The sequence below is a fragment of the Microbacterium maritypicum MF109 genome (assembly GCF_000455825.1).
GTDB lineage: Bacteria > Actinomycetota > Actinomycetes > Actinomycetales > Microbacteriaceae > Microbacterium > Microbacterium maritypicum_A.
The window spans coordinates 1-57,125 of the sequence record NZ_ATAO01000057.1 but is presented as its reverse complement, the minus strand read 5'-3'; the positions used below and the strand labels follow the sequence as shown (position 1 = coordinate 57,125).

General features: G+C 67.7%; 54 protein-coding genes and 1 tRNA gene (1 of these 55 running past the window's edge). 20 read left to right on the top strand and 35 right to left on the bottom strand.

All coding sequences use genetic code 11. The annotated features are described in order from the left end of the window. On the bottom strand, positions 1-939 hold the 5' portion of the coding sequence (hrcA, locus tag L687_RS25190; RefSeq protein ID WP_021198565.1) for a heat-inducible transcriptional repressor HrcA. It extends 93 nt beyond the left edge of the window; 939 of the gene's 1,032 nt are visible here — the first part of the coding sequence; its start codon is at positions 937-939; the stop codon falls past the left edge of the window. Between the two features lie 103 nt (positions 940-1,042). On the opposite strand from hrcA, the gene L687_RS25185 reads away from it, so the two are divergent. Then, positions 1,043-2,461 (top strand): carboxylesterase/lipase family protein, encoded by a 1,419-nt coding sequence (locus L687_RS25185; RefSeq protein ID WP_040569600.1) that lies wholly within the window; start codon positions 1,043-1,045, stop codon positions 2,459-2,461. A gap of 13 nt (positions 2,462-2,474) precedes the next feature. Here the strand turns inward: L687_RS25185 and hemW are convergent, their stop codons facing one another. From hemW to lepA, 3 genes are all read right to left on the bottom strand, one after another. Beyond that, positions 2,475-3,692, bottom strand: a complete 1,218-nt coding sequence (hemW, locus tag L687_RS25180) for a radical SAM family heme chaperone HemW (RefSeq protein WP_021198563.1) — start codon at positions 3,690-3,692, stop codon at positions 2,475-2,477. Further along, complete coding sequence (locus L687_RS25175; RefSeq protein WP_017830360.1) at positions 3,692-4,345, bottom strand: DUF1990 family protein; 654 nt, start codon at positions 4,343-4,345, stop codon at positions 3,692-3,694. The genes hemW and L687_RS25175 overlap by 1 nt, the downstream gene beginning before the upstream one ends. 84 nt (positions 4,346-4,429) lie before the next feature. Then, the gene (gene lepA, locus L687_RS25170; RefSeq protein ID WP_021198562.1) at positions 4,430-6,283 is read right to left on the bottom strand and encodes a translation elongation factor 4; all 1,854 of its coding nucleotides are present in this window, start codon (positions 6,281-6,283) and stop codon (positions 4,430-4,432) included. 241 nt (positions 6,284-6,524) lie between these two features. Here lepA and L687_RS25165 point away from each other — a divergent pair, with 241 nt between their 5' ends. From L687_RS25165 to L687_RS25145, 5 genes are all read left to right on the top strand, one after another. Further along, positions 6,525-7,508, top strand: coding sequence for an ABC transporter permease (locus L687_RS25165; protein ID WP_021198561.1), 984 nt, complete (start codon positions 6,525-6,527; stop codon positions 7,506-7,508). Between the two features lie 2 nt (positions 7,509-7,510). Beyond that, entirely contained in the window at positions 7,511-8,440 is a 930-nt protein-coding gene (locus tag L687_RS25160; RefSeq protein ID WP_031206745.1) for an ABC transporter permease, read from the top strand. After that, positions 8,437-10,365 (top strand): ABC transporter ATP-binding protein, encoded by a 1,929-nt coding sequence (locus tag L687_RS25155; RefSeq protein ID WP_021198559.1) that lies wholly within the window; start codon positions 8,437-8,439, stop codon positions 10,363-10,365. Before L687_RS25160 ends, L687_RS25155 begins: the two co-directional genes overlap by 4 nt. 117 nt (positions 10,366-10,482) lie before the next feature. Next, on the top strand, positions 10,483-12,192 hold the full coding sequence (locus tag L687_RS25150; protein ID WP_021198558.1) for an ABC transporter family substrate-binding protein: 1,710 nt from the start codon (positions 10,483-10,485) through the stop codon (positions 12,190-12,192). 75 nt (positions 12,193-12,267) lie between these two features. Continuing rightward, complete coding sequence (locus tag L687_RS25145; protein ID WP_021198557.1) at positions 12,268-13,023, top strand: alpha/beta fold hydrolase; 756 nt, start codon at positions 12,268-12,270, stop codon at positions 13,021-13,023. Here the strand turns inward: L687_RS25145 and L687_RS25140 are convergent. Next, entirely contained in the window at positions 13,018-14,256 is a 1,239-nt protein-coding gene (locus tag L687_RS25140) for an MFS transporter (RefSeq protein WP_021198556.1), read from the bottom strand. The genes L687_RS25145 and L687_RS25140 overlap by 6 nt on opposite strands. Next, positions 14,253-15,632, bottom strand: coding sequence for a glycoside hydrolase family 1 protein (locus L687_RS25135; RefSeq protein WP_021198555.1), 1,380 nt, complete (start codon positions 15,630-15,632; stop codon positions 14,253-14,255). The genes L687_RS25140 and L687_RS25135 overlap by 4 nt, the downstream gene beginning before the upstream one ends. A gap of 222 nt (positions 15,633-15,854) precedes the next feature. Between L687_RS25135 and rpsT the strand changes: the two genes are divergently transcribed. Beyond that, positions 15,855-16,115, top strand: a complete 261-nt coding sequence (gene rpsT, locus L687_RS25130; protein ID WP_017830351.1) for a 30S ribosomal protein S20 — start codon at positions 15,855-15,857, stop codon at positions 16,113-16,115. A 102-nt stretch (positions 16,116-16,217) separates the two neighbouring features. Here the strand turns inward: rpsT and holA are convergent, their stop codons facing one another. The 5 genes from holA to L687_RS25105 all read right to left on the bottom strand — a co-directional run bounded on the left by holA (position 16,218) and on the right by L687_RS25105 (position 24,304). After that, positions 16,218-17,255, bottom strand: a complete 1,038-nt coding sequence (holA, locus tag L687_RS25125; protein WP_021198554.1) for a DNA polymerase III subunit delta — start codon at positions 17,253-17,255, stop codon at positions 16,218-16,220. Positions 17,256-17,316: 61 nt separating this feature from the next. Then, complete coding sequence (locus tag L687_RS25120) at positions 17,317-19,644, bottom strand: ComEC/Rec2 family competence protein (protein ID WP_040569597.1); 2,328 nt, start codon at positions 19,642-19,644, stop codon at positions 17,317-17,319. After that, positions 19,641-20,255: a helix-hairpin-helix domain-containing protein gene (locus L687_RS25115; RefSeq protein WP_021198552.1), complete on the bottom strand. Its 615-nt coding sequence runs from the start codon at positions 20,253-20,255 to the stop codon at positions 19,641-19,643. The genes L687_RS25120 and L687_RS25115 overlap by 4 nt, the downstream gene beginning before the upstream one ends. Positions 20,256-20,367: 112 nt before the next feature. Further along, positions 20,368-22,944 carry a leucine--tRNA ligase gene (gene leuS / locus L687_RS25110; RefSeq protein WP_040569599.1) on the bottom strand — a complete coding sequence of 859 codons (2,577 nt, stop codon included), beginning with the start codon at positions 22,942-22,944 and terminating at the stop codon, positions 20,368-20,370. A 34-nt stretch (positions 22,945-22,978) separates the two neighbouring features. Continuing rightward, positions 22,979-24,304 carry an anthranilate synthase component I family protein gene (locus L687_RS25105; protein WP_021198550.1) on the bottom strand — a complete coding sequence of 442 codons (1,326 nt, stop codon included), beginning with the start codon at positions 24,302-24,304 and terminating at the stop codon, positions 22,979-22,981. Between the two features lie 41 nt (positions 24,305-24,345). Between L687_RS25105 and L687_RS25100 the strand changes: the two genes are divergently transcribed. From L687_RS25100 to L687_RS25090, 3 genes are read left to right on the top strand one after another with little or no spacing between them, the layout of a single operon-like run. Continuing rightward, positions 24,346-25,017, top strand: a complete 672-nt coding sequence (locus L687_RS25100) for a DedA family protein (protein WP_021198549.1) — start codon at positions 24,346-24,348, stop codon at positions 25,015-25,017. A gap of 4 nt (positions 25,018-25,021) precedes the next feature. Further along, complete coding sequence (locus L687_RS25095; RefSeq protein ID WP_021198548.1) at positions 25,022-26,047, top strand: App1 family protein; 1,026 nt, start codon at positions 25,022-25,024, stop codon at positions 26,045-26,047. 1 nt (position 26,048) lies between these two features. Beyond that, positions 26,049-26,912: a hypothetical protein gene (locus tag L687_RS25090; protein ID WP_021198547.1), complete on the top strand. Its 864-nt coding sequence runs from the start codon at positions 26,049-26,051 to the stop codon at positions 26,910-26,912. Between the two features lie 3 nt (positions 26,913-26,915). Here the strand turns inward: L687_RS25090 and L687_RS25085 are convergent, their stop codons facing one another. From L687_RS25085 to L687_RS25070, 4 genes are read right to left on the bottom strand one after another with little or no spacing between them, the layout of a single operon-like run. Continuing rightward, positions 26,916-28,124 carry a glycoside hydrolase family 3 N-terminal domain-containing protein gene (locus tag L687_RS25085; protein WP_021198546.1) on the bottom strand — a complete coding sequence of 403 codons (1,209 nt, stop codon included), beginning with the start codon at positions 28,122-28,124 and terminating at the stop codon, positions 26,916-26,918. 20 nt (positions 28,125-28,144) lie between these two features. Next, on the bottom strand, positions 28,145-28,801 hold the full coding sequence (locus tag L687_RS25080; RefSeq protein ID WP_021198545.1) for an NAD(P)H-binding protein: 657 nt from the start codon (positions 28,799-28,801) through the stop codon (positions 28,145-28,147). Positions 28,802-28,829: 28 nt separating this feature from the next. Further along, entirely contained in the window at positions 28,830-29,357 is a 528-nt protein-coding gene (locus L687_RS25075; protein ID WP_021198544.1) for a hypothetical protein, read from the bottom strand. Next, on the bottom strand, positions 29,354-30,145 hold the full coding sequence (locus L687_RS25070; protein WP_021198543.1) for a hypothetical protein: 792 nt from the start codon (positions 30,143-30,145) through the stop codon (positions 29,354-29,356). Before L687_RS25070 ends, L687_RS25075 begins: the two co-directional genes overlap by 4 nt. Positions 30,146-30,283: 138 nt before the next feature. Here L687_RS25070 and L687_RS25065 point away from each other — a divergent pair, with 138 nt between their 5' ends. Continuing rightward, positions 30,284-31,306 carry a DUF2804 domain-containing protein gene (locus L687_RS25065; RefSeq protein ID WP_021198542.1) on the top strand — a complete coding sequence of 341 codons (1,023 nt, stop codon included), beginning with the start codon at positions 30,284-30,286 and terminating at the stop codon, positions 31,304-31,306. Here L687_RS25065 and L687_RS25060 read toward each other — a convergent pair. Further along, positions 31,293-32,363, bottom strand: a complete 1,071-nt coding sequence (locus tag L687_RS25060; RefSeq protein ID WP_021198541.1) for an NAD(P)-binding domain-containing protein — start codon at positions 32,361-32,363, stop codon at positions 31,293-31,295. The genes L687_RS25065 and L687_RS25060 overlap by 14 nt on opposite strands. A gap of 146 nt (positions 32,364-32,509) precedes the next feature. Here L687_RS25060 and L687_RS25055 point away from each other — a divergent pair. The 6 genes from L687_RS25055 (at position 32,510) to L687_RS25030 (ending at position 35,545) form a co-directional block, all read left to right on the top strand. After that, positions 32,510-32,582 (top strand) — tRNA-Ala (locus L687_RS25055). Positions 32,583-32,646: 64 nt separating this feature from the next. Further along, entirely contained in the window at positions 32,647-33,264 is a 618-nt protein-coding gene (locus tag L687_RS25050; protein ID WP_021198540.1) for a hypothetical protein, read from the top strand. A 110-nt stretch (positions 33,265-33,374) separates the two neighbouring features. Then, a complete protein-coding gene (locus tag L687_RS25045; protein ID WP_021198539.1) occupies positions 33,375-33,572 on the top strand; it encodes a hypothetical protein in 198 nt (65 codons plus the stop codon). A gap of 65 nt (positions 33,573-33,637) precedes the next feature. Beyond that, on the top strand, positions 33,638-34,111 hold the full coding sequence (locus L687_RS25040) for a DUF6153 family protein (RefSeq protein ID WP_046398860.1): 474 nt from the start codon (positions 33,638-33,640) through the stop codon (positions 34,109-34,111). 106 nt (positions 34,112-34,217) lie between these two features. Then, positions 34,218-34,823, top strand: coding sequence for a DUF305 domain-containing protein (locus tag L687_RS25035; RefSeq protein ID WP_021198537.1), 606 nt, complete (start codon positions 34,218-34,220; stop codon positions 34,821-34,823). A gap of 71 nt (positions 34,824-34,894) precedes the next feature. Then, entirely contained in the window at positions 34,895-35,545 is a 651-nt protein-coding gene (locus tag L687_RS25030) for a CueP family metal-binding protein (RefSeq protein WP_046398859.1), read from the top strand. A gap of 106 nt (positions 35,546-35,651) precedes the next feature. Here L687_RS25030 and L687_RS25025 read toward each other — a convergent pair whose 3' ends face one another. The 8 genes from L687_RS25025 to L687_RS24990 form a co-directional block, all read right to left on the bottom strand. Continuing rightward, entirely contained in the window at positions 35,652-35,936 is a 285-nt protein-coding gene (locus L687_RS25025; protein ID WP_021198535.1) for a hypothetical protein, read from the bottom strand. Positions 35,937-36,041: 105 nt separating this feature from the next. Beyond that, entirely contained in the window at positions 36,042-37,049 is a 1,008-nt protein-coding gene (locus L687_RS25020; RefSeq protein ID WP_021198534.1) for an Lrp/AsnC family transcriptional regulator, read from the bottom strand. 23 nt (positions 37,050-37,072) lie between these two features. Next, positions 37,073-37,972, bottom strand: coding sequence for an alpha/beta fold hydrolase (locus L687_RS25015; protein WP_021198533.1), 900 nt, complete (start codon positions 37,970-37,972; stop codon positions 37,073-37,075). 30 nt (positions 37,973-38,002) lie between these two features. Then, complete coding sequence (locus tag L687_RS25010; protein WP_021198532.1) at positions 38,003-39,181, bottom strand: M24 family metallopeptidase; 1,179 nt, start codon at positions 39,179-39,181, stop codon at positions 38,003-38,005. Between the two features lie 9 nt (positions 39,182-39,190). Further along, positions 39,191-40,090, bottom strand: a complete 900-nt coding sequence (locus tag L687_RS25005) for an ABC transporter permease (protein WP_021198531.1) — start codon at positions 40,088-40,090, stop codon at positions 39,191-39,193. Continuing rightward, complete coding sequence (locus L687_RS25000) at positions 40,087-41,049, bottom strand: ABC transporter permease (protein WP_021198530.1); 963 nt, start codon at positions 41,047-41,049, stop codon at positions 40,087-40,089. The genes L687_RS25005 and L687_RS25000 overlap by 4 nt, the downstream gene beginning before the upstream one ends. 32 nt (positions 41,050-41,081) lie before the next feature. Next, positions 41,082-42,701, bottom strand: a complete 1,620-nt coding sequence (locus L687_RS24995; RefSeq protein WP_021198529.1) for an ABC transporter substrate-binding protein — start codon at positions 42,699-42,701, stop codon at positions 41,082-41,084. Beyond that, entirely contained in the window at positions 42,701-43,906 is a 1,206-nt protein-coding gene (locus tag L687_RS24990) for a dipeptidase (protein WP_021198528.1), read from the bottom strand. The genes L687_RS24995 and L687_RS24990 overlap by 1 nt, the downstream gene beginning before the upstream one ends. Positions 43,907-44,063: 157 nt before the next feature. Between L687_RS24990 and L687_RS24985 the strand changes: the two genes are divergently transcribed. Further along, complete coding sequence (locus tag L687_RS24985; RefSeq protein ID WP_235045210.1) at positions 44,064-45,731, top strand: dipeptide ABC transporter ATP-binding protein; 1,668 nt, start codon at positions 44,064-44,066, stop codon at positions 45,729-45,731. A gap of 23 nt (positions 45,732-45,754) precedes the next feature. On the opposite strand, the gene L687_RS24980 is transcribed toward L687_RS24985, so the two are convergent. The 10 genes from L687_RS24980 to rplU all read right to left on the bottom strand — a co-directional run bounded on the left by L687_RS24980 (position 45,755) and on the right by rplU (position 53,138). Next, entirely contained in the window at positions 45,755-46,444 is a 690-nt protein-coding gene (locus tag L687_RS24980; protein ID WP_021198525.1) for an SDR family oxidoreductase, read from the bottom strand. Between the two features lies 1 nt (position 46,445). Next, positions 46,446-46,829, bottom strand: coding sequence for a ribosome silencing factor (gene rsfS, locus L687_RS24975; protein WP_029260174.1), 384 nt, complete (start codon positions 46,827-46,829; stop codon positions 46,446-46,448). Further along, on the bottom strand, positions 46,829-48,010 hold the full coding sequence (locus L687_RS0120890; protein WP_031206738.1) for a hypothetical protein: 1,182 nt from the start codon (positions 48,008-48,010) through the stop codon (positions 46,829-46,831). The genes rsfS and L687_RS0120890 overlap by 1 nt, the downstream gene beginning before the upstream one ends. After that, positions 48,007-48,612 (bottom strand): nicotinate-nucleotide adenylyltransferase, encoded by a 606-nt coding sequence (nadD, locus tag L687_RS24970; RefSeq protein ID WP_021198523.1) that lies wholly within the window; start codon positions 48,610-48,612, stop codon positions 48,007-48,009. The genes L687_RS0120890 and nadD overlap by 4 nt, the downstream gene beginning before the upstream one ends. 6 nt (positions 48,613-48,618) lie before the next feature. Continuing rightward, complete coding sequence (locus L687_RS24965; protein WP_021198522.1) at positions 48,619-48,843, bottom strand: hypothetical protein; 225 nt, start codon at positions 48,841-48,843, stop codon at positions 48,619-48,621. A 65-nt stretch (positions 48,844-48,908) separates the two neighbouring features. Beyond that, entirely contained in the window at positions 48,909-50,162 is a 1,254-nt protein-coding gene (locus L687_RS24960) for a glutamate-5-semialdehyde dehydrogenase (RefSeq protein WP_021198521.1), read from the bottom strand. A gap of 9 nt (positions 50,163-50,171) precedes the next feature. Continuing rightward, positions 50,172-50,957, bottom strand: a complete 786-nt coding sequence (gene proB / locus L687_RS24955) for a glutamate 5-kinase (RefSeq protein WP_021198520.1) — start codon at positions 50,955-50,957, stop codon at positions 50,172-50,174. Then, positions 50,954-52,453 (bottom strand): GTPase ObgE, encoded by a 1,500-nt coding sequence (obgE, locus tag L687_RS24950; protein ID WP_021198519.1) that lies wholly within the window; start codon positions 52,451-52,453, stop codon positions 50,954-50,956. The genes proB and obgE overlap by 4 nt, the downstream gene beginning before the upstream one ends. 100 nt (positions 52,454-52,553) lie before the next feature. Further along, positions 52,554-52,811 (bottom strand): 50S ribosomal protein L27, encoded by a 258-nt coding sequence (rpmA, locus tag L687_RS0120885; protein WP_028501603.1) that lies wholly within the window; start codon positions 52,809-52,811, stop codon positions 52,554-52,556. An 18-nt stretch (positions 52,812-52,829) separates the two neighbouring features. After that, the gene (gene rplU / locus L687_RS24945; protein WP_028501602.1) at positions 52,830-53,138 is read right to left on the bottom strand and encodes a 50S ribosomal protein L21; all 309 of its coding nucleotides are present in this window, start codon (positions 53,136-53,138) and stop codon (positions 52,830-52,832) included. 246 nt (positions 53,139-53,384) lie between these two features. Here rplU and L687_RS24940 point away from each other — a divergent pair, with 246 nt between their 5' ends. Further along, positions 53,385-53,651, top strand: coding sequence for a DUF4031 domain-containing protein (locus tag L687_RS24940; RefSeq protein WP_021198518.1), 267 nt, complete (start codon positions 53,385-53,387; stop codon positions 53,649-53,651). Here the strand turns inward: L687_RS24940 and L687_RS24935 are convergent. Continuing rightward, complete coding sequence (locus tag L687_RS24935; protein WP_021198517.1) at positions 53,616-56,165, bottom strand: Rne/Rng family ribonuclease; 2,550 nt, start codon at positions 56,163-56,165, stop codon at positions 53,616-53,618. The genes L687_RS24940 and L687_RS24935 overlap by 36 nt on opposite strands. Before the next feature lie 283 nt (positions 56,166-56,448). Here L687_RS24935 and L687_RS24930 point away from each other — a divergent pair, with 283 nt between their 5' ends. After that, complete coding sequence (locus L687_RS24930; RefSeq protein WP_021198516.1) at positions 56,449-57,066, top strand: vitamin K epoxide reductase family protein; 618 nt, start codon at positions 56,449-56,451, stop codon at positions 57,064-57,066. Positions 57,067-57,125: the final 59 nt, after the last annotated feature.

Sequence of the window (57,125 nt, the reverse complement as noted above, 5' to 3'; positions counted from 1 at the left end):
CGGTCCCATCACTCCGACGCGCGCCGTGCCGCTCGGGGCGGCGTAGTTGCTGGCGACGATCGACGCCTCGCCCAGGCCGAACGGGGCGTTCTCCGTGCCGATGCTCGCGGCGAGTCCGTGCTCGTCGGTCACCATCTCGCTCATCAGACGCAGGAGCGTCACCTGTTCCTCGATGGCTTCGAGGAGGGGGTGGATGCTGCCGCGGAAGTCCTGCTCCCGGCGCGCGAGGGTCGCCGCTCCCGCCATCACCAGTCGCTCCTGGCGGAAGCCGCCGAGTTCGTCGACGATCACCGCAGCAAGCGTGCGCAGCACGGCATCCTGGGGCTTCTCCTCGGCGACCAGCAACGCCTGCAGCCGATCGGATGCCTCCCCGATGCCCTGACCGGTGATCGACGCGGACAGCCGTGCGCGCAGCACAGCTATGTCAGCGTCGTCGATCGGCTCCGGGAGGACGGCCATACGCTGCGAGACCCCGCCGGCATCGGTCACGAGCACGATCAGAAGCCGGTTCGGCGCGAGCGCGACCAGCTCGACGTGCGTGACATGCGCGCGGGCGAACGAGGGGTACTGGGCGAGCGCGACCTGGCCGGTCAGCTGTGTCAGCACCCGCACCGTTCGCGCCATCAGGTCGTCGAGGTCGGCCGGCTCGCCGAGGAAGGACTCGATCGCCGAGCGCTGAGCCGACGAGAGCGGTCGCAGCTGGGCGAGGTGGTTCACGAAGACGCGATAGCCCTTGTCGGTGGGCACACGGCCGGACGAGGTGTGCGGAGCCGTGATGAGCTCTTCGTCCTCGAGCAGCGCCATGTCGTTGCGGATCGTCGCCGCCGAGACGCCGAACGAGTGCCGGTCGACGATGGAGCGGCTGCCGACGGGTTCGTGGGTCTCGACGTAGTCCTGCACGATCGCTCGGAGAACCTGGAGTCCTCGCTCTGTGACCATCGCCCTTCCCTTCCGCTGGCACTCGGACGTTCAGAGTGCCAATCCTACCCCGTGCAGCTCGGGATTCTCCGTACCGCGGGCGCACGACCCTAGGATGACGCTCATGACCACCTCGCCCCAGGCCACCCTGTCGAACGGCCTCGTCCGCGGCACCGAGGAGGCCGGGGTGGTCCGCTACCTCGGCATTCCCTATGCCCAGGCGCCGTTCGGGGAGAACCGCTTCCGCGCACCGCAACCCGTCCCGGCCTGGGAGGGCGTGCGAGAGGCGACGCAGTTCGGGCCGACACCACCCCAGGTCCCCTACGCCGGAGCGATCGGCGAGCTGCTGGGATCTGTGCGCATCGACGGCGACGACATCCTCACCGCGAACGTGTGGGCTCCCGCTGATGCCTCTGGCGCGCCCGTCCTGCTCTGGATCCACGGCGGCGCGCTCGAGCGAGGGACCGCCGCGCTGCCGCTGTACGACGGCACCGTGTTCGCCGCGGCAGGCCTCGTCTTCGTCTCGATCAACTACCGACTCGGTTCGGAGGGCTTCTCGGTGCTGGACGGCGCCCCGCGGAATCTCGGCCTGCGCGATGCCGCCGCCGCTTTGGAGTGGGTGCACCGAGAGGTCCAGGCGTTCGGCGGCGACTCGGCGCAGATCACCGCCATGGGCGAGTCGGCCGGTGGCGCGATCGTGGCCGGTCTCCTCGCGCGGGACACCTCCCGTGAACTGATCAGCCGCGCGATCATCGAGTCCGGCCCACTTCGCGCCCAGACCGCGCGGAAGGCAGGAAGAGTGACCGCGCAGATCGCGAAGCGACTCGGTGTGCGGGCCGACCGTGAGGCCTTCGCCGCGCTGACACCCGACCAGCTGCTGGACGCACGCACGGCGCAATCGGCGGGATCGTCACCCCTCGGCGGGGCACCGGGGTTCCAGTTCGCGATCGACGCCGAGAGCCTTCCCCGCTCGCCGCATGAGGTGCTCGGGGAGATCGACACCCCGCTCCTCATCGGCAGCAACACCGACGAGTATCGGCTCTGGTTCCCGCCGGAGGCGCTGGCCGCCATCGGCGGGATGAAGCTGCAGGCCGCACGGCTGCTGTCACGCATCCCCCGGCGCGCGGTGACCGCGTACCGATCCGCATTCCCCGACGCGATCACCGGGGAGATCTTCGGGCAGCTCGTCACGGACATGATGCTGCGTGCGCCCCTCAGCCGTGTGGCGGCGGCCCACCCGGACACGACCTACGTCTACGAGTTCGCCTGGCCGAGTCCGGTGCGTGACCTGCGGGCGGCCCACGCACTCGAGCTCGGGTTCGTGTTCGATCGGCTCGATGATGCCGAGGCCGAGCGACTGGCGGGTCCCGATGCTCCGCGCCGGCTCGCCGCCGAGATGAACGCCGCCTGGGTCGGGTTCGCGACCGCCGGAGACCCCGGGTGGCCCGCCTATGGGCCGGACCGCCGGACGCGTGTCTTCGATGCGGACAGCGCGACGGTGACGCAGCGGCGGACAGCGGGCATGGATCTGCTTCCCGGATGATTCCGAGAAGGAATCAGTCGGTCAGCTGGCGGACCACGGCATCCGCGAGAAGACGGCCCCGCAGTGTCAGTTGGATGCGCCCCTGCAGCGCTGCAACGGGGTCGACGAGCCCGTCGGCCATGAGCCCGGCGACCCTGCTCCGGTTCGCACTCGGCACGTCGTCGACGGCGATGCCCTCACGGATACGACTGAGCAGCAGGATGCGCTCGAGCGTGCGCGACTCCTCGTCCGGGCGCTCGGTGCCGGCTGCCGGAGACTCGGATGCCGAGAGACGCTGCGCGTACGCGGCCGGGTGCTTCACGTTCCACCACCGCAGGCCGGCGACGTGGCTGTGCGCACCAGGACCGAAGCCCCACCAGTCGCTCCCCCGCCAGTACGCGAGGTTGTGCCGCGACCGGCGATCAGGCGTGCGCGCCCAGTTGCTCACCTCGTACCAGTCGAAGCCACCGTCGGCCAGGCGCGCATCGGCGAGCTCGTACATGTCGGCCTGCAGGTCGTCGTCCGGCGTCGGCACCTCGCCGCGACGGATCTGGCGGGCCAGCTTCGTACCGTCCTCGATGATGAGCGCGTACGCGGAGATGTGATCGGGTTCGAGCGCGAGGGCAGCATCGAGAGAGGCCTCCCAGTCGGAGAGCGACTCCCCCGGTGCGCCGTAGATCAGATCGACGCTCACGGCGAGACCTGCATCCTTCGCGGCGGCGACAGCGGTGCGCACGTTCTCGGGGCGATGGGTGCGATCGAGCGCGGCGAGCACGTGGGGAACGGCGGACTGCATCCCCACCGACATCCTCGTCACCCCGGCATCCGCGAGAATGCGGGCCACCTCAGGTGTCACGGTGTCGGGGTTCGCCTCCACCGTGACCTCCGCACCCTCGGCCAGGCCGAACGCGTCGGTCGCCGCGTCGAGCATGCGTGCGAGGTCACCCGCGGGAAGAAGGGTGGGCGTACCTCCACCGAAGAAGACCGTGTCCATCGGCCGCCGTGCCCCGGCGTCGTCCAGCACGCGACGGGCGAGGGCGATCTCGGAGATCAACGTGGACGCGTAGTCCTCCTGCTTCGCCCCGCGCAGCTCGGTGGATGTGTACGTGTTGAAGTCGCAGTACCCGCAGCGCACCGTGCAGAACGGAATGTGCAGGTATGCCGAGAACGGAACGGCCGTGTCGATCGCGAGGTCGGACGGCAGGCGCCCGTCCGCTGGCGCGGGATCTCCGAGGGGAAGCGGTCCCGCCATCAGAGCGGGGTCGCGTAGAGCGGAGAGATCGCCCGGAGGTAGCGTGCGAAGAGCTCACGACGACGACGCTTCACGAGCGCGGGAATCGTGCGGTAGAGAAGACCGTTGGGCGCATCGAAGGCCCGGACGGTGAACCACACCTCGTCGTTGTCCTCACGCCAGTCCACGTCGAACGACTCCTCGCCGCTGACGACCGATCCGCCGACCGTGCCCAGGACGAACCCGACACGTCGGGTCTCCTCGGTGACGGAGATCACGCGCAGCTCGGAATCGGCGCGCATGCCGGCGACGCGTCCGCGAAGGTGCAGGGTCATCCCCGCCCCGACGAACGGCATCCCCTCGGCGTCGTACCGCGGCTCGACGTCTCGCTTGCTCGGAGCGATCGGGTTGCCTTCCGCGTCGAAGCTCACTCCGGCGTAGGCAGGTCCCGGCGCGGGTCGCACGTCCTCGACCGAGAGGCCGGCCGCACGCTGCGCCGTCCACGACAGAAGCGCTTCGCCAGCCGTCTGGAACCGTTCGACCCCACTGCCGATGCGCCAGGATTCCTCCGCCGGGATGCTGCGCTCCGGTGGGTACTGCATCAGGTCGGGCGCATGGGTCGCACCCACGGCCGCATAGTCCACCGTGTCGTCTCGGAAAGTCCCGCGCCGCATGACTTCCACCCTACTTCGCGTTACCTGAGCGAACACCCCCCACGCGCCGCGGGACGTCACATCCCAGGGCGCGATCAGACGTCGCTACTTCTTGTCCTTGCCTTCGACGTCGCCCGAGAGCGCGGCGATGAACGCCTCCTGGGGGACCTCGACGCGGCCGACCATCTTCATGCGCTTCTTGCCCTCCTTCTGCTTCTCGAGAAGCTTGCGCTTGCGGGTGATGTCACCGCCGTAGCACTTGGCGAGCACATCCTTGCGGATCGCACGGATGGTCTCGCGGGCGATGATGCGCGCACCGATCGCCGCCTGGATCGGCACCTCGAACTGCTGGCGAGGGATGAGCTTGCGCAGGCGCTCTGCCATCATCGTGCCGTAGGCGTAGGCCTTGTCGCGGTGCACGATCGAGCTGAAGGCGTCGACCTTCTCGCCCTGGAGAAGGATGTCGACCTTGACGAGGTCGGCCTCCTGCTGACCGGACGGTTCGTAGTCGAGCGACGCGTAGCCCTGGGTCTTCGACTTCAGCTGGTCGAAGAAGTCGAACACGATCTCGCCGAGGGGCATGTTGTAGCGCAGCTCGACGCGCTCCTCCGAGAAGTACTCCATGCCGAGCAGCGTTCCGCGGCGCGACTGGCACAGCTCCATCACGGTGCCGACGTAGTCCTTCGGCAGCAGGATCGCAGCCTTGACCATCGGCTCCGACACCGACCCGATGCGCCCGTCCGGGTACTCGCTGGGGTTGGTGACGGTGACCGTCTCGCCGGTGTCGCTCGTGAGCACCTCGTAGATCACGCTGGGCGCTGTCGTGATGAGGTCGAGGTTGAACTCGCGGGCCAGACGCTCGGTGATGATCTCGAGGTGCAGCAGCCCGAGGAATCCGCAACGGAAGCCGAAGCCGAGCGCGACCGAGGTCTCCGGCTCGTAGACGAGCGAGGCGTCAGAGAGCTTCAGCTTGTCGAGCGCCTCGCGCAGCTCCGCATAGTCGCTGCCGTCGATCGGGTACAGGCCCGAGAAGACCATCGGCTTCGGGTCGGTGTAACCGGGAAGGGCCTCGGAGGCCGGCTTCCGGGACGTGGTGATCGTGTCACCGACCTTCGACTGACGCACGTCCTTCACACCGGTGATGAGATAGCCCACCTCTCCGACGCCGAGTCCCTTGGTCGGAGTCGGTTCTGGGCTCGACACGCCCACCTCGAGCGCCTCGTGGTTCGCGCCGGTCGACATCATCTGGATGCGCTCGCGCGGCGAGAGGCTGCCGTCCACCATGCGCACGTACGTGACCACTCCGCGGTAGGCGTCGTACACGGAGTCGAAGATCATCGCGCGGGCCGGAGCATCCGCGTCTCCGGTCGGGGCGGGGATCTCCTGCACCAGTCGGTCGAGCAGATCCTCGACGCCGACGCCGGTCTTGCCGGAGACGCGAAGGACATCCTCGGGCTTGCCGCCGATGAGCGAGGCCAGCTCCTTCGCGTACTTCTCCGGGTCGGCGGCCGGCAGATCGATCTTGTTCAGCACCGGGATGATGTGGAGGTCGTTCTCGAGCGCGAGGTAGAGGTTCGCGAGCGTCTGCGCCTCGATGCCCTGTGCCGCGTCGACGAGCAGGATCGCTCCCTCGCAGGCCGCGAGCGAACGCGAGACCTCGTACGTGAAGTCGACGTGGCCGGGCGTGTCGATCATGTTCAGCGCGACGGTCTGGCCATCGAGTTCCCACGGCATCCTGACCGCCTGGCTCTTGATGGTGATGCCGCGCTCACGCTCGATATCCATGCGGTCGAGGTACTGCGCGCGCATGTCGCGATCGGAGACGACTCCGGTGATCTGGAGCATGCGATCGGCGAGCGTCGACTTGCCGTGGTCGATGTGGGCGATGATACAGAAATTACGGATCTGCGCAGCCGGCGTCGCAGCAGGCTGAAGAGGGGTGAGAGCGCGTGGGGACATGTCCACTCGATTGTACGGTCAGGGGAGGCTAATCCCCGATTCGGCCATACCGGTGATAGTCTCCCGAAGTTGCCAGGGAAAATCCGTGACACCGGATCCCGCAAGCGATAAGACTCCGTCACATACCCCGTGATGGTCGTCGCATCGCAGAGTTCGGTGGATGGCGATTGTGTATCCAACTGACTCAGCGTTGCGTCGGCAGATCCCGAGCGCGTCTGTAGAAGAGAAAGACTGACCCCTTTTGATCAAGTACCTCCTGCGCCGAGCACTCGGCTGGCTGCTGATGATCGTGGTCGCCACGAATCTCACGTTCTTCCTGGCGTGGGGCTTCCTCGATCCGCGCAGCAATTACGTGGGACGGCGTCCCCCGCTCTCGCCTGAGCAGATCGACAACGTCCTCACCCCGCGCAACCTCAGCGACACCGTTCCCCTGATCGAGCGGTGGTGGAACTGGTTCAGCAGCATCCTGTTCCGCTGGGACTGGGGTGTGAGCCCGACCGGTCAGTCCGTCAACGAGCAGGTCTCCTACCGCATGTGGATCAGCGCGGAGCTCGTCCTCGGCGCCACGATCATCGCCGCAGTGCTCGGCATCTGGCTGGGCGTCTACACCGCTTCTCGTCAGTACAAGCTCGCCGACCGCATCGGTCAGGCGACCTCGATCATCACGATGAACGTGAACATCATCGTCGCGGGCCTCGCCGTCGTCCTTCTCGCGATCTCGCTCAACGAGTGGACCGGCGTCCGCATCTTCTACGTGACAGGCTCCTCGAGTCCCGGTGTCACCGGCTTCTTCCCCGTCCTGGTCGACACGCTGCAGCACCTGACGCTGCCCACGATCGCGCTCGTGATCGTCGGCTACGCCCAGTACCACTTCCTGCAGCGTTCGCTCCTGCTCGACAACATCAACGCCGACTACGTGCGCACGGCGCGCGCGAAGGGCTTGACCAAGTCTCAGGCGATCCGCAAGCACGCCCTGCGGACGTCGCTCATCCCTGTCGCGACGCAGGTCGCCTTCACGATCCCGACGATCTTCACCGGCGCGATCCTGACCGAGCGCATCTTCGCCTGGCAGGGCATGGGGCGGTACTTCCTCGACACCATCAACAACAACGACATCAACGGCGTCGTCGCCGTCGCCGCGTTCGGCGCCGTGCTGACGGCGATCGGCGCGGTGCTCGCCGACATCGTCGTCGTCGTTCTCGACCCGCGAGTGAGGGTGAGCTGAAAATGACCACCGATATGATCGATCCCCTGGTCGAGCCGCCGGCCGTGCCGCCGACCGCCGACCGCGCCTCGGGAAAGTCGCTGTCCAAGTGGACGCTCTACACCCGCCGGTTCATGCGCAACAAGCCGGCAGTGGGCGGCGTCGTCGTTCTCTTCGTGCTGATCCTCTTCTCGACGCTCGGACCGCTCCTGTCGCCGTACGCCGTCGACAGCATGGACTTCCTCGCCCTGAGCCAGCCGCCGTCCGCTGCGCACTGGTTCGGCACCAACGGGGCTGGCAACGACACCTACACGCAGACCGCCATCGGCCTGCAACGCTCCCTCATGATCGCGATCACCGTCTCGGTGGGCACGACGATCCTCTCGGCGCTCGTCGGGACCGCGGCCGCGTACTTCGGCGGCTGGTTCGAGCGCATCGCTCTCCTGGTGATCCACTTCATGATGGTGGTGCCGACCTTCCTCCTGCTGTCGATCATCTCGAACGACTCCGGCGGCGTGTGGTGGGTCATCGCGTTCGTGATGATTTTCGTCAGCTGGTTCTTCCCCGCGAGGATCATCTGGACCATGACCCTGTCGCTGCGTGAGCGCGAGTACGTCCAGGCCGCTCGGTACATGGGTGTCCGGGGACTGCGCATCGTGACGCGTCACCTCATTCCGAACATCGGCTCGCTGCTGGTGATCAACTTCACCCTCGGCATCGTCGCGGCGGTCACGACCGAGACCGGGTTGTCGTTCATCGGCTTCGGCGTGAAGATCCCCGATGTGTCGCTCGGCTCGTTGATCGGCGAGGGCAGCTCGTCCATCGTCAGCTCGCCGTGGCTGTTCTATTTCCCCGCACTGATCCTCACGCTGCTGACCGTATCGATGGCGCTCATCGCCGATGGACTGCGCGATGCCCTCGATCCCACTTCGGCTGCAGGAGGCCGCGCATGAGCCCCGTACTCTCCGTCCGCGACCTCCGGGTCAGCTTCGCGTCCGAGGCCGGCCGCGTCGACGCCGTCCGCGGCGTCTCCTTCGACCTCGAGGCGGGAAAGACCCTCGGCATCGTCGGCGAGTCCGGGTCGGGCAAGTCCGTCACCTCGCTCGCCGTCATGGGCCTCCTCGACGAGAACGCCAAGGTCACCGGCTCCATCGTGTTCGACGGCCAGGAACTTCTCGGCAAGACCGACACGCAGCTCTCTGCCATCCGCGGCAACGGGATCTCGATGGTCTTCCAGGACCCGCTCACGTCTCTGACGCCGGTGTACACGATCGGCGCTCAGCTGATCGAGGCGTTGACCGTGCACCGCAACCTCAGCATCAAGGAGGCGACCGCACGCTCGATCGACCTTCTCAAGCTGGTGGGCATCACCGAGCCCGAGAAGCGGATGAAGTCGTTCCCGCACGAGTTCTCGGGCGGCATGCGCCAGCGCGTCGTGATCGCGATCGCGATGGCGAACGATCCGAAGCTGATCATCGCGGACGAGCCCACCACGGCTCTCGACGTCACGATCCAGGCGCAGATCCTCGACCTCATCGAGAAGGCGCAGGCCGAGACGGGTGCCGCCGTCATGATGATCACCCACGACATGGGTGTCGTCGCCCGAACGGCCGACGACGTGATGGTCATGTATGCCGGCAAGCCCGTCGAGCAGGCGCCCGTGCGCGAGCTGTTCCACCAGACCCGGATGCCGTACTCGATCGGTCTCCTCGGCGCGATTCCCCGCGTGGACAAGGCCGAGAAGGAACCGCTCACCCCGATCAAGGGCAACCCGCCGCTGCTGATCAATCTTCCGGACGCGTGCCCGTTCGCGGACCGCTGCCCCATCGTCATGGACGCGTGCCGCACCCGCGAGCCGGAGCTTCTTCCCGTGCTGACCGGTGGCGGCGAAGAGCACCGTGCGGCCTGCATCCGTGCGAACGAGATCACCGACGGCGGCCTGCTCGGCGGTCTTCCCGTGTATCCGGTGCGCGAGGCACCGGAGAGCGCCCTGACGCGACTCCCCCGTGAAGAACGCCCCATCACCCTCGAGGTGAAGAACCTCACCAAGACCTTCCCTCTGCTCAAGGGCGCGTTCCTGAAGCGGAAGGTCGGCGAGGTGCACGCGATCAAGGGCATCAGCTTCGACGTGCGCGAGGGTGAGACCTTGGCCATCGTCGGTGAATCCGGCTCCGGCAAGACGACGACGCTGCTGCAGATCATGGACATGGTGAAGCAGACCGACGGCGACATCGTCATCGCGGGAACGAGCGTCAACGACATCCACAGCCACAAGGTGGAGCGGGCGCTGCGCCGCGACATCCAGATCGTGTTCCAGGACCCGATGGGAGCGCTCGATCCGCGTATGACGGTCGCGGACATCATCTCGGAGCCGCTCTCGGCGATCGGTACCCCGAAGGCCGAGGCGCACCGCCGTGTGAAGGAGCTGATGGACCTCGTCGGACTCAACCCGGCGCACAGCGATCGCTTCCCGCAGGCTTTCTCCGGAGGCCAGCGTCAGCGCATCGGCATCGCCAGGGCACTGTCGACCAACCCCAAGATCCTGGTGCTCGACGAGCCGGTCTCCGCGCTCGACGTGTCGATCCAGGCCGGTGTGATCAACCTGCTCGACGATCTCAAGGTCAAGCTCGGGCTGTCGTACCTCTTCGTGGCGCACGACCTCTCGGTCGTCCGGCACATCGCCGACCGGGTCGCGGTGATGTACCTCGGCGACTTCGTCGAGCACGGCGATGTCGACGATGTCTTCGACAACCCACAGCACCCTTACACGAAGGCGCTGCTGTCCGCGATCCCGGTCCCGGACCCCGACATCGAGCGCACGCGTGAGCGGATCGTGTTCGATCCCGCCACGGTGACAGCGCGGCCTGCGGCCTCATGAACAGATCACGGATCACCGTCCGATAACGGTTAGCCGATATTCACTCGCCGCCCGGACATTCGCGGATCCGGCGAACTATTCTCCCCTTATGACACGCCGCAAGGCGAAAGGAGCACCATGAAGCAGTACAAGCTGATGGGAGCGCTGGCACTCACCGGCGCTTTCGCACTCGCGCTCAGCGGGTGCGCTGCCGGTAACACCGGCAGTGGCGACAAGGGCGACGCCGGCGAGACGACCGACGTCGAGATGGCGAACTACAACCCGCAGCCTCGTGAGAACCTCAAGGAGGGCGGCACGGTCAACTTCGCGATCCGCGAGGTTCCGACGCAGCTGAACTCGTTCAACAGCGACGGCAGCGCCGACACCGCACGCATCGCCGCGTGGTACATGCCGCAGATCATCCTCATGAAGCCGGATGGCACGCAGTACAAGAACGACAACTACCTCTCCGAGTGGAAGAACGAGGTGAAGGACGGCAAGACGGTCCTGACCTTCACGTTCACCGATGAGGCGCACTGGAACGATGGCACCGACATGGACTGGACTGCCATCGACGCCACCTGGAAGGCCAACCGCTCGTACGACGAGGGCTTCAACCCGAACGCGACCGACGGCTACAAGGAGATCGAATCCGTCGAACAGGGCGACACGGCGAAGACCGCCATCGTCACGTTCAAGGGCGAGTTCGCCTGGCCGCAGATGCCGTTCAACGGCGGCGTCATCCACCCGGCTCTCGCTGACCCGACGACCTTCAACGAGGCCATGATCAGCAACCCGCACCCCGAGTGGGGCGCTGGCCCGTACACGGTCAACGAGTTCGACGCCAACAAGGGCTACATCTCGTTCAAGCCGAACCCCGAGTGGTGGGGCGACGCGCCGCTCCTCGACGAGGTCACCATGACCGGCATGGACGCCCAGGCCGGCGTCAACGCCTTCAAGAACGGCGAGGTCGACATGGTCGAGACGGGTTCCCAGGAGCTCATCGACCAGGTCAAGGACGTCGACGGCGCGAAGGTCTATCGCGCACAGCAGACCGCCAACACCATCCTGCAGGTCGACTCGACCAAGCCGCAGTTCGAGGACGTCAAGGTCCGTGAAGCGTTCTTCAAGGCCATCAATATCGACCAGCAGAAGCAGATCGCCTGGAACGGCCTCGGCTACCAGGAAGACCCGGCGGGCTCGCTGACGCTCTTCTCGTTCCAGCCCGGCTACGAGGACTCGATGAAGGCCGCAGGCTGGAAGTTCGATGTCGAGGGTGCCAAGAAGCTCCTCGACGAGGCCGGCTGGAAGGAAGGCTCCGACGGTATCCGCGAGAAGGACGGCGTCAAGCTCTCCGTCGTGTACCCGATCTGGAGCGACTCCGCCACGCAGAAGGCTCTCGCGCAGTCGCTGCAGGCCCAGGAGAAGGAGGTCGGCATCGACGTCAAGGTCGAGGTCCGCCCCGCCAGCCAGTTCTCCGACGACTACACGTCGAAGAACTGGGATGTCTCCGGACTCCGCTTCACCTCCTCCGACCCGTTCGGTGCCGCCTGGTTCTGCCAGCTGTACTGCTCGGACTCGGGTCTCAACCTGTCGGGTGTCGGTGACGCCGAACTCGACGCCGAGATCAAGGACAAGGTCGAGTCGCAGTCGGACCCCGAGGCGCAGACCGCTGCCGCGATGAAGCTCGAGCCGGAGATCTACAAGCGCTGGGGCCTCATCCCGCTGTACAACGGCCCGCAGATCTACACCGTCAAGGAAGGCCTGGCGAACCTCACGCCCGAGCCCTACGTCGGTCTGGACCTGTTCGGCATTCAGCCGGTCGAGAACGTCGGCTGGGAGAAGTAACACTCTCTGACACACATGGTGTCGAAGCGGGGTCGGTGGTTCATCCACGGGCCCCGCTTTCCTTATGCTGAACCCGTGAGCGTCCAGATCGTCTTCGTGCACGGTATCCGCACGTCCGCCACCATGTGGCGGTCCCAGGCGGCCTACCTCGAGGAGCGCGGCTACGCCTTCACCGCCGTCGACCTCCCGGGGCACGGTACGCGGATGCAGGAGGACTTCACCCTCCACGAGGCGCTGCACACCATAGATGAGGCGGTGCGCGCCGCGGCCGAGAAGGGCCCCGTCCTGCTGGTGGGGCATTCGATGGGCGGATTGCTCTGCCTCGCGTATGTCGGCGGCGCGGAGCAACCTCCCGTCGCGGGGCTGATCGCGGCGTCCTGCACCTCGATCCCCCACGGTGCCGGGCTCGCGGCCTACCGTCTCTTCACTCGAGCCGTCGATGCCCTTCCCGACCGCGGGATGTGGCTGACCGGCCGGATCCTCGAAGCCACCGTGCCTGTGGAGACCCGGTCCGACTTCGCCGCCGGCGGCTACGCGCTCGACACCCAGGACGCCGCGCTGCGCAGTCTGGCCGCGCTCGACATCGCCGCGGCGATCCCTCGCATCACGATTCCGCTCTGGTTCGTGAACGGGCAGTACGACCAGCTGCGGCTCAACGAGTCACTGTTCCAACGGCTCGCCCCGCATGCCGAGCTCATCATCGTGCCACGCACGACGCACCTCGTCACCGCGATGCGGCCGCAGATCTTCAACGCCGTGCTGCAGCTCGCCATCGCGACCGTGGAGCGTGACGCCGCGCAGGGAGTGACGCCTGACCCCTCGAGTTCATGACGCCCTGGCCGGCTGCCGCGCGAACGCCGTGAGCAGCCCGCCGACGAGGGAGAGAACCGCCGCCGCGACGAACACGAGCCAGAAGCCGCCGACCAGCGCGACCAGTCCCGCCCCCAGCACAGGGCCGATGAGCTGCCCGAGCGCGGCTGTGACGTTCACGATCCCGAGGTCCCTCGCATGGTCCTGCTCGTCCGGCAGCAGGTCGGCGGCGAATGCGAGGCCCACCGTCGAGAACGCGCCATAGCCGAGGCCCATCAGCGCGGCAGCGACCATCGTCATCTCGAACGTCGGTACCAGCGCGATCGCCACCCCCGAGGCCGCCTGCACGACCGTCGCCGCCACCGTGAGCGTCCGGCGATTCCCTGTCCGGTCGGAGACGATCCCCGTGATCACCGAGGCGATGACGACGAACACCGTGTAGACGACGATCAGCAGCAGCAGGTTGTCCTGGGCGATGGCGCTGGGCTGACCGAGGCCGTGCAGCAGGAAGAACAGGAACAGCGCGGTCCCGAGTGCGTTGCCGACGTTCGTCACCAGGCGCCCGGACAGCATCCAGGCGAAGTCGCGATCGCGCAGTGAGTCCAGGTGGCGGCGTCCGATCCGTTTCGGCCGCATCGCCTCCGTGGTCGGTGGATCGGGCAGCAGCAGCGCCGCCGTCGTACCGACCACCGCGATGATCCCGGCGAGCAGGAGATAGCCTTCCCGGAGCTCGAGACCGAGCAGGACAACGAGGCCGACCCCGACCACGATGCCGACAGCCTGGCTGGACCCGACCGCGGCGGAGGCGGCCCCGCGCTGTGTCGTCGGCAGCTGGTCGGCGATCAGCGCGGTGAAGGCGGCGGACGACACCGCCACGCCGATCGACACCCCGACCCAACCGGCGCCCACGGCCCATGGCCCTTGCGCGTAGCCGGTGAGGACGAGGCAGACCGCGGTGAACAGCACACCGCCCAGCGCCCACGGACGCCGACGGTGGCGGCCCGCAGCCGCGCGGTCCGAGAGCGCGCCGGCCGCCGGTCCCGCGATGATCCCGGCGAGCCCGCCGATTCCGAGAACCAGTCCCGAGGAGACGACGCCCCGGATCCAGTCGTCCTGCGGGGTGTCGAGCTGCAGCGGCAGGAGCAGCTGCACCGGCGTGAGCTGCACGGTCCAGATCGCCAGCCACGCGAGCGTGAACAGCGACATCCAGCGCGCACCCGCGCGGACCGGGCGCGTTCCGGTCGCTTCGGTCATCTCGCCGCCTCCGTCGTGGCAGCGGTCGCATCCGTCCGCGCGCTCTCGATGATCCCGCGGTACCAGTCGTACGACGCCTTGGGGGTCCGTTCCCCCGTCTCGAAGTCGACGTGGACGAGTCCGAAGCGCTGAGTGTAGCCGTCAGCCCACTCCCAGTTGTCGAGCAGCGACCACACCGTGTACTCCTCCACCGGCACCCCCGCATCGATCGCCTCCCCTACCGCGGCGATGTGTCCCGCCAGATAGGCGATCCGATCGGCGTCATCCACGCGGAGGGCGCGCTCGGGTTCCGGGAACGACGCACCGTTCTCGCCGATGATCACGGGCGGCATCTGCGGATGCCGGGTGTGCAGGTCGATCAGGAGATCGCGCAGCGCGCTCGGCATGATCGGCCATTCCGGACCGAACCCGGTGACCGGGACTCCCGGAGTGGGCACGATGTCGAACGGGATCGGGCTCTCCTGCTCGGCGGCGGTCACCGTGGTCGGGTTGTAGAAGTTGATGCCGTAGAAGTCGATCGAGCGTCCTATGGCCTCGAGGTCGCCGTCCTGCACAGGCATCGGGGGCAGGCCGAGTGATTCCAGGTCGGGGTATGTTCCGGCGAGGAGGGGTTCGCTGAAGATCCGGTTGTGGATCAGATCGTAGACCGCTGCGGCCTGGTGGTCTTCAGCGGTGTCGCCCAGCGGCAGGACCCGAGTGTGGTTGTTGACCAGTCCGACCGATGCGGCACCACGCTCCCGCAGAGCGGCTGCCGCGCGAGCATGGGCGAGCAGTTGATGGTGAGCGGTCGGCAGCGCGCCGAAGAGGAGCTGCTTCCCGGGCGCCAGCGCGCCGACCGCGTATCCCTGAAGCGTCATCATGGCGGGCTCGTTCAGGGTGTACCAGTGCTGCACCCGGTCGCCGAGACGATCAGCCACGATGGCCGCATAGTCGGCGAAGCGCTCCGCGGTATCGCGCTCGAGCCAGCCGCCGCCTGCTTCGATGAGACTCGGCATCTCCCAGTGGAACAGGGTGGGGAACGGGACGACCCCGGCATCGAGGAGGAGATCGACCAGGCGCGAGTAGTGATCGAGGGCCGACGCGTCACCGCGGCCGAGGCCGTCGGGCTGCACGCGAGCCCACGGGATCGAGAACCTGTAGCGGTCGAGACCCAGGCCCGCCGCAAGGGCGACATCATCCTCGGAGCGCCGGTAGCTGTCGCACGCGGGATCCGCCGTCGATGCGTCGACGATCGCTCCCGGTCTCTCGAGGAAGTCATCCCAGATGGAACGACCGGATATCCCGGTGGGGCGCGACCCCTCGATCTGGAACGCTGAGGTCGCGGCGGACCAGCGGAGCCCGGCAGGCGCAGACAGGCGAGGGAACGCGGGGGTCATGGGGCTCCTTGACATCAGTGTCGAGATAGTGATGATTCTGCACCCGGTACCATCGAATGCGCGACTGCGTCTCGCATTCTCCTCGTCGTTTCGCGTCAACAGCCCCTCTGCTGGTAGACTCGACTCTTGGCTTGCGTGTGGGTTCTTCCCTCACGACCGCTGTGCAGCAGCCCTCTTCTGCTGCCGGCATTCCGAACACTCCTGTACAGAAAGCGTCCACACGTGGCAAACATCAAGTCGCAGATCAAGCGCAACAAGACCAACGAGAAGGCGCGCGAGCGCAACAAGGCCGTGAAGAGCGAGCTCAAGACGGTCATCCGCACCACTCGCACGGCCGTCTCCGCCGGTGACAAGGCCGCCGCAGAGGCCGCCCTGAAGAAGGCTGCCGTCAAGCTCGACAAGGCCGTCAGCAAGGGTGTCCTGCACAAGAACCAGGCGTCGAACCGCAAGTCGGCTCTCGCCAAGCAGGTCGCTTCCCTCTGAGCCGAAGCTTCTGAGAAAGGCCCGTCCCGTTCCTCGGGGCGGGCCTTCTTCATTGCCTCGGAGCGTCCCGGCAGTCGAATCCGACTGGCCACTCTCGCTCGATCACTCGCCGAACGGCTGGCGAGTGGCGATGACGGTGACCATGCGCTCCAGCGCGAAGATCGGGTCGCGTGCCGCACCCTTGACCTCGCCATCGGCCCTGGCAGTGGCCTGGATCGCCATTCCGAGTGACCGCTCGTTCCAGCCGGCGAGATCGCGGCGTGCGCGGTCAACCTGCCAATCCTTCATTCCCAGACGCTGAGCGAGCTGGCGGCTCGGCTCGCGGTTGCCGGCGACTCGTGCCATGGTGCGGAGCTTCATGGCGAAGGCCGCGACCATCGGAACCGGGTCGGCGCCCGACGAGAGAGCATGACGGAGGGCGATGAGGGCCTCGCCGTAGCGTCCGGCGATGGCCGTGTCGGCGACGACGAACGCCGACACCTCGACCCGACCTCCGTAGTACTTGGTGACGATGTCTTCGGAGATGTCGCCCTCGACGTCTCCGATGAGCTGCTGGCAGGCCGCGGCGAGCTCGGTGAGGTCGTCGGCGAAGGCCGAGACCAGGGCTCGAAGAGCCGGAGGCGCGATGCGCTTCTTCGCCGCGCGGAACTCGCCGGCGGCGAAGTCGACTCGGTCGCTGTCGCGCTTGATGGCAGGGCAGGCGATCTCGATACCGCCGCCGTTCCCGGCACGGACAGCGTCGAGCAGCTTCTTGCCTCGCACGCTGGCGCCCGTGTGGCGAAGGATGACGGTCGCGCCCTCCTGCGGGTTGTCGAGATACGACACCGCCTCCTGGATGAAGGCATCGGAGCACTTCTCCACGCCGGAGACGCGGACGAGACGTGGTTCCCCGAACAAGGACGGCGATGTGAGGGAGAGCAGCGTTCCGGGTGCGTAATCATCGGCCCGTACGTCACTCACTTCGAGCGCGGGGTCCTCGGCACGGAGGTAGTCGCGAACGCCGGCGATCGCGCGCTCGGCGCAGACCTCTTCCGGGCCCGACACGAGCACGATCGGAGCGGGGTGCGGCTCACGCCAGGAGACCTGCGGGATCTTGGTGGGCTTCGCGCCGCCGCGGGAAGGGGTTCGCGAAGCTGCCATGGATCCAGCCTACCGGCGGTCGCCGACATGGTTCCGCTCCTTCGAGGCTGATCCGAGCGGCTCATCCGGCAGGCTTCTCCGTCCAGACCTGCAGTTCGCCGTCGCGAAGACCGAGCAGAATGCGCCCCCGTTCGTCGGTGCGCAGCACATGTGCACCGGTCGCCGCCAGGAGATCGAGGGTCTCGGAACGTGGGTGCCCGTAGTCGTTGTCCGCTCCGACGCTGAACAGCGCCACCCGGGGCCGCATCGCCTCGTAGAGGCCGGGATCCTGGTCGGCGCTGCCGTGGTGCGCGACCTTGACCACGGCGTACGGCATCATCCTCGCCGTACGCTGCAGCATGCGCTGGGGCGCGGCCGAGAGGTCGCCGAGATAGATCGAGCGGGGCACCTCTCCCCCGTCGAACTCCATCACCACACTCGCATCGTTGCCGTCGGGAAAAGCAGCGGAATGGCGCAGCGGCCAGAGCACACGCCACGCGGCCTCGCCGAGCATGCCCTGCTGGCCTGCCGACGCCGCGTGGACGCGTGCGCCTCCATCGACGAGGTCATCGAGGAGGCGTCGATCGGCGTCCTCGGCGATCGGACCATGCATGACCACGTCGACACGACCGCGCACCGCCTCAGCCCCGCCGACGTGATCGAGGTCGAAGTGGGTGAGGACGAGAAGGTCGATGCGCTCGACGCCGAGCGACCGCAGACATGAGGCCAGTGGCTGGGGCTCCGGCCCCGTGTCGATCAAAGCGACCTGGGTCGCCGAGCGCACGAGCACCGCGTCACCCTGCCCGACATCGCACGCCGCGACGGCCCAGGCGTCGGGGGTCGTCGCCGTGGCGAGGGGGCCGTCGAGAAGCGCACGAGAACCGGCGAGCGACAGCACCACGACGACGATCACCGCCGCACCGCGACGTCCCCAGGCAGCCGCCCGCTCCACACGTGAGCCCGGCTGATGCGTGGGGGCACGCATCAGCACGATGGCGATCGCCGCACTCACCACCGCCACCACCAGGGCACTGCCGAGGCCGGGTGGTACCAGGACCTGCGCGCCCGGCAGCTGGGCCGTGGTGGTCGCGGTCATCGCGATCCACGCCGCGGGAAGCCACGCCGAGGCCGTCAGCAGGTCAGCGAGCACCGGCAATGGAGCGGCGAGGCAGGCGAGGAGCCCGATCACCGTCGCGACCGGGGCTGCGGGCCCCGCGATCAGGTTCGCGGCGATACCGACCAACGACTGCTGTTCCGCGAACAGGGCGATGATCGGGCCGCACGCGAGCTGCGCGGAGAGCGGGACCGCGACAGCGAGCGCGACGGGGCGCGGCATCCCCCGAGCCAAGCCGCGCGCCAGAGGTGGGGCGAGCAGGATCAACGCACCCGAGGCGACGACCGACAGCGCGAACCCCGGCGTCGCCGCGAGCCAGGGGTCCGCAACCAGAATGATTGTGGCGCACAGCGACAGCATCCCGGCCCCGGCGCTCGGCTTCCCCGACAGCACGGAGAGCATCCCCACGGCCGCCATCACCCCCGCCCGGATCACACTCGGCTCGGGAGTCACCAGAACCACGAACCCGGCCAGGCCCACGAGTGACAGGACGACACGCAACCGGCGGCCGCCTCCGCACAGTGCCGTCAGCCAGAAGATCGCGCCGACCACGATCGCGCAGTTCGCTCCGCTGACCGCGGTGAGGTGACTGAGCCCGCTGGTGCGCATGTCGTCGTTCAGCTCGGCGGTGACGGCGCGCGTGTCGCCGACCGCGAGTCCGGGAAGCAGCCCGTTGCCCGGTTCCGGCAGGCGTAGAGACCGTTCGACGAACACGCTCTTGATCGTCGCCGCCGCACCGAAGACACCAGGCGCGGGCGAGATGACCTCGGCGTCGCTCGCGAAGACGACCAACGCTGAGCGCTCCACGGCATCCGTCGCCGATGACTCGCCCACGACCCGAACCGTCGCGCCGAGGTCGAAGCCCTCGGCGGGGGCGACCCCCAGGCGCACCGGGGCGGCGGACGCCACCGCACGGCCCGGCGGCCCGAGCGTCGATGTCACCGCCTCGAACCACAGCCGCCCATCGCGTCCGATCGATGCGGAGGACGTCACCTCGGCCGTGATCTCGACCACGCGAGCGTCCCACCCCTTCGCCGCTTCCCGCTCGGGCACGGCGAACCCGACCGATACCGCCGCAGCCGCCATCGCGGCCAGCACGACGACGGCGAGGCCCCCGAGCGCCCAGGACTCTCCATGGCGGTTTCGACGGTGCACGACCGATGCCAGCACGCCTACCGCCCCGAGCCCGCACACGGCGGCGCACCCCCACGCGACCGCAGGGAACATCACACACAGCAGCGCGACGCACCACACCGCCACCGCGAGCGGCACGAGCCGGAGGTCTCGTCCCCTCACACCCTGACCCCGTCGCGCAGGCCTGCGACCAGCTTCTCCCCGATGCCGGGAACCGCCAGGAGGTCGTCCACCGAGGCGAACCGGCCGTTCTCCTCCCGCCAGGAGATGATCCGCTCCGCGAGTGCCGGACCGATACGCGGGAGCGTCTCCAACGCCGCCTGATCCGCGGTGTTGAGGTCGATCCGGTCATCGTCCGGTGGCGGTGCGACTTCGCCGGGCCCACCCGCCATGGCTCCGGCTGCCGGCACGACGACCTGCTCTCCGTCTTCGAGCATTCGAGCGAGGTTGACCGCGGCCAGATCGGCCTCGACGGTCGTTCCCCCTGCAGCCGCCAGCGCATCGACGAGCCGTGCGTCACGATCGAGCACATAGAGTCCGGGCTTCTCGACAGCGCCGAGAACGTGCACGTAAAGGTCATCGGTCGCTTCGGGGCCTGCGCCTGTTCCCGTACTCGTGTCTTCGAGCGGCACCGATTCGACAGGCGCGGCCTGCCCCCGCATGATCCCGAGCCCCACGGCAGCCGACAGCACGACGAGAGCCAGCACCACCGCCGCTCCGATGCTCAGACGCAGTCGGCGCCGAGGTGGGAGGGGTGCCTGCGGAGATTCCATCCGGCCACGCTAGGCGCGGTCGATCCTCCGGCCGGGCGGCATTCGCCCCTGCCGGGGACAACCCCGTGCGAGGAGACTTCCGTGGAGGACAGGCGATCAGCCCGTACGTCGATCAGCCCTTGACGACGAAGCTCACGATCTTCGGAGCACGCACGACGACCTTCACGATCTCGCGGTCGCCGATCGACCGGATCACGCGCTCGTCGGCGCGGGCCAGAGCCTCGAGCTCCGACTCGCCGATACGCGCCGAGACCTCGAGCTGGGCGCGCACCTTGCCGCCCACCTGCACGACGGCGATGATCGTGTCCTCGATCAGCAGTGCCGGGTCGGCGGAACGCCACGTCACCAGGCCGACGGAAGGCTCGTGTCCGAGGACCTCCCACATCTCCTCCGCCGTGTGCGGAGCGATGAGGTCGAGCATCACGGCGATCGTCTCCGCGGCTTCGCGGACGGCGGGGTCAGCCGCGCCGGCGGCACCGTCGATCGTCTTGCGGGTGACGTTCACGAGCTCCATCAGGCGCGCGACCAGCACGTTGAACTTCGTCTGCTCGACCAGAGCGGGCGCTTCGGCGAGCAGCTTGTGCGTCGCGCGTCGCAGCGCGGAGTCACCGCCGTCGAACACCACGTCGACCGGGCTCGACACCTCACCGGCGATGCGCATCGCGCGCGCCAGGAACTTCTGGGCGCCGGTCGTCGAGACGTCGGCCCAATCCTTGTCGTCCTCCACGGGACCGGCGAACGCCAGCCCCACACGCAGGGCGTCGGCGCCGTGGGCGTCGAGCTCCTCCTGGAAGAGCACCAGGTTGCCCTTGCTCTTGGACATCTTCTGCCCGTCGAGCAGCACCATGCCCTGGTTGATGAGGTTCGAGAACGGCTCGGTGAAGTCGATCAGCCCCATGTCGAACAGGACCTTCGTGATGAAGCGCGCGTACAGCAGGTGCAGGATCGCGTGCTCGACACCACCGATGTACGAGTCCACCGGTGCCCAGCGCGCCGCCTGCGCCGGATCGAAAGCCACCGTGTCGCTGTTCGGCGAGAGGAAACGCAGGAAATACCACGAGCTGTCGACGAACGTGTCCATCGTGTCGGGGTCGCGCAGCACGGGGTCGCCCGTCTGCGGGTCGGTCGTGCGCACCCAGCTCTCGGCACCGCCCAGCGGCGAGGTGCCCTTGGGCTTGAGGTCGAGTCCTTCGACGCTCGGCAGCCTCACGGGGAGCTTGTCCTCGGAAACCGGGATGATGCTGCCGTCTTCGGCGTGCAGCATCGGGATCGGCGTGCCCCAGAAGCGCTGACGCGAGATCAGCCAGTCACGCAGACGGTAGTTCTTGGCGGCACGACCCGTGCCGGTCGCTTCCAACTGCTCGATCGCACGCGCGATGGCGTTGCGCTTGGAGAGCCCGTTGAGTGCACCGGAGTTGATCATGCGGCCTTCGCCGGTGAGTGCAACGCCCGTGGTGGCGGGGCTCTGCTCCTCGAGCGCGGCGCCCGTGTCGATCGGCACGCCCTCGTCGTCGACCTCGATCACCGGCATCGCGCCCGTGACGGGAGCCGTCGTGTCGACGACCACCTTGACGGGCAGGTCGAACGCACGGGCGAAGTCCAGGTCGCGCTGGTCGTGCGCAGGAACCGCCATGACCGCACCGTGACCGTAGTCGGCCAGCACATAGTCCGCCGCCCACACCGGAAGCTTCTCGCCGTTCACGGGGTTGATCGCATAGCGCTCGAGGAACACACCGGTCTTCGGGCGGTCCGTGGACTGCCGATCGATGTCGGTCTCCTTCTGCACCTGCTCCAGGTACGTCTGGAAGCGCTGACGCACGTCATCGGAAGCACCGGCAGCGAGCTCGGACGCCAGGTCGGAATCGGGTGCGACCACGAAGAACGTCGCGCCGTGCAGCGTGTCAGGGCGCGTCGAGAACACCGTGACCGGCTCCTCACGCCCCTCGATCATGAAGTCGACGTCGGCGCCCACGGAGCGTCCGATCCAGTTGCGCTGCATCTGCAGCACCTTGTGCGGCCAGAATCCCTCGAGCTGGTTCAGATCGTCGAGCAGACGGTCCGCGTAGTCGGTGATCCGGAAGTACCACTGCGTGAGCTTCTTCTTGATGACCTCGGCTCCACAGCGATCGCAGCGTCCGTCGACGACCTGCTCGTTCGCCAGCACCGTCTGGTCGTTCGGGCACCAGTTCACCGGGCTCTTCTTGCGATACGCCAGGCCCCGCTCGTACAGCTTCAGGAACAGCCACTGATTCCAGTGGTAGTACTCGGGGTCGGACGTGTGCAGGACCCGGCTCCAGTCGAACGAGACGCCGTACTGTTCGAAGCCGACCTTCTGCTGCGCGATGTTCTGATACGTCCAGTCCCGAGGGTCGGCACCCTGCCGGATCGCGGCGTTCTCGGCGGGCAGCCCGAAGGAGTCCCAGCCGATCGGGTTCAGGACGTTGTGTCCGCGGTGGCGCCAGAAACGGGCCACGATGTCGGAGTAGAGGTAGTTCTCGGCGTGCCCCATGTGCAGGTCGCCGGACGGGTACGGGAACATCGCGAGCACATACCGACGCGGGCGGGTGTCGTCGTCGCCACCCGTGAGGAACGTGCCGTTCTCCGCCCAGTACTTCTGCCACTTGTTCTGGATGGCGTGCGCCGACGGGGTCTCGTCGTCGGCAGGAGCGGTGGACAGGTTCTCAGACAACGAACGCACGACCAATCTGATGGAAAAAGCGGGATCAGTTCAGGATATCGGAACGCCAGGGCCCGGGCATTCCGGCACCGAGCGCCATGAGCGGTGCCCTCGCCTTGGTCGCGACCTCGGCGACCTCTGAGGTCGCGATCGACCCCCAGGTGATCCCTCCGCCGGCGCCGACCACAGCCTGCTCCCCTTCGATCACGATGCTGCGGATCACCATCGCCAGATCCAGGGTTCCGTCGTCACCGATGTACCCGAAGCATCCGGCGTACACGCCGCGAGGCCCGCCCTCCAGCTCGTGCAGCCGGGTCATCGCCGACAGCTTCGGAGCCCCGGTCATGCTGCCGGCTGGAAAGGCCGCCTCGAGCAGGGCCTCGACCGTTGTCCCCTCGGCCGCCCGCCCACTCACGGTACTCACCAGCTGGTGCACGGCGGGATAGCTCTCGACCACCCAGAGACCCTCCACACGTATGCTCCCGGGCTCGCACACCCGCGAGAGGTCGTTGCGCATCAGGTCGACGATCATGACGTTCTCGGCGCGCTCCTTGCGGTCCGTCGCCAGTTCTGCGGCGAGCGCGGCGTCTTCGACCGGATCGATGCTTCGGGGCCTGGTGCCTTTGATGGGACGGGTACGGATGACTCCGCCCGCGGCATGGAGGAACTGCTCGGGACTGGCACTCAACAGGGTGCGATCGCCGATGCGCAGGAATCCGCCATGATGGGCGGGCGTGGCGGCGCGGAGCCGACGATAGACCTCGACCGGGTCGTGGGCGCCGGCCACGGTGAAGCGCGTGGTGAGGCACAGTTGGTAGGCGATGCCCTCACGGATGAGATCGCGGCAGCGTTCGATGAGTGCGGCGTACTCGCCGGGGTCGTGTCGGGCGACGGCGATACGCGGCGGGCGATCGGGGTCGCTCATCGAGAAGGGCGCGGATTCCGGGACCCCCACCAGTGCCCGGACGTCTGCCGCCCAGTCCTCGACGTCGCTCTCCATCCCGAGCACCCAGACGCGCTGCTTGTCGTGGTCGAAGGCGACGACACGGGTGGCACGCAGCCAGGAACCGCCCGAGCCGTCTTCCAGGCCCGCGACCGGTGCACCGACGGCGGCGGCGCCGCTCTCATAGTCGAGCCACCCCACCCATCCCCCTGTGAACGGCGGCAGCTCAGGGTCGGCAGCGACGACGTCGACGCGCACCTCGCGCGGAAGCGTCGAGCGCTCCCCCGTCCCGACGAAGCTCCATCCGGTGATCGCGTCAGCCCCGGCGTCGAGCCAGAACACATCGGCGGTCCCGGCTTCCAGCATCCCGAACACCGACGACGGCTCCACCCAGTCGGGAAGCGGACGAGCACTCAGCTGTTCGGGCACCTTTCCAGCCTAGGACCGGGTGGCTCCCGTATCCTCATGGGGTGGACGACCTCCTGATCTGGCTCCTCGACACCGTGCAGTCGATCGATCCGGTCGCCCGCACGCTCATCGCCGGGCTCGCCGTGATGCTGGAGACGAGCATCCTGATCGGCCTCATCGTTCCCGGCGACACGATCGTGATCATCGCGTCCATGGGTGTCGCCACTCCCCTGGAGGGCATCGCGATGGGTGTCGCGGTCGTGATCGGGGCGCTGATCGGGGAGAGCATCGGGTTCTGGCTGGGACGCTGGCTGGGCCCGCACATCCGCGTCTCCTGGTTGGGGCGGCGGATCGGCGAGCACAACTGGGTGCGCGCCGAGAACTATCTCGAGCGCCGCGGGGGGATCGCGATCTTCCTCTCCCGCTTCCTCCCCGTGCTGCATTCTCTGGTTCCCCTCACCGTCGGGATGAGCGAGTACCCGTACCGCAAGTTCCTGGTATGGACGGCTCCCGCCTGTGTCCTCTGGGCCACCGCCTATGTGAGCGTCACGTCGCTTGCCGCCGGCAGCTTCCGCGAGCTGGTCGATCGCGTGCACTTCGCCGGGTACATCTTCGTCGGCGTGATCGCCCTGTTCCTGCTTCTGGCTTTCCTGGGCAAGAAGCTGCTGCAGCGCATCGAAGCCCGTCACCTGGAGTCCCCGGAGGCAGAGGCCGACGCCGACGTGAAAGACTGAGGCAATGGCATCGGCTCCCCCAGCCCCCCGGATCCACTGGTTCGCCCGACTCGAACACCGCTTCCATGTCTGGCGTGAAGGTCGTGCGCGCCGTCGTGGCCGTGTCGCGACGATCCTTCCCTTCCCCGGTTACGGTGGTCCGGGCTGGGTCCGCGTCGTCGGCCGGGTGCTGATCGTCCCGCCGCAGCGTCGCACCCGAGACGGTGAACCCGCCAGCGTCCGCGGATGGCGCAGCTTCGTCGGCATCCCGGTGGGATTCGCCGCTGTCAGCGTGCACTTCGGCGAGACCACCCACCAGGTCGCGGCCGACCGCGGCGGCGTGGTCGATGCCATGATCCGTGTCGATCTGGAACCCGGCTGGCAGACGTTCACGTTCTCGGTCGAGGGCCAGGCGCCGGTGGAGGCTCGCGCATTCATCGTGGCCGAGGGCACCTCGTTCGGCGTGGTGTCGGATGTCGACGACACCGTGATGGTGACGGCGCTGCCTCGTCCCTTCATCGCCTTCTGGAACTCCTTCGTGCTCGACGAGCACGCACGCCTTCCCGTCCCGGGGATGGCCGTCCTCCTCGACCAGCTGCTCCGCCAGCACCCGGGTGCACCCATGGTGTACCTCTCCACCGGTGCGTGGAATGTCGCCCCCACCCTGTGGCGCTTCCTCGGTCGCCACCTCTTCCCCGCCGGCTCCATGCTCCTGACCGACTGGGGTCCCACTCACGAACGGTGGTTCCGCAGCGGGCGTGAACACAAGCTCACGAACCTGCGTCGCCTCGCGACCGAGTTCCCCGACGTGAAATGGCTGTTGATCGGAGACGACGGCCAGCACGACGAGTCGATCTACAGCCAGTTCATGAACGAGTACCCCGATTCCGTCGCCGGCGTCGCGATCCGTCGTCTGCTTCCCGCCGAGGCCGTGCTCGCCGGTGGACGCGCCGGTCACGAACCGCACTCCGAAGATGCCGCCCCGTGGGTGAGCGCCGAGGACGGCGCCGGTCTTCGCGATCTGCTCGGCGAAGCCGGCATCCTGCACTGACATGACCATCGCCCGCCCGGACTGGACCCTCCGCGAGGAGGCGCATCGTGAACGCGCCGATGCCCTCACCGCGGCGCACCGCGAACGGGCGACGCGGGCGGAGAAGCATCCGGTGTGGGACTTCCTCTTCACCTACTACTCGTACAAGCCCGCGCACCTGCGTCGATGGCATCCGGGGGCCGGTGTCGAACTCGCCGATGCGCCGGAACGCCGCGACTGGCGGTGGTACTCCCCCGGACGATCGCCCGGCAGCGTCGTGCCGGATGCGGCGACTTTCGGCGCAGAGAAGACGGAGTTGGCCGCGCTCATCGAGCGCATGCTCCGCCGCACCGCATCCCGCCCCGGACAGTTCGGCTGCTTCGGCCTGCACGAATGGGCGATGGTGTACCGCGCGGACGAGCATCGCCACGCGGTGCCGTTGCGACTCGGGCAGGCGGGCACGGATGCCGTCGTCGAGAATCATGAGCTGCGTTGCACCCATTTCGACGCATTCCGCTTCTTCACCCCCGAAGCGGTCCCCCGCAACCGCACGCCGTTGAGCCGCGACGACCAGCCCCTGTTCGAGCAGCCCGGTTGCCTGCACGCGGGGATGGACCTGTACAAGTGGGCGACGAAACTCGGGCCCCTCATCCCCGGCGAACTCCTCCTGGATTCGTTCGAGCTCGCCCGCGACATCCGCCTGCTCGACATGCAGGCCGCGCCGTACGACCTCTCGGCATGGGACGTGGTCCCGGTTCGCATCGAGACGACCGAGGGCAAGGCCGAGTACGTCCGTCGGCAGCGAGGGTTCGCCGACCGGGGCGCCGATCTGCGCGCGGCGCTGCTGAACGCCTGGATCGGCGACGGAGCTCGCGATGCGGCCTGAGCGTCAGCCCACCGGTTCGCAGTCATCGCAGATCGACCAGCGGGCGGTCGCCGCGGCGGTCTGCATCCGGAGCGCGACCACGCGTGTCGCCGCCTCCTCGAGCCGCTCGGGCGGAAGCGTCCCCGCTTCGGCCGCCGCTGCGATGCCGGCGACCATCGATCCGGCTGTCTGCGCGTCGGACCCCGCGATCATCAACACGAGGTCGTTCCCCGCAGCGATCGCCGCCACCGCGTTCGTGACCGGGTCGGCATAGGCCGGATCTCCTGAAGACAGCAGCATGCCGAGGTCGTCGGTCACCGCCACCCCGGTGAAGCCGAGCTCGTCTCTCGCGATCTCATGCCACCGCGGCGAGAGGGATGCCGGCAGCGGATCGACCGCCGCGTAGGCGAGATGCCCGTACATCAGCAGCGAGGCCCCGGCGTCGATACCGGCGGCGAATGGCACGGCCGCGGTGGCGCGCCATTCCTCGATTCCCATCGTGGTGCTCGGGATCGCGTGATGAGAGTCACCCGGAGCCGCGCCGTGGCCTGGGAAGTGTTTGAGGGTCGAGGCGACGAACTGCTCCTGCGCGACGGTTGCCGCCGCCACGCGCTCCGCCGCCGCGGCAGGGTCTGTGCCGAGCGCGCGACCGTGGATGAACGAGCCGGGATCGTCCGTGTAGTCGGCGACCGTTCCGAAGTTCACGGTGATGCCCGCTCGCGCCACCAGAGAGCCCCGCGCGGTGAACGCCGCGGACGTCTCGGCGACCGGAAGCCCCTTCAGGGAGAGGGAGGCAGGGAAGCCGTCACCGTGCAGTCGGGAGACGAAGCCGCCCTCCTGGTCCACGGCGATGAGCGGTGGCAGGCCGGGATCGACCGTCAGCGCGGCCGTGAGCGCCTGCAACTCCGCTTCGGTCGCGGGGATATTGGCCCCCATGAGGATGAATCCTCCCAGTCCGGACTCCATGTACGACCGAAGGGCGGACGGGTCCGTTCCTGCCACGTGCCCCATGACCACCGTCGCTGCCTGTTCCGCCACGGTCATCTCCTGCACCCGCGCCTTCGCACGCGCGGTGAGCAGCTCAGATCCGCTGGTCGACACCGTGGACTCGGGGATGCCCGACGTCGAGGGTGCGCCCACCGCCGACGCCGTGGCGGCCGACGAGACGAAGAACCCCATCACCGCGGCGAGCGCGAGTGCGCTCGCCGTCCGTCCCCGGCGCCGATTCTCCATGTCGCGCGAAGTGGCGTGTCTCAGCAGGACAGCGCCTCGGCGATCGGCACCGCCGAGTCGGCGTCGCCGTTCCCGAAGCGGATGGTCCGCCCGACCGTGCACGGTTCGTGCAGGGACGCAGCGATCACGGCAGCGACGTCGGCACGCGCGACAGCTCCACGACCGTCCGGATCGAGCTGGATCCGACCGGTGGGATCGTCGAAGGTGAGTGTGCCCGGCGCGAGGATCGTGCCCTCCAGACCGGTGCCACGCAGGTGCTCGTCGGCAGCCCACTTCGCGTCTGCATAGGGGAAGAAGGAGTCGCCTTCCGGCACACCGTGATCAGCGGTGGACCCGAGCCATGACACCATCACGTACCGTCGGACGCCCGCGCGTTCTGCCGCGTCCATGGAACGCTGCGCGGCGTCGCGGTCGACCGCGTAGGTGCGTTCGGCCGATCCGCCACCGGCGCCGGCTGACCAGACGACGGCGTCATGACCGCGGATGATCTCGGCGAGCGCCTCGACATCCATGTTCTCGATGTCGGCGACGAGCGCTTTCGCACCGCCGGCTTCGACATCGGAGGAATGGTCAGGGTTGCGGATCACCCCGGTCACCTCGTCTCCCCGTGCGACGAGGAGCGGCGCGAGCAGGAGGGCGATGCGGCCGTGGCCGCCGAAGACGATGATTCGCGACATGCCTTCACCCTACGCGCCCCCTCCGCACTCAGCGCGGGGTCTGGTCGCTGTCGATCACGAACGCCTGTGGATGGCTCGAAAGGTAGCGCACGACGATCAGCTGACCGCCGGGTATGTACGCGTCGCGGTCGGGATACACAGCGGGGGTAAAGAAGTTGCTCTCCAGCGTGTATTCGACGCCTTCGGCCGTCGTGAACGTCACCCAGTCACCATCCAGAGTCGCCGCCGTCGGTCGACCGTTGTCGTAGATGTACGCACGGGTGAGGGGCACGCCGGCGAGGCTGAGGATGCCGATCACCAGGGAGGCGAGCATGAGGAAAGCGAGGATGCGCGCGCCGATGCGCACGATTCCTCCCCCGACGCGGCCTCGCGGACGCTGATCCGCACGCAGCAGCCCCTCCCGCTCGCGGATGGCCCGCAGCTCCCCGCCGGGCATCGCTCCCCGCGCCGACAGCGCGAACAGGCCGAGGATCGAGAAACCGGCGATGAACACCATCGCGTATCCGTGCGACGCCGGGAAGTTCACGAGCCAGATGAGCGTGTCCATCGGGTTCATCGCCCCTCCTCCTTCTCGATCGTCACGGCGACGGTCTGCGGGTCCTCACGCCGATAGAACGCCCAGACCGGGGCTCCGACCTGCAGGTGCGGAATGGCCTGCGGGTACACGAAGACCGTGGTGTCCGCTTCCCAGGTCGCCGCTCCCTCCGGCGCCATCAGCACGCGCAGGGCGAGCTCGCTCTGCCCCTCACGACGCCGCCCCGTCGGTCGCACCTCGAGCACGGATGCCGTCACCGGGGTGCCGCTCGTGCGCGCCCGCACCTGCCGCGGATCGATCAGCCCCCGTTCGATCCGCCATTGCAGCATCGCGTCCCGCACCGCGGGGTCGTCCAGGTCGGCGAGCTCCACCGTGTCCTGGTCCGTGAGGCTGTACCGCACGGGTACCGGGAGCCCGATCTGCAGGCCGGCGAGATCGGAGGCGTCGACCAGCATGCGCAGCTGCGCGATGAACTCCTCTGCGGTGCTCGGTGTCACCCGGATGAACAGGTCGTACTGCGGCACGTCGTTGACGGTGAGACCGGTGCGCGCGACCTCGACGATCGTGCCCACTCCGATCTGCGTCTCTCCGCGCACCCGCTTACGGCGCCCGAGCCCCGACAGGACCCCGCCGAAGGTCAGCAGCAGACCCCACGCCACACCGATGATGATCGGAGCGCCCAGTGTGTCCTCTCCCGAGAACGGAAGGCTCGACTGTCTCTGATCGACGCCGAAAAGTCCCTCCCCGACCCAGACCACGAGCCAGGCGGACAGCAGCAGCCAGACGACGAAGAGCAGGATGCGGAGCATGCCCTCAGCGTAGCCAGGAGCCGATCTCGACCCGAACACGGTTTTCCCACAGGACCCCCGCCGTTCGTCGCCCGGTCCTCTACACTCAGGGCAACGACACCGACCCGAGACGGTGTCCCTCCGGACAGCAGGACGACGATGCCCACACCGCTGATCGAGCGCGAGATCACCGCGCATGTATCTCTCACCACGCCCACCGGGATGCTGAACCGGGAGGCTCTCGGCTGGTCGCGCACACCGGTTCACGACACCTCGGGTATCCCCGGCCGCGGCCACTGGGGGCGCAACAAGCGGTGGGAGTACTGGAACGTGATGACGCCGTCGCACATCGTCGCCGTCACGGTCTCGTGCGTCGACTACATGGCTCTGCACGAGTTGTGGGTGCTCGATCGCGCGACCGGTGACGACATCGACACGACGGTGATCTCGCCGGGAGGGCGCAGCGCGACGCTCCCGTCGTCTCTCGGCGCGGGGCCCGCCCGCGCGCGCACGCGTCGGATCACCGTCGACATCGACGAGGCCTTCGACGGAACACGCCTGCGCGCCTCCACCCCCCGCGTCTCGATCGACCTGCTGGCTGGTCGCCTGGAGGCACACGAGTCGCTCGGTGTCGTCGTGCCGTGGCGCCTCGGCGACGAGATCCCCCATTTCCAGTACACGGTCAAAGATGTGGCACGCCCGGCCACCGGAACAGTGACCGTGGACGGAGTGGCGCACGAGGTGCCGACCGGAAGCTGGGCCGTACTGGACCACGGTCGCGGGCGCTGGCCGTATCGCGTGCGCTGGAACTGGGCTGCGGCCAGCGGTGTCGTCGACGGCCGCGTCATCGGGCTGCAGCTCGGTGCGAAGTGGACCGACGGCTCGGGTGCCACGGAGAACGCGCTGCTCGTCGACGGTCGGCTGTCGAAGATCAGTGAAGAGCTCGTGTGGGATTACGACTCCGAACATTTCATGCGTCCGTGGCACGTGCACGGGACGAGCGCCGACCTCGTGTTCACCCCGTTCTACGACAAGCACTCGCACACGAACGCGCTGGTGATCTCGAGCCGGACCGATCAACTGTTCGGTGTCTGGACCGGCTGGGTGCGCGACGAGAACGGAACGCGGGTGCGCGTCGACGGCATCGAGGGATTCGCGGAGGAGGTGCTCAACCGCTGGTGATGCGCACGCCTGCAGACTGCAGCGCGCGCTGCACTCCCTTCGCCGCCGAGCGACCAGCACGATTGGCGCCGATCGTGCTCGCCGACGGCCCGTAGCCGACCAACTGCACGCGGGGGTCTGCGACCGCCGTCGTACCTCGACCGTTTCGGTCGAGCTGGATGCCCCCGGCCGCACTGCGCAGGTGCAGAGGGGCGAGGTGACTGATCGCAGGGCGGAAGCCGGTGGCCCACAGGATGACGTCGAGCTGCTCGAAGCTGCCGTCTGCCCAGCGCACGCCGTCGGGTTCGATCCGTTCGAACAGGGGGCGCCGGTCGGCGTAGGCACCCAGACGCTCGGCCTCCCGCTCCTGCGGGCGGAGCATGAGTCCGGTGACGCTGACCACGCTCTCCGGAGGGAGACCGGCCGCGACGCGCTGCTCCACGAGGGCGACGGCTGCGGCTCCCGCTTCCGGCGTGAAGTCGTCATGGCGCCACACCGGTTCGCGCCGGGTCACCCACAGGGTGTCGGTGATCGGCGCCAGCGCCCCGAGGAACTGCACGGCCGACGCTCCCCCGCCCACGACGAGCACCCGCTTGCCGATGAAGTGCTCGGGCCCCGGGTAGTCCACGGTGTGCAGCTGTTCACCGACGAACGTCTCCATGCCGGGGAAGTGCGGGAGGAACGGATGCGTCCAGGTGCCGGTCGCATTCACGAGGGTGCGGGTCGTCCACTCCCCCTCACGTGCCCGCACGACGAGAAGACCCTCGTGGTCCTCGACGCGCTCGACGTGCACGGGGCGGAGCACCGGGAGTTCGTGCGTCTTCTCGTATCGCGCGAAGTATGCGGGCACGGCCTCGTTGGCGCGTGCACCGTCGCGGGGCGGCGGTGTGTCGCCGGGCAGTTCGGCGACGCCGTGCACATCGCGCATCGTCAGCGCGTTCCACCGGTGCTGCCAGGCGCCGCCGGGCTGTCCGTCGGCGTCGAGAACCACATGCGAGATACCCAGCCTCGAGAGGTGGAAGGATGCCGAGAGGCCGGCCTGCCCTGCGCCGATCACCAGACTGTCGAGGATGCTCACGCCGGTTTCAACGCCCGGCGCCGCGCGCTTGTTCCTCCCCTCCGCACTCCACTGTGACGCGCCCGGGATGCCCGCCCCGATTGGTGTTCGCGTCGATTCGTGTAGTACTCTTTTCAAGTTGCTCCGGCTGGTCCGGAACAGCGTCTGGGCCTGTGGCGCAGCTGGTAGCGCACCTGCATGGCATGCAGGGGGTCAGGGGTTCGAGTCCCCTCAGGTCCACAGAAAAAGCCCCCGGTTCTCCGGGGGCTTTCTTCGTCTCACGCGGTAGTGACCAGGAGGCACCATGACGCACGCGCCCCTGGGCTACGCGGATCGTGTGCGTGCGTCGCGGGGATATCGGACGGTGAGCCAGCTCATCGCGGACGACCTCAACGTCTTCCTCGATCCTTTCTCCGCCCTCCTCTCCGCGCACGCCGAGATCGGGACCGGCAATGTGTTCTGTCCGAACGTCCGCATCGACGCCGACCCCGGCACTCTCCTCATCGGTGACGACAACCGCTTCTTCGAGGGCACCCGAATCGAGGCGACCGCCGGCGGACGCGTGAGCATCGGCACCGACAACGAGTTCGGCCCGCATGCGGTGGCTCTGCTCGCGAACCGTTCCGATTCCGTGATCACGATCGGCAACCGGGTGCGTCTGATCGGGAGGATCGACCTCGCCGGCGCTTCCACTCTGGGCGATGGATCGCAGATCCTCGGCGATGTCACGGCGGTGAACGTCGCGCTCGCGAGCGGCGGGAGCCACCGCGACCCCGATCCTGACCTGCGCGGCGCCGTGCTCAAAGGACGAGGCCGGGCCACCGGACTCACGCTGGCTCGCGGCCACGTCATCAATGCAGACGGTGATTTCGGCACCGCAGCCGTAGAGGCCCAATCGGTCTATCACCCTCGCCCTGCCTGATGACCGCGCCGGATCAACCGCGCTAGCGCGCGTCTGCACGAGCGTCAACCCGATTCCGACCGCACGCCCCGCGTTCTACCGTGAACCCATCTCGACGAAAGGATGCGATCATGTCGAACCCGATCATTCCCCCGGTTCCCCCGCTCCCCCATGACGACGACCCGACCGACCCGACGGGTGTGCCGACGAGGGAGGTCGACGGCGAGCGTGTTCTCGATCCGGATGTCGATGACGCGCTCGTCGACAGCGCCGAGGCCGACCGCGTCGCGGCCGGCGCGGACGAGCACGACGACGGCCCCGACATCTGACTGCACACCCTCGCCGGCCCGCAGCGCACCGGTCGCCGTCACCCGCGCCCCGTAGACTTGCTCTCATGGCACCGGTGGCGGCGACGTGGTCCGGAAGAGGCTCATCGAGCGTCTTCCGGGGTGTGCTGTCGGGCGTGCTCCTCGTCGCCGCAGTCATCCTGGGGCTGCTGGGGATGCACACCCTGAATCTGCACGGCACTGCGGCGGCCGACACTCCGGCGGCGGCGATTTCGGCGGTGATGACCGTGTCCGAGCCGGTATCCGCGCATCACGGCACAGCGCAGGTGCAGGCGCTCCCGTCCGAAGACCCGTCCGGCACGACCGCGATGTCCTGCGCAGGCTGCGGCACCGATGATCACGCCGGCATGGCGATGATGTGCGTCCTCGCGCTCCTCCTCGCCCTCGTGCTCCTCATCGCGCCTGGAATGCTTCGCGGCTGGACGGCGATGCTCCTCCGCTCGCCCCTTCTCGAGGTCCTGGCCGCGCGGGTCCTCCCCCGCGCCCCTTCTCTGCACGTTCTCTGCATCAGTCGCACCTGAGCAGCCGTCGAGCCCGTGCTCTCGCGCCACGGCTCCAGGCCTCTCACCCTCGCGCGCCGCCGTCCGGCGTGTGCGCAACGACTATGCGTATTTGGAGAACACACCCATGAAGATTCGTGCTGCGGCAACAGCCGCACTCACCCTGTCCGCCGTTCTGCTGCTGTCCGGCTGCGCGACCGGCACCGACGACGCTTCCATGCCCGGCATGGACCACAGCTCGTCGTCACCATCGGCCGGCATGAGCGATGCCGACGTCAACGATGCCGACGTCATGTTCGCCTCGATGATGATCGTGCACCACGAACAGGCGATCGAGATGAGCGACATCGTGCTCGGCGTGGAGGGGATCGACCCCGAGGTGGCCGAACTCGCCCAGCGGATCAAGGCCGCGCAGGGTCCGGAGATCGAACAGCTCGAGGGCTGGTTGGACGATTGGGGCATCGGCTCCGACGACCGCGACGCGAACGGGATGGACCACGGCGACGGGATGATGAGCGACGACGACCTCGCCGCGCTCCGCTCCGCCGACGGTCCCGAAGCGTCGCGCCTGTTCCTCGACCAGATGATCGTGCACCACGAGGGAGCCATCGAGATGGCGCGGGCGGAGGTCGACGGCGGGAGCGATCCGGAAGCGATCGAACTCGCCCAGACGATCATCGACGCGCAGACCGAGGAGATCCAGGAGATGAACGACCTCCTCTCCACCCTCTGAACCCATTCCGGGGTCGGTGTCGGCGTATCCCGGCCCGACACCGACCCCACCTCGTACGAAGGACCGTCCCCATGAACCATCCCCTCCCCTCCACCACGTCTCCCGCCTCTCCCGCTGTCTCCCCATCACCCCGACGACGGAGGCTGTCCGCAGGGCTCGCCGCGTTGGCCGTCGCCGGAATCGCCCTGTCCGGGTGCGCGCCCGCCGTCTCCCCCGCCGACGTCGACTCGGTGGCGTCGGCGCAGGACCTGCTCGCCGCGCACGACCTCGCCGGGCTCGACGTCGGCGAGGTGATCGAACGACTCGACGCGATGCCCGTGGCGGACCGCCCGGACGATCTCCTCGCATCCGTCGAACCCGACGCGCTCCTGCTGCGTGACACCAGCGGCCGGGAGAATCGGCTGCCGATGCCCGACGACGCGGTGTACATCTCGATCGCACCATTCCGCGAACAGACCCACGAGTGCCATTTCCACAGCCTCACGACGTGCGTCGGCGAGCTCTCCGACACCGAGATGCGCATCGCCCTCACCGCCGACGACGGGACGGTGCTCATCGACGAGATGCGCCGCACCCACGACAACGGGTTCACCGGCGTCTGGGTGCCTCGGGGAATCGAGGCGACGCTGACCGTCGAGAGCGCCGGCCTGACGGGCACCGTGCCGCTGTCGACCACGTCGCCGGACGATCGCACGTGCGTGACCGATCTGCAGCTGCTGTGATCCCGCACGTGGCCGCCTGAGCTCCGCAGCGCGGCACGGAGGAAGCGCACCCCCTCGGAGATCGAGGAGGTGCGCTTCTTCGTTCGCTGTCCGTGCCGCGGGATGACTAGGTCGCCAGCAGCGGCGGCCGATGGGGGATGGAGATCGGACGTGTGGCCCTGCTCGAACCACGCATCCTCTCGACATCCTCGAGCACCTCGAATGCGGTTCCATAACGCGTGGCGAGTGGCAGGTCACGCAGCCAGGTCACCTCGACCTCGGTCTCGGCGAGTTCGTACACGCACGCGACGACATGGCGCGGGTCGTTGGGCGAGTATCGAAGGTCGTTGATCACCCATTCCGACGCCGTGATGCGATTCAGCATGAAACGCGGATCCGGAAGTTCAGACATGTGGGGCCCTCCAGGACTCTCTCTCCACAGAGAGTGCGCCACAAACCGCGCCCGGGGAAGCCCCTTGACACCACGCGCGGAGGGTGCCGTCACGGAAACCCGGGGCTACGACCCGGCGTCCACAGCCCCTGCCGAGGCCACCTGGGCCCGCCACCACGGCGTCTCGATGAAGCCGCGCTTCATGAAGACGAGCTCCATCGCCGCATTCCATCCGCGAACTCCCTTGAGGTGCGCGATGGTCCCGGTGAGGAAGTCGTGCAGGGTCTCGGTGCTCGGAAGGATGATCTCGCAATAGAGCGAGTTCTCCTCCAACGCCGCGGCGAGGAATCGCACCGACACGTGATGGGCGAGCGTCTGGGCGACGGAGGCGATCCGCGACGGTTCTACCCGCAGGATCAACAGTGTCTCGGCACTCATCCCCAGTGCCGATGCCGGCACCATCGTCACGGTGGTCAGGCATCCGGCGTTGCGCATCCGCTCGTAGCGACGGCGCACGCTGCTCTCGTTCATGTCGAGCGTGTCGCCGATCGACTGGAACGACGCACGGCCGTTGTGACGCAGCTCTTCGACGATGGCCCGGTCGGCGTCATCGAAGTGCGTGGGATCGCAAGTGTTCGGCGCGGGCATGTACGACTGCGGGTCGCTTGCAGCCTCGGCATGGGCGTCGTAGAGCTGCCGCCCCCAGTCGAAGCTCACCTTGTACGTGTGCACGACCAGGTCGCTGCGCCACCGTTCGACGCCCGGGATCGCCTGCAGATCGGTGAGGACATGCGCATACGTCGCGGAGTCGCCCGGGATGACGACCTCGGCGAACACGTCGAACTTGCCGGTCACCAAGGTCACGAAGCGCACGTAGGGCGAGCCGATCAGCGCCTGCGCGACACTCAACTGCGACCCCGGTGTGCAGTTGATGCGCACGAAGAAGGTCTCCACGTGCCCTTCGCTGCCCAGGGTCGGCACGATCCCTACACGCACCAGCCCTTCCGCCAGCAGCTGCTGGCCGCGTCGCGTGACGGTCGAGACCGATGCTCCGGCGAACTCCGCGATCGATGTCCAGCTTGCGCGCCCGTCCTGCTGCAGCGCTACGACGATCCGTCGGTCGAGGTCGTTCACTTCTCTCGTCAGGTGAACACTGCTCATCGGGTCGGCGGGTACACCCGGTGCAGGAACGTGCGCACGGTCTTCGTCCACGCCTCTGCCTCCTCGATCTGCGGGGAGTGCCCCGATTTCTCGAACACCACCATCTCGGAGTCCGGGATGAGATCGGCGATCGTCTGGCTACACGATACTGGCGTGATCCAGTCCGTCCGGCCCACGGTGATGAGTGTCGGCACACCGATCTCGTGCAGCCGTGGCTTGAGGTCATAATTCGGGAGGTTCACCGAGAAGGCGTAGTTGTGCGCGCGGTAGCGGTACGGCGTGGCCTGCACCTTGCGCTCGGTCGCCTCCGGATCGTAGACGAAGTCGTACAGAGGCAGGATCTCGCGCCAGCAGTCCTTGAGGTCTTCATCGTCGTGGACCTGTCCCACGTCGATGCGATCGAACTTCTCCATGTCGATCGTCACGCGGTCGGAGGCGAGCGCGTTCTCGCGAGCCAGATGGGCGTTGGAGTTGTCCGGCGAAGTGTCGCGCAGCACGATGGCCGCCACCCGCTCCGGGTATCGCAGCGCGTACTCCATGGCCATGAAGCCGCCGTACGAGCCCCCCGCCATCACGATCTTCTCGGCGCCGATCCATTCCCGCAGACCATCGATGTCCGCCGCCCACTGCTCGTGGCTGTAGACGCCTTCCCCGTCGCTCTGGCCGCTCCCGCGCGCATCGAACACCACGACGCGGTACTCGTCGGCCAGGCGCCCGAAGCTGGCACGCGGTTCCGCACGGGAACCGAGACCAGGAGCACCGTGGTGGGTGATGATGACGGGCGCCCCCTCAGGACCGAGCACCTCGACGGCCAGGTGGTTGCCGTTGATCTCGACCCACTCGTGGGTGCTGGTGGCTGCGGCGAACTCCGGCGATACCGGCGGTGTCGATGTCATGTTCTCTTCTCTCTCTCGGATTCCGGGGCGTCAGAGCGCGATGGTGCAGTCGTCGAGACTGCGGGGGTAGGTGGTCAGAGGTTCGGCGCCGGTGTCCGTCACGAGCATGCTGTCGCTGATGCGGTACCCCGCGTGCTGTGGGACGTAGATGCCCGGCTCGTTCGAGACGACCATGCCCGCCTCCAGCAGCGTCGCATCGCCGTCTTCCAGCCAGGGCGCCTCGTGCATGCCGAGACCGATTCCGTGTCCTTGACGATGCCGGATGAACGCGCCGAGTCCGGCACCGCGGATCACGTCGAGACAGAGGCGGTTGGCTTCGCGACACTCGAGCCCGGCGCGGATGGTCTCACGCCCGAGCTGCTGCGCCGCGTTGATCGTGTCGTGGTAGCGCCGCTGCTCCGCCGTGGGCTCGCCCAGCACGAAGGTGCGCTCGCCCTCGATGAAGCGACCGCCCACCGCGCAGCCCAACGACAGCATGAAGGTGTCGCCGGCTTTGAGGCGGTTCACCGACGGGAGCCCGTGTGGGAAGGCGGAGTTCGCGCCGGAGTAGACCAGCCCGCCGGCGAGCAGGGAGGCCACCACCACGTTGCGGTGCTCTGCGTACATGATGCCGGTACCCGTCGCCGTGACGTGACGCTCGAGCTCGGCCTCGGTGGGGAGCTCTCCCCCGGCTGCGACGGCCTCGACCACCAGCGAAACCCCGGCCTCGAGCATCCGATCCGTCACGCGGGCGGCCTCGCGGTGCAGGGTCACCTCCTCGGGGAACTTCACGAAACGGGCGCGGGTCAACAGATCCGAGGCGACGAGATCGGCTCCGGGCATCGCCTCCCTCGCCGCCGAGAGACGGGAGAACGGCATGGACGACGCGAACCCGACCCGCCCCCGCGGCGAGACCGCGCGAGCCAGAGCCTCGAACGGTGCAACGACTCCGGGGAACTCGAAGAACGCCACCAGTTCTGCCCTCGCGGACTGCGACTCTGCGTACTCGCGTTCCAGTTCGGGCAACAGCATCACCACCCTGCCGTTCGCCTCGATCCAGATCGCCACCGGACGCTCGGAAGGGTGGTGGAAGAAGCCGGTGAGGTACGCGATGTCCTCCGGATGGTCGGTGAGGAAGGCGTCGAAGCCCTGCGCCCCCATCCGGTCGCGGACACCGGTCTGCACGCGATCGAAGAACTCGGGCGCGAGCCGCTGGTCGAACTCGGTCATCTCCGGCTCCTATCGGGCGAGGTGGCGCGGGTTGCGCGCATCGTTGTAGGCGATCGACAACAGGGTCGCGGACAGCACCAGGATGAGGATCGCGATCGAGGGGAACAGCGTCAGCCACCAGGCACTGACCATCGCGCCGGCCTGCTGCGCCTCGTAGAGGATGCGACCCCAGGACCAGGTCGTCGGGTCGCCGAGGCCGAGGAAGGCGAGTCCGGCGGCCGAGAGCACGGCCCGCGAGGCGGTCACGACCACGGACACCACGACCACCGGCGTGACGGCGGGGAGGACGTGTTTCGTGATGATCCAGACCGGAGAGGTGGTCATCAGGCGCGAGGCATCGACATAGGGCAGCCCGACCACGGTCAGCGCCTGCGAGCGCACGAGACGGGTGACCTCCGGCCAGGAGAACGCGGCGACCACGAAGATGATCGTCGACGTGCTCGGCCCCACGAGCGCGGCGATCAGGATCATGAGCGGGAGCACCGGCAGCGAGAGCGTCATGTCGACGATCACGCTGATAAAGCTGTCGAGCTTGCGGAAGTAGGCGCCGAGAACAGCGATGATCGTGCCGAAGACGATCGCGATCAGCGAGGCGGCCACCGCGACGAGCACACTCTGCTGCGTTCCCCAGATCACCTCGGAGAAGACATCGCGGCCCAGTGCGTCGGTACCGAACCAGTGGTCGCCGCTCGGCGGACGCAGGACGTCCGGTCCGTAGCTGGCGGGATAGGGCGCGATCAGCGGCGCCGCGAGAGCCACGATCACCAGCAGGATCAGCAGCCCGAGCGAGATCATGCCGAGCGGGTCCCGGCGGAAAGCGCGCCAGGTGTGCGCGCTCGCCCGCTCGCTGCCGGCGGCGGTCGGCTCGCTCGGAGCGAGGGTCTCTGAGGCGGGCATCGGAGCGGTCATGAGGTCTTCACTCTCGGGTCCAGGTAGCCGTAGATGATGTCGGTGATCGTGTTGGCGACCACGACGGTGATGGCGAGCATGAGGAAGGCGCCCTGCAGCACGGGGAAGTCGAGCTGTGTGACGGCCTCGTAGATCCCGCGCCCGATGCCCGGATAGGCGAACACGGTCTCGGTGAGTACTGCACCGCCGACCAGGAATCCGAGTTGCAGGCCGATCAGGGTCGTGGTGGGGAGCAGGGCGTTGCGCAGGGCGTGCTTCCAGAGGATGCGGCTGCCACGGATGCCGTTCGCCTTCGCCAGGAGGATGTAGTCCTCGCCGAGCGTCTCGATCAGCGTCGAACGCATCGTGAGCACGTAGGAGCCGACCTGGATGAGCATGAGCGACACCGCCGGGAGGACGAGGTGCTGCGCGACGCTGAGGTACCACTCGAAGCCGTAGGTGTTGTTGGTGTAGGCACCTCCGATCGGGAACCATCCGAGGTTCAACCCGAACACGAAGAGCAGGAGGATGGCGACGCTCGGGACGAACAGGGACTGCCCCGTCACGCCGACCACCTGCACCGCCCTGTCGATGAAGCGCCCCTTGTGGGACGCGGCCGCGACGCCGAGTGGAACGCCGATGAGGATCGTGAGCACCAGTGCCGTGATCGTCAGGAGAAGGGTCCACGGCAGCCGCTGCATGAGGACATCGGTGACCGGGATCGACTGCGTGAACGAGATGCCGAGGTTGCCCTGCAGCAGCTGCCACATGTAGAGCCCGTATTGCACGATCAGGGGCTGGTCCAGCCCGTACTGCTCGAGGATGGTCGCCCGGATGTCGTCCGTCATGTTCGGACTCGCCAGCGCCAGGGCCGGGTCGCCGGGAAGCAGACGCAGGAGCAGGAACGTCACGGTCACGGCGAACCAGATCGTGAGCAGACCTCGACCCACGCGACGGAGAATGAACGATGCTCGGGACACCCGGGCGACCTTCCTCGAGATTTCAGTGGTTGTTACTCGACCGGGTGCGCGCTCGCGAGCGAGAGCGGGTTCACGATCGAGAGCAGCTCGCTCGGCTTCGAGATGAAGCCGGCCCATTCGTCGCTGGCCGCGAAGAACAGGTTCTGCGTGTACATGATGTTGTCGTAGACCTGCTCGTGCACGATCTTGTTCGCCTCACGCATGATCGAGATCTTCTCGTCCTCGTCGAACGTCACCATGCCCTCCTCGATCAGCGCGTTCAGGTCGGCGTCGTCGACATGGGTGTAGTTGATCGCACCGCCGGGAAGGTACGACAGCGAGAAGTTCGTCACCGGATCGTCCATGATCGCGAAGTTGCCCGCGTAGATGTCGTAGTCGCCCTCGCTGGTCATCGAGAGGTATGTGTTGCGCTCGGTGCCCTGCAGCTCGATCGTGATGCCGGCCTCCGCCGCGCTGTCCTTCACCATCTGCGCCCATTGGCTGGTCACGCTGTCCTGCAGCGAGTAGATCAGCCGGAACGAGACGGGGAAATTCCCGTTCGCGTCTGCCGTGTAACCGGCCTTCTCCATGAGGGAGCGCGACTTCTCGGGATCGAACTCGTACTCCTTCACCGACTTGTCGTAGTACTTCGCGAGCACTGGCATCAGAGCGCTGGAACCTGTCGAGACGGCCTGCCCCTGCAGCACGACGGTGCGGATCGCGTCATAGTCGACCGCATGGGCCAGAGCCTGTCGCACCTCGGTCTTCGCGAGGTCGGGCTTGTCCATGTTGTAGACCAGGTGCGCGTAGCCGAGCCCGGGCGCCTCGACGACCTGGAGGCCGTCGGTGCTGCTGAGCTGCTCGACCTGTGCGGGTGGCAGCGCATTCGCGATCACGTCGATCTCGCCGCTCTGCAGCGCCAGGATCTCGGTGTTCACGTCCGGGTACACGCGGTACACGACCTCGGCGGGCCCGGGGACGCCGCCCTTGACGAGCGGGTAGTCCTCGACGCGCTTCAGCGTGTAGTGCTGACCGACCTGGAAGTCGCTCATGATGAACGGCCCCATGCCCACCCAGCCTCCGGCGCTGCCGTCGTTCGCGAACTCGGCGATCGACCCCTGCGGCTCGAACACGTGCTTCGGAACGACGACGCCCCAGAAGCCGATCTCTTCGACGATCGAGGAGTCGGGCTGGGTGAGGGCGAGCTCGACGCGGGTTTCCGACACCGCGGTCGCGGTGTCGAGGTTGCCCAGCTGCCCGTAGAACGTGCCAGGAGCCTGATCGCGCTTGACGGCGTTCAGCGTCCAGGCGACGTCCTCGGCGGTGAGGGGCTCACCATCGCTCCAGGTGAGATCGTCGCGGATCTCGTAGAAGCCGGTGGTGTCGTCCACGTAGCCCCAGTCGGTGGCCACGTGGGCTTCCTTGGTGCCGTCGTCGCTGATGCTCAGCAGATGCGGATACATCAGGTTCGTGATCCACGAGTCCGTGCGGCTGTTGCCGAGGACCGGATTGAAGTTCACGACATCTGTCGTCGTGCCGATGCTGATCGTCTCGTCGCTGGGGCCGGTGGAGCCGGATGACTCCCCCGGTTCCGGCGCGGACGGGGCGCACGCGGCGAGGCCGACGGCGAGAGCCGCGGCCGCACCGAGGGCGAGGAACTTGCTGTACTTCATCAGACCCAAACCTCCTCGAGTACGCGCATGGTGTTCCCTCCGACGACGGCGCGAATCTCGTCGTCGGAGTAGTCGTGCTTCACGAGCCAGCCGATGATGTTGTAGAAGGCCTCGGCCGGGTTCTCGATGCCGTCGACGTACGGCTGCTTCTCGTAGTCGACGTTCGCATGTGCCTGCCCGAGCGACAGGTTCGACGAGAACGCGTCGTGCAGGCCGACGTGATCGCCGAACAGCGTGTCAGGACCGAAGCTGACGTGCTCGAGTCCCACCAGGTCCACGCAGTACTGGAAGTGGTCCATGACCGATTCCAGGGAGTGCTTCGGGTGCTGGGGGGAGATCGTCGTGTGAGGGGCGGCCTCGATTCCGATCACGCCGCCACGCTTGGCGCATTCGATGATCGTCTCATCCGTCTTCATGCGGTTCGTCGGCCACAGGCCGCGCGCACCGGCGTGCGTGATGAATACCGGCTTGGTCGAGTGGGCGATCACATCGAGACAGGTCTGGTCACCGGAGTGGGAGATGTCGATCGCGATGCCGAGCTTGTTCATACGCTCGACCGCGCGCTCGCCGAAGTAGGTCAACCCGCCGTCTCCGCGCTCTTTGAGACCGCCGCCGAGCATGTTCGCCTCGGAGTATGCGATGCCCATCTGCCGCACGCCGAAGCCGTACAGGACGTCGAGGCGGTCGACCTCGTTCTCGATCATGGTCGAGGCTTCGAGCGCGAAGATGTGCGCGACCCGTCCGGTCTCGGCGGCGTGACGGATGTCCTTGATCGACTCGGCCTTGATCACGTAGTCCTGGTGTGCGAGGTCGGCCATGCGCACGCCGAGGTCGAACAGCACGTCCTGGTACTTCCAGCCGGCATCGCTCGAGATGCAGCAGGTGCCATCCATGCCGTTGTCGAACACGGCGGTCAACCCGGAGCGGGCGAGGCCCTGGTAGCCGGTGGGTTCGCGGCCCTGGCGGATGTGGTCGCGCAGCTCGCCCATGTCCTCGGGAAAGACCTGCACGTGCTCGTGCAGGGAGATCACGGTCTCTTCGCGAAGCAGACGTTCGGTGCGTTCCTGCTGCGCGGCACTGAGCCCGAGGTCGTAGGCCGGCACACGGCCGATCTGCTTGGCGTAGCGGAACTCGCGGTAGTCCTTGCCGGCTTCCAGGTAGTCGTACGCGGTGTAGCCGGTGTACCGGCCAGCTTGTTCGAGCACGGATGCGCTCCTTCGGTTCGATGATGCGGGTGCCCCTCCCGGTCGACGAGCGGGAGATTCCTCGAATCTGGAGGATTTCGGCGCAGATGTCAACCATTGTGATTATCTTCGGCTGAAATGTTTCCTGTTCGAAACAATTCAGAACAAAGAAGCTGGCATGATGGCATCCATGGAGAACACATCCGCCCCCCGGAACGCCGTCGTCCTGGACGTCAAGGGACTCACCGTCACCCTCACCGGCGATGGACGCCGCAGCCGCGTGGTCGACGGCATCGATCTCGCCGTTCGCCGCGGCGAAGTCTTCGCGCTGCTCGGCGAATCAGGCTCGGGCAAGTCGATGACCGCCCGCGCGATCATGGGTCTGATCGACGAAGGAGACGTCGAGGCGGAGACGATGTCACTGAGCGGAACCGACCTCCTCGCCCTCTCCCCCGAGCAGCATCGACGCCTGCGAGGCGTGCGCGTCAGCCTGGTCATGCAAGATGCCCTTTCCGCGTTGAACCCGGTCCTCAGCATCGGCGACCAGATCATCGACCTCATCCGCGCTCATGGCAGCATCGGCCGCCGAGCCGCCGAAGCGCGCGCGGTCGAGCTGCTGACCCTCGTCGGTATCCCCACCCCCGACAAGCGCGTGCACGACTATCCGCACCAGTTCTCCGGCGGTCAGCGCCAGCGCATCCTGATCGCCATGGCGATCGCGCTGGATCCTGATCTCATCATCGCGGATGAGCCGACCACCGCGCTCGATGTGACGGTGCAGGCGCAGATCCTCGACCTGCTGCTGTCCCTGCGCGACCGGCTGGGCATGGGAATCCTGCTCATCACGCATGATCTGGGCGTGGTGATGGAGGTCGCCGATCAGGTCGCCGTCATGCGCTCTGGCCGCATCGTGGAGTCAGGGCCCGCCGACGAGGTGCTCACGAAGCCGCAGCACGCTTACACCATGCGTCTGCTGAACTCCATGCCGCGAGATGTGAGCGCCGCCGCGGAGAACGACGGGACGGTGCCCATCCTCGAAGGCCGCGGCCTGAAGCGCACGTTCCGTTCCGGGAGCGGGCGACGAGCGCACCGAGTCGCCGCCGTCGCGGGTGTCGATCTCGAGCTCCGCCAGGGCGAGATCCTGGCGATCGTCGGCGAATCGGGCAGCGGCAAGTCGACGCTGGCGCGGATGCTGGTCGGACTCGACTCACCCGATGCCGGCACCCTGCGCTACCGCGATCAGGACGTGACGCGCGGTCGGCTCCGCGACCGGAAGATCCTGCGTCGTGGCGTGCAGATGGTCTTCCAGGACCCGTATATGTCGTTGAACCCGCGGATGACCGTGCAGCAGATCATCTCCGAACCGCTCGCCGCGACCCACTCCGGAACGCCGGCGACGCGACGGGAGCGCGTCGCCGAGCTGCTCGATCTCGTCGGCCTCACCCCCGAGATGGGCTCGCGCTTCCCGCACCAGTTCTCGGGCGGCCAGCGCCAGCGCATCGGCATCGCCAGGGCGCTCGCGCTCGATCCGGACGTTCTGGTGTGCGACGAGCCTGTCTCGGCGCTCGACGTGTCGATCCGCGCACAGATCATCGACCTGCTGTGCGACCTGCGCGAGCGGCTGGGCATGTCGATCGTCTTCATCGCGCACGACCTGTCCCTCGTGCGTCACATCGCCGATCGCGTGGCGGTCATGTACCTGGGGAACATGGTCGAGATCGGGGAGACGGAGGACGTTTACCGCCACCCCGAACATCCCTATACGCGGTCGCTGCTGTCCGCGATTCCGCCGCAGACGCGCGCGGAGCGCGGCATGCTCGCACGCCGAACGCGTGTGACCGCCTGACCGTCCGGTACGACGAGGCCGGATCAGCGACCCGGCCGCACCGTGAGGTCGGTGATCTCCGCGTCTCGCGGAAGATCGAGGGCGGTGAGGATGGTCGTGACGACGGCGTCGGGGGTGATGAAACGCTCCGCGTCGTAGTCCTGCCCCTCCTGCTGGTGCACACGCTCCTGCATGGGAGTGGCCGTGCGACCGGGATAGATCGAGGTCACGCGCACACCGTGTGCGGCCTCCTCGGCTCGCAACGCATCGGCGAGGGCCCGGAGACCGTGCTTCGACGCCGCATATGCCGCCCACCCGGCGTTGGCACGCAGTCCCGCCCCCGAGTTCACGAATACGACCTGCCCTTGCGACACGCGCAGAACGGGCAGCAGAAGGCGCGTGAGCTCGGCAGGAGCCACGAGGTTCACGGCCAGCTGCTGTTCCCACAACGCGGGAGCGAGGTCGGCCACGTCACCGAGGTCGACGACCCCGGCGACGTGCACGAGCGAGTCGATCCGGTCGGGCAGGTGCTGCTTCGACAGCGCCCACGACAGACGACCCGGCTGAGCCAGATCAGCGACCAGGACGGATGCTCCCAGAAGGCTCTCTGCGATCTGCCTGGCGCGTCCGGCGTCGCGGGCAAGCACCACCACGTCATCGCCACGGTCCAGCAGACGGCGCGCGAGGACTGCACCGATGCCGGAACCCGCACCGGTGATCAGGTGCGTGGGCATGTCAGCTCGGGTCTGTGGTGGCGGGCTCTGCCACGTCGATCGGAACGACGGGGCAGTCCTTCCACAGTCGCTCGAGGCCGTAGTAGACGCGCTCCTCCTGATGGAAGACGTGCACGATCAGGTCGCCGAAGTCGAGGAGCACCCATCGGGCCTCCGCGCGCCCCTCGCGCCGTACGCGCTTGTGGCCCGACTCGATCAGCCGGTCCTCGATCTCATCGGCGATGGCGGCGACGTTGCGCTCGCTGTTTCCGGTGACGAGCAGGAAGATGTCGACGAGCGGAAGAGGCTCGGACACGTTCAGTGCGACGAGATCTTCACCGCCCTTGTCGATGGCGGCTTGTGCTGCGAGACGCAGCATCTCTTCGGCAGTTTCAGGTGATTGCATCAGAACACATTCGTGGTGATGGCGATGATGACGACGACACCGACAGCGAGGGCGAGGCCTCCGGCGACGATCGCCAGGGTGATCATCAGCCGGTTGCCCTTCTCGGGCGCCGGCGGACGGATCACCTCGCCGGCGGGCTTGATGGTGCTGACCGCCGAGCTGGCGGCGATCGGCGTAGGCGACGACGCGGGGGGAAGCTCGCCGTCGATGAGAACGGCGTCGACGTCCTTGCCGTCGGTGGTTCCCAGGGCGTGGCCCTGCGAGCCCATGCCCTGAGGCAGTTCATAAGACCCGGTGACGAGGATCTCACCGGTGGAAGCGACAGGGCCGGAGAGCGAGCCCTCGCCCGGGGACGGCGTGAAGATCAGGGCGTTCGGTGCGGAGTGCTGCGACCCGGTCGAGTCACCGACGGAGAGCAGCTCGTCGAACGACGGGCGGAAGGGGGTGTGCGGGTCGGGAGCATCGGCGAGGATCCCCTCACCGAACGCGGGGTTGACGGTGGGGCGGGCTGCGGCGTCGTCATCGTCATCATCGGCGTCACCGACATCTGCCAGCACGTCGTCACCGTCGGCCTCGGAGTCACCGGTGCTCTCGGCCGGAAGGCCCAGAGCCGAAGCCACGTCAACATCGTCCTCGTCGGACTCGTCACCGGCACCATCGACGGACTCCAGCGGAACATCTCCCACGGAATCCGCGACGACGGATGCACGCACGGGAGCGACGGCGACCTCGTCGTCGACGTCATCATCGTCGGCGTCGCCCGGCTCTTCGTTCCGTGTGAAGTTCGGGACCCCCGACACGATCTCCGCGGGGTCGTGCGTCGCGGCGGACTCCTCGTCGGTCGGTTCCGCCGGCGCGTCGGGGGCTGGCCGCTCGACCTCCGCCTCTTCGGACTGCTCTCCGGCGATCACGGGCACCGAGGCCGTGCGCACCTTCTCGAGCTCGCGCGCCTGGCGGCGCGTCAACGGCGCATCGCCGCTGACGTCGTCAGGCACGGAAGTCGGCGCGGGCGGGATCTCCACGGGCTCGGCGGCACGGGGCAGCGGCGGTGCGGGCGGTGCCGCCTCAGCCGCCGCGGCAGCCTCCTCGCTGGAGATGACCGGGGTCGAACCCGTCAATCGAATCTCCCGCAGCTGCTTTCGCGTCAGCGGACCCTGCTCCTGCTGATCCGATGTACTCATGCCTTGCTCCGATACAGATGATGCTTCGCGATGTACTGAACGACCCCATCAGGGACCAGATACCAGACCGGCTGATCGTCGCGAACGCGTTCACGGCAGTCCGTCGACGAGATCGACAGCGCCGGCACTTCCAGTTGGCTGACGTTGTCGCTCGGGAGGCCGTCTGTGCTCAGGACATGTCCAGGGCGTGAGACCGCGACGAAGTGGGCCAACTCCCACAACTCATCATGGTCCCTCCAACTGAGAATTTGCGCTACGGCGTCGGCTCCGGTGATGAAGAAGAGGTCGGCATCCGGTCGATCACGCTTCAGGTCGCGCAGTGTGTCGATCGTGTAGGTGGGGCCCTCGCGGTCGATGTCGACCCGGCTCACCGTGAACTGCGGGTTCGAGGCGGTGGCGATGACCGTCATGAGGTAGCGGTGCTCGCTCGGCGAGACTCCCGACTTCTGCCACGGGTGGCCGGTCGGCACGAAGACGACCTCGTCGAGCCCGAAGGAGTTCGCGACCTCGCTGGCTGCGACGAGGTGGCCGTGATGGATGGGGTCGAACGTACCGCCCATCACGCCGATGCGCGGGGGGCGCGTGGTCGCAGCGTCGTTCATGGGGGCCTAGTGGCCGTGTCCCGCCTCGTGGCCGTCCTTGCCGTGCTGCGCTGCCCATGCCTCGGCCTTCGCCGAGTGACGGTTGGCGACGTTCTTGTACGAGAAGGTCACCAGCCCGAGGAAGGCGAACACGACCGCAGCGATGGCTCCGAAGATCACCGTTTCGAGCGCGACGTTGCCGTGGTGCTCGGTTTCGGCAGCGGCCATCGCGATCTGTGCGACGAGGTTCATCCTGACTCCGTTTCGTGGCGTGCTGTTCGGGATCCTGTGAGGTACAGCGTCCCCCAGTCTAGCCCTCAGCCGCGGGTCTGCCCCGACCCACGCGCGAGCCATTTCGTGCTGGTCAACTCGGACAGCCCCATGGGCCCGCGAGCGTGCAGCTTCTGGGTCGAGATGCCGACCTCCGCGCCGAATCCGAATTCGCCGCCGTCGGTGAAGCGCGTCGACGTGTTGACCATCACGACGGCGGAATCCACCTCGGCGAGGAAGCGTTCCGCGTTGCGCGAGTCGGTCGTGATGATCGACTCCGTGTGTCCCGTGCTGTAACGGCGGATATGGTCGAGGGCCTCGTCGAGGGAGTCGACGACCTTGATCGCGATGTCGAGACTCAGATACTCGGTCTCCCAGTCCTCCTCGACCGCCGGGATCACGTTCGACACCATGCCGGCGACCATGTCGTCACCGTGGATCGCGACGCCCTCACTCTGCAGAGCGCTGGCCACGAGCGGGATCAGACGCGGAGCCGCCTGACGATGTACCAGCACCGTCTCCACCGCGTTGCACACGCTGGGGCGCTGCACCTTGGCGTTCACGACGATGTCGCTCGCCCAATCGTCCGGGGCCGTCTCGTCGAGGAATATGTGGACGTTGCCCGCTCCGGTCTCGATGACGGGCACGGTCGACTCCGTGACGACGGCTTCGATGAGACCGGCACTCCCCCGTGGCACCAGCACATCGATGAAGCCGCGACCGTGCATGAGCGCCTTCGCGCCCTCGCGACCGAAGTCATCGACGGTCTGGATCGCCTCGCTCGTGAGTCCAACGCTCTCCACCGCCCGCCGCATGACGTCGACGAGCACGGTGTTCGACTCGCGCGCGGCACTCCCCCCGCGCAGCACGACGGCATTGCCCGCGCGCAGCGCGAGCGCGGCGATGTCGACCGTCACGTTCGGCCGGGCTTCGTAGATGGCGCCGACCACTCCGAACGGCACGCGCACCTGCTCGAGGGTGACACCGTTGGGCATCCTGTGCCCGCCGATGACGCGGCCGACCGGGTCGGCGAGGGCCGCGACTTCGCGCACAGCGGCGGCGAGGGCCGCCACGCGCTTCTCGTCGAGACGCAGCCGGTCGATGAGCGACTCCCCGATGCCCTCGTCACGCCCGCGGACGATGTCGCGGGCGTTCGCCTCGATGATGCGCGGCGCGGCGTCGAGAAGGGCGACGGCGATCGCTTCGAGCACCCGCGCCTTGTCGTCGCTCGTGAGCGCGGCAGCGGCGCGGGAGGCCTCTTTGGCGCGCTCCAGGCGCACCTGTGGGGTCTGGTCGGTCATCCGCCCAGTTTATGAGGTGGCCGGCTCGAACCAGGTTCCTATTTCCGCACCGGCGAGGGCCTGTTCGACGAGGTCGGCGCTGGTGACCAGGACGCCGATGCCGGATGCCGCCGCGAGACGCGCGGCCGAGACCTTCGTGGCCGCTCCTCCCGTGCCGACGCTGTTGACGACGGTCGCCCCGAACTCGAGGCCGGTCAGGTCGGCATCGGGAGCCACGACATCGATCGGTTCGGCGCCGGGGTCCGTCGGAGGTCGCGTGTACAGCGATTCGATATCGCTGAGAAGGATGAGCGCGTCGGCTTCGATCAGCTGGGCGACGAGCGCGCCGAGCCGGTCGTTGTCGCCGAAGCGGATCTCCTGCGTCGCGACAGTGTCGTTCTCGTTCACGATCGGCAGGGTGCGAAGACCGAGCAGCCGCTCCATCGCGCGACGGGCGTTGGAGCGCGATGTCGGGTTCTCGAGGTCGCCGGTGGTGAGGAGTACCTGCCCCGCGACGATATCGAAGGGACGAAGCGACTCCTGGTAGCGATACATCAGGATGTTCTGACCAACGGCCGCCGCGGCCTGCTGGGTCGCGAGGTCGGTCGGGCGGGCGTCGAGCCGCAGGAACGGGATTCCGGACGCGATCGCACCAGACGACACCAGGACCACCTCGGCTCCGCGTGCATGCGCCGCGGCCAGAGCTTCGACGATGACGGGGATCCGCCACGACGAGTCTCCGCTGATCGAGGAGGATCCGACTTTGACAACGATGCGGGACGCGGTGGCCAGATCCGCGCGTGTGCGTGCTGTCACTCGCCGTCCTCGCGGTACGCGGCGAGACGCTGCGTCTCCACCTCGGCGCGAGCCTCGGCCTTGGCATCCATGCGCTCGTAGTACTGCTCGCGTCGCTCCGACGTCGTCCGGCGCGAATTCGGTGCCAGACGGGGGTCGGTCCCCCGAGGCGCGCTCATCAACTCTGCCGCCGACGTCATGGTGGGCTCCCAGTCGAAGACGATGCTGTCGCCCTCGCCGATCACGACGGTCGATCCCTGCACCGCACCGAGGCGGAAGAGCTCGTCCTCGACGCCGAGCTTCTCGAGACGATCGGCGAGATACCCGACGGCTTCTTCGTTCTGGAAGTCGGTCTGCTGCACCCAGCGCACCGGCTTCTCGCCCGTGATGCGATAGACGTTGCCGTAGGTGCCGCCCTCGACCCGGATGGTGAAGTCCTTCTTGGAGCCTCGCGGGCGGATGACGACGCGCTCCGGCGGCGTCTCGAGCGCGGCCTCGGCACGGGCTTTCTCGACCAGCTCGCCCAGCGCGAAGGTGAGGGGACGCAGACCCTCGTGCGAGACCGTGGAGATCTCGAACACCCGGAAGCCGCGAGCCTCGAGATCGGGACGCACGAGCTCAGCGAGGTCGCGTGCCTCGGGGACGTCGATCTTGTTCAGAGCGATGAACTGCGGGCGCTCGAGGAGCGGCGTCTGTCCCTCGGGCACCTCGTAGGCGCCGAGTTCCGCGAGGATGACGTCGAGGTCGGAGATCGGGTCGCGACCGGGCTCCAGAGTCGCGCAGTCAAGAACGTGCAACAGCGCCGAGCAGCGCTCGACATGACGGAGGAACTCGAGACCGAGTCCTCGGCCCTCGCTCGCACCCTCGATGAGTCCGGGCACGTCGGCGACCGTGTAGCGGAAGTCGCCGACCTGCACCACGCCGAGGTTCGGATGGAGGGTCGTGAACGGGTAGTCGGCGATCTTGGGGCGGGCGGCGGAGATCGCGCCGATCAGGCTCGACTTGCCGGCCGACGGGTACCCCACGAGGGCGATGTCGGCCACGGTCTTCAGCTCGAGGACGATGTCGCCCTCGTGGCCGGGCGTGCCGAGCAGAGCGAAACCGGGCGCCTTGCGCTTGGGGGTGGCGAGAGCGGCGTTGCCGAGCCCACCCATACCGCCCTTGGCCACGACGAACCGCTCGCCGGGGATGATCATGTCGATGAGGACGTCGCCCGCGGTGTTCTTCACCACCGTGCCGACCGGGACGGGCAGCTCGAGCGTCTCGCCGAGGAACCCGGAGCGGTGGTCGCCCATGCCCGGCCCGCCGTTGCCGGAGGAACGGTGCGGCGAGTGGTGGTACGAGAGCAGCGTGCCGGTCTGCGGGTCGGCGACGAGCACGACATCGCCGCCGTCACCACCGTTGCCGCCGTCGGGGCCACCGAGCGGCTTGAACTTCTCGCGGTGCACGGAGACGCAGCCGTTGCCGCCCTTACCCGCACGCAGGTGCAGTGTGACGGTGTCGACGAACGTGACCATTTGCTAGTCCTCAGGGTTGCTGTGCATTTTCGGAGGGTAGATACACGGACGGGGCGAGCCGAAGCCCGCCCCGAACCGGATATCTAGTGTCGCGCTGTGATCACTCAGCTGCGGCGACGATGTTGACGACCTTGCGGCCGCCCTTCGCGCCGAACTGGACCGCACCGGCGGCCAGAGCGAACAGCGTGTCGTCGCCACCACGACCGACGTTGACGCCGGGGTGGAAGTGCGTGCCGCGCTGGCGAACGATGATCTCGCCGGCGAGGACCTGCTGACCGCCGAAGCGCTTCACGCCGAGGCGCTGAGCGTTGGAGTCACGACCGTTACGGGTTGAGCTTGCGCCCTTTTTGTGTGCCATGTCCTAGTCCCCTCGGGCTTACTTGATGCCGGTGATCTTGACGCGCGTGAGCTCCTGGCGGTGGCCCTGACGCTTCTTGTAGCCGGTCTTGTTCTTGTACTTCTGGATGATGATCTTCGGGCCGCGGAGGTTGCCGATGACCTCTGCCGTGACCTTGACCTTCGCCAGCGAGTCAGCGTCGGTGGTCACCGTGGCGCCGTCGACGAGCAGCACGGCGGCCAGCTCGATCTTCTCGCCCTGGGCAGCCTTGACACGGTCGAGCTGAACGATCGTGCCGACCTCGACCTTCTCCTGCCGCCCACCGGCGCGCACTACTGCGTAAACCACTTCATACCTGTTTCGTTGGGGAGCTCGCGGCTCCGAGATCTCACGGGAAGACTGTTGCTTGCATGCGCCGCAGAACGGCGGGCGCGAACGCAAGACTCTCCGCTTCGACCGACGAGGACGACGCGGCATACGCACCAAGGGACTACTTTACCGGATGCGGGTCGGTGTCGCAAAGCGGCGCGGCTCCGAGGCGTCTCACATTCCGCTTCCGGCCCTGCCCTGTCGAGGCGGTCGTAGGCTGACCGGGTGACCGTACTCGTCGACGAACCCCTCTGGCCCGCCCACGGACGCCTCTGGGCGCACCTGGTCAGCGATGAGAGCCTCGACGAGCTGCACGTGTTCGCGCGCGCGAACGACGTCCCCGCACGCGCGTTCGACCTCGACCATTACGACGTGCCGGAGGAGATAATCCCCCGGCTCGTCGCCGCCGGCGCCCACCACGTGCAGGGCAAGGAACTGGTGCGCCGGCTGATCGCCTCAGGACTCCGAATCCGCAGCCGCGACCGGCGCTGACGGCTCGTTGTTCACCGAGACGGGAGTGCCGGTGAGCGCAGCAGTGCTCACCCGACGACGCCCTCGCCCCTGACCGGGAGCTTTCGGCTCCGGAAGAGCGTCGAGGACCGAGTCGAGGAGCTGCTCGGCCGGAGACTTCGGCCCCTTGCGGTCGCCGCGCTTCTTGCGGGCCTTCTTCGGACGCTCGGAAGCCACGGGCGCCTCAGCCGCGACATCGACCGACTCGACTGCGGGCGCGCCATCCGCCGCCGGGGCGATGGTGGAGGCGGCGATCTGCGCGAGGGCCGACTTCGCGCCCTCGGTGATGCTGTGGGTGACCGGAGGAGCGGAGGGAGCACTCTGGCTCTGTCCGTTCCCGTTGCCGCCGTTGCCGCGCTGACGACGACCGCTCTGCCCGTTGCCACCGTTGCTGCCGCCGCCGTTGCTGCTGGAACGGTGCTTCACCACGGGGTCGTGGTGCACGATGACACCGCGACCGGCGCAGACCTCGCACGCCTCGCTGAAGGTCTCGAGCAGGCCGAGACCAAGCTTCTTGCGCGTCATCTGCACCAGACCGAGCGAGGTGACCTCTGCCACCTGGTGCTTCGTGCGGTCGCGGCTCAGGCACTCGATCAGTCGACGCAGCACGAGGTCGCGGTTCGACTCGAGCACCATGTCGATGAAGTCGACGACGATGATGCCGCCGATGTCGCGCAGACGCAGCTGGCGGACGATCTCCTCCGCCGCCTCGAGGTTGTTCTTGGTGACGGTCTCCTCGAGGTTTCCGCCGGAGCCGACGAACTTGCCGGTGTTGACGTCGACGACCGTCATGGCCTCGGTGCGGTCGATCACGAGCGAGCCGCCGGAGGGCAGCCATACCTTGCGGTCGAGAGCCTTCTCGATCTGCTCCGTGATACGGAATGCATCGAACGGATCGGTCTCGTCCTCGTAGGCCTCGACGCGCTCGAGGAGGTCGGGGGCGACGCTCTTCAGGTAGGCCCGGATGGTCTGCTGCGCGTCCTCACCCTGGATGAGCATCTTCGTGAAGTCTTCGTTGAAGACGTCCCGGACGATCTTGACGAGCAGGTCGGGTTCGGCGTGCAGGAGCGCGGGCGCCTGCTGGTTCTCGACCTGCTTCTGGATGTGCTCCCACTGCGACGTCAGGCGCTGCACGTCACGCGTGAGCTGGTCCTCGGTCGCACCCTCTGCCGCGGTGCGGACGATCACGCCGGAGGACTCCGGCAGCACCTCTTTGAGGATGCGCTTGAGGCGCGCCCGCTCGTTGTCGGGGAGCTTGCGGCTGATGCCGTTCATCGACCCGCCAGGCACGTAGACCAGGTAGCGGCCGGGAAGCGAGATCTGGCTCGTGAGTCGGGCACCCTTGTGTCCGACGGGGTCCTTCGTGACCTGCACGAGAACACGGTCGCCGGGCTTGAGGGCCAGCTCGATGCGACGCGGCTGGTTGCCGGTCTCGACGCCGTCCCAGTCGACCTCACCGGAGTAGAGCACGGCGTTGCGCCCGCGCCCGATGTCGACGAAAGCGGCCTCCATGCTGGGGAGGACGTTCTGCACGCGCCCCAGGTAGACGTTTCCGATGAGCGACGCGTCCTGGTTGCGGGCGACGTAGTGCTCGACGAGCACGCCGTCCTCGAGGACGCCGATCTGGGTGCGGCCGTTCTTGGACCGGACGACCATCTTGCGGTCGACGGACTCACGGCGAGCGAGGAACTCGGCCTCGGTGACGACAGGGCGACGACGGCCGGCATCACGACCGTCGCGGCGACGCTGCTTCTTCGCCTCGAGACGGGTCGATCCCTTGATCGCCTTCGGCTCGGTGATGTACTCGACGACGCGCTGACGCTGACGCGGCTCTTCGCGCTGGTCGTCACCCTCGGAACCGCCCCGGCGACGACGACCGCGGCCTCGGCCGGCTGCATCGTCCTGCGGCTGGTCGCGCTCGGCGATGCGGTCGAAGATGCGCTCGCGACCCGGACGTGCGGGCAGCGGCACGATCTCCGGCGCATAGAAGTGCAGTTGCGTGGAGACCTGGGAGACGAACACCTCAGGGAGCAGACCGAGCGACACGGCGGTCACCGGTGCCGGAGCCTCGGGAGCAGAAGGAGCCTCTTCGACCGCGGGGGCATCGTCCGCAGCGGGAGCTTCGTCCGCGACGGGAGCTTCGTCCGTAGCCGGCTCTTCGTCAGCGGCCTCGTTCTCCGCCTCCGATTTCGCCTCGGCGACGGCCTCTGCGATCGACTCGGCCGCAGCAGCGGCGTCGTCGGCAGCCGCAGCAGCGTCATCCGCCGCCGCGTAACCGGCTGCGACGTCATCGGCGGCCGCGTCCTCGGCCACCTCAGCAGCCTCAGCCACTTCAGCAGCCTCGGCGGCTTCTGCAGCAGTGGACGGCTCTTCGCCCTCGCCCGAAGACCCCGCGCGGTCGTCCGCGCCGGGAGCCGTGGGCTCCGTCAGCTCTCCCGCGGCGTCAGCCGGGAAGTCGAGGGTAGGGGCGTTGTTGTCATTGTTCTCATCGGCCATCTCTGGCTTACTCCCTGCACGGGACACTCGGTGTTCCGTGAAATCTCATGCGGTACCCGCAGGTGCCGCGAACTCACTCGGTCTGCGACCGGCTCATAGCTCTGATCGCGTGGGGCATTGGACCCCGAAGTCTGCTCGACGCGTGTCGCGGCAACGCCGTTCATCGCATCACAGGCCATTATCGCACCAAGTGGCTCCGTTCGCGGCATCCCGTCATCCGGGCCGGACATTTCTCCGGCCTGTTCTCGCCGCATCCATAGCAGTCGCTGGGATAATCCCCAGTATGAGCGAGCAGCGCACCCGCCCCGTCATCTACGCCGTCTGGCTGATCATCGCGAGTGTGGTGGGCTGGTTCGCCGCCTTCCAGCTCACTGTCGAGAAGTTCGTCCTGGCGGCCAACCCTGACGCCGTCCTCAGCTGCAACGTGAGCGTGATGATCCAGTGCGGGAAGAACCTCGAATCCTGGCAGGGCGAGGTCTTCGGCTTCCCCAACCCGATTCTCGGTATCGCCGGCTGGATGGCGCCGCTGTTCGTCGGCGTCGCCCTGCTCGCGGGATCCCGCTTCCCGCGGTGGTTCTGGCTGACCTTCGGTGCCGGGGTCACCTTCGCCTTCGGTCTCGTGTGCTGGCTGATCTGGCAGAGCATCTACGCCCCCAACCTCGGCGTTCTCTGCCCCTGGTGCATGCTCACCTGGTCGGTCACCATCCCCACATTCTTCGCGACGATGCTGCACCTCACCCGCAACGGCACCTTCACCAGCAACGAGAAGACGAAGGCCCGCGCCGAGAGGCTGATGGCCTGGGTCCCGCTCGCGACGATCCTCGCGTACGCCGTCGTCGTCCTGCTCGCTCAGCTGCGTGGCCTCGATCTCCTCGGCGAGGTCATCGGCATGATCTTCTGATCCCCGCTCCGCCGACGGCGGAGACGACGAAAGCCCGCCCGCCGAGACTCGGCGGGCGG

Bases quoted from the DNA above. Each gene is read 5' to 3' on its own strand.
- L687_RS25005 (WP_021198531.1), bottom strand. From the start codon at position 40,090: ATGACCGCTCCGATGCCCGCCTCAGAGACCCTCGCTCCGAGCGAGCCG.
- nadD (WP_021198523.1), bottom strand. From the start codon at position 48,612: ATGAACGACGCTGCGACCACGCGCCCCCCGCGCATCGGCGTGATGGGC.
- L687_RS25095 (WP_021198548.1), top strand. From the start codon at position 25,022: ATGGCATCGGCTCCCCCAGCCCCCCGGATCCACTGGTTCGCCCGACTC.
- L687_RS24935 (WP_021198517.1), bottom strand. From the start codon at position 56,165: ATGGCCGATGAGAACAATGACAACAACGCCCCTACCCTCGACTTCCCG.
- L687_RS25175 (WP_017830360.1), bottom strand. From the start codon at position 4,345: ATGCGGCGCGGGACTTTCCGAGACGACACGGTGGACTATGCGGCCGTG.
- L687_RS25035 (WP_021198537.1), top strand. From the start codon at position 34,218: ATGAAGATTCGTGCTGCGGCAACAGCCGCACTCACCCTGTCCGCCGTT.
- L687_RS24965 (WP_021198522.1), bottom strand. From the start codon at position 48,843: ATGAACCTCGTCGCACAGATCGCGATGGCCGCTGCCGAAACCGAGCAC.
- L687_RS25115 (WP_021198552.1), bottom strand. From the start codon at position 20,255: ATGGAATCTCCGCAGGCACCCCTCCCACCTCGGCGCCGACTGCGTCTG.
- hemW (WP_021198563.1), bottom strand. From the start codon at position 3,692: ATGGCGGGACCGCTTCCCCTCGGAGATCCCGCGCCAGCGGACGGGCGC.
- L687_RS25155 (WP_021198559.1), top strand. From the start codon at position 8,437: ATGAGCCCCGTACTCTCCGTCCGCGACCTCCGGGTCAGCTTCGCGTCC.
- L687_RS24995 (WP_021198529.1), bottom strand. From the start codon at position 42,701: ATGAAGTACAGCAAGTTCCTCGCCCTCGGTGCGGCCGCGGCTCTCGCC.
- L687_RS24960 (WP_021198521.1), bottom strand. From the start codon at position 50,162: ATGACCGACCAGACCCCACAGGTGCGCCTGGAGCGCGCCAAAGAGGCC.
- L687_RS25010 (WP_021198532.1), bottom strand. From the start codon at position 39,181: ATGACCGAGTTCGACCAGCGGCTCGCGCCCGAGTTCTTCGATCGCGTG.
- L687_RS0120890 (WP_031206738.1), bottom strand. From the start codon at position 48,010: ATGAGTACATCGGATCAGCAGGAGCAGGGTCCGCTGACGCGAAAGCAG.
- holA (WP_021198554.1), bottom strand. From the start codon at position 17,255: ATGGCAGCTTCGCGAACCCCTTCCCGCGGCGGCGCGAAGCCCACCAAG.
- lepA (WP_021198562.1), bottom strand. From the start codon at position 6,283: ATGTCCCCACGCGCTCTCACCCCTCTTCAGCCTGCTGCGACGCCGGCT.
- L687_RS25075 (WP_021198544.1), bottom strand. From the start codon at position 29,357: ATGAACCCGATGGACACGCTCATCTGGCTCGTGAACTTCCCGGCGTCG.
- L687_RS25135 (WP_021198555.1), bottom strand. From the start codon at position 15,632: ATGACCCCCGCGTTCCCTCGCCTGTCTGCGCCTGCCGGGCTCCGCTGG.
- rpmA (WP_028501603.1), bottom strand. From the start codon at position 52,811: ATGGCACACAAAAAGGGCGCAAGCTCAACCCGTAACGGTCGTGACTCC.
- L687_RS25140 (WP_021198556.1), bottom strand. From the start codon at position 14,256: ATGACCGAAGCGACCGGAACGCGCCCGGTCCGCGCGGGTGCGCGCTGG.
- L687_RS25090 (WP_021198547.1), top strand. From the start codon at position 26,049: ATGACCATCGCCCGCCCGGACTGGACCCTCCGCGAGGAGGCGCATCGT.
- L687_RS24985 (WP_235045210.1), top strand. From the start codon at position 44,064: ATGATGGCATCCATGGAGAACACATCCGCCCCCCGGAACGCCGTCGTC.
- L687_RS25065 (WP_021198542.1), top strand. From the start codon at position 30,284: ATGCCCACACCGCTGATCGAGCGCGAGATCACCGCGCATGTATCTCTC.
- rsfS (WP_029260174.1), bottom strand. From the start codon at position 46,829: ATGCAATCACCTGAAACTGCCGAAGAGATGCTGCGTCTCGCAGCACAA.
- L687_RS25070 (WP_021198543.1), bottom strand. From the start codon at position 30,145: ATGCTCCGCATCCTGCTCTTCGTCGTCTGGCTGCTGCTGTCCGCCTGG.
- L687_RS25040 (WP_046398860.1), top strand. From the start codon at position 33,638: ATGGCACCGGTGGCGGCGACGTGGTCCGGAAGAGGCTCATCGAGCGTC.
- L687_RS25045 (WP_021198539.1), top strand. From the start codon at position 33,375: ATGTCGAACCCGATCATTCCCCCGGTTCCCCCGCTCCCCCATGACGAC.
- L687_RS25025 (WP_021198535.1), bottom strand. From the start codon at position 35,936: ATGTCTGAACTTCCGGATCCGCGTTTCATGCTGAATCGCATCACGGCG.
- L687_RS25080 (WP_021198545.1), bottom strand. From the start codon at position 28,801: ATGTCGCGAATCATCGTCTTCGGCGGCCACGGCCGCATCGCCCTCCTG.
- L687_RS25050 (WP_021198540.1), top strand. From the start codon at position 32,647: ATGACGCACGCGCCCCTGGGCTACGCGGATCGTGTGCGTGCGTCGCGG.
- L687_RS25160 (WP_031206745.1), top strand. From the start codon at position 7,511: ATGACCACCGATATGATCGATCCCCTGGTCGAGCCGCCGGCCGTGCCG.
- L687_RS25085 (WP_021198546.1), bottom strand. From the start codon at position 28,124: ATGGAGAATCGGCGCCGGGGACGGACGGCGAGCGCACTCGCGCTCGCC.
- L687_RS25185 (WP_040569600.1), top strand. From the start codon at position 1,043: ATGACCACCTCGCCCCAGGCCACCCTGTCGAACGGCCTCGTCCGCGGC.
- obgE (WP_021198519.1), bottom strand. From the start codon at position 52,453: ATGGTCACGTTCGTCGACACCGTCACACTGCACCTGCGTGCGGGTAAG.
- L687_RS24930 (WP_021198516.1), top strand. From the start codon at position 56,449: ATGAGCGAGCAGCGCACCCGCCCCGTCATCTACGCCGTCTGGCTGATC.
- L687_RS25030 (WP_046398859.1), top strand. From the start codon at position 34,895: ATGAACCATCCCCTCCCCTCCACCACGTCTCCCGCCTCTCCCGCTGTC.
- L687_RS24980 (WP_021198525.1), bottom strand. From the start codon at position 46,444: ATGCCCACGCACCTGATCACCGGTGCGGGTTCCGGCATCGGTGCAGTC.
- L687_RS25150 (WP_021198558.1), top strand. From the start codon at position 10,483: ATGAAGCAGTACAAGCTGATGGGAGCGCTGGCACTCACCGGCGCTTTC.
- L687_RS25015 (WP_021198533.1), bottom strand. From the start codon at position 37,972: ATGACATCGACACCGCCGGTATCGCCGGAGTTCGCCGCAGCCACCAGC.